The organism is Collinsella sp. OM07-12 (assembly GCF_003438275.1).
In the GTDB taxonomy this organism is placed as follows: domain Bacteria; phylum Actinomycetota; class Coriobacteriia; order Coriobacteriales; family Coriobacteriaceae; genus Collinsella.
In genome coordinates this window covers 57,672-108,793 of sequence record NZ_QSTQ01000002.1, presented here as the reverse complement: position 1 = coordinate 108,793, position 51,122 = coordinate 57,672, and the positions used below count along the sequence as shown (strand labels likewise).

At 60.3% G+C, this 51,122-nt stretch carries 43 protein-coding genes and 2 tRNA genes (1 of these 45 only partly in view); 7 read left to right on the top strand and 38 right to left on the bottom strand.

The window, feature by feature from the left end; all coding sequences use genetic code 11:
• Positions 1–26: 26 nt before the first annotated feature.
• The 3 genes from def to gltX form a co-directional block, all read right to left on the bottom strand.
• Positions 27–563 carry a peptide deformylase gene (gene def / locus DXB98_RS01255; RefSeq protein WP_117742857.1) on the bottom strand — a complete coding sequence of 179 codons (537 nt, stop codon included), beginning with the start codon at positions 561–563 and terminating at the stop codon, positions 27–29.
• 18 nt (positions 564–581) lie between these two features.
• On the bottom strand, positions 582–3,035 hold the full coding sequence (priA, locus tag DXB98_RS01250; protein ID WP_117742856.1) for a primosomal protein N': 2,454 nt from the start codon (positions 3,033–3,035) through the stop codon (positions 582–584).
• A 210-nt stretch (positions 3,036–3,245) separates the two neighbouring features.
• Entirely contained in the window at positions 3,246–4,721 is a 1,476-nt protein-coding gene (gene gltX, locus DXB98_RS01245; protein WP_117742855.1) for a glutamate--tRNA ligase, read from the bottom strand.
• A gap of 331 nt (positions 4,722–5,052) precedes the next feature.
• On the opposite strand from gltX, the gene metK reads away from it, so the two are divergent.
• The 6 genes from metK to DXB98_RS01215 all read left to right on the top strand — a co-directional run bounded on the left by metK (position 5,053) and on the right by DXB98_RS01215 (position 13,702).
• Positions 5,053–6,333 (top strand): methionine adenosyltransferase, encoded by a 1,281-nt coding sequence (gene metK / locus DXB98_RS01240; RefSeq protein ID WP_022094972.1) that lies wholly within the window; start codon positions 5,053–5,055, stop codon positions 6,331–6,333.
• A gap of 343 nt (positions 6,334–6,676) precedes the next feature.
• Entirely contained in the window at positions 6,677–8,284 is a 1,608-nt protein-coding gene (gene sdaAA / locus DXB98_RS01235) for an L-serine ammonia-lyase, iron-sulfur-dependent, subunit alpha (protein ID WP_117742854.1), read from the top strand.
• A gap of 149 nt (positions 8,285–8,433) precedes the next feature.
• Complete coding sequence (locus DXB98_RS01230) at positions 8,434–10,149, top strand: L,D-transpeptidase (protein WP_158553112.1); 1,716 nt, start codon at positions 8,434–8,436, stop codon at positions 10,147–10,149.
• 132 nt (positions 10,150–10,281) lie between these two features.
• Entirely contained in the window at positions 10,282–11,718 is a 1,437-nt protein-coding gene (locus DXB98_RS01225) for an efflux RND transporter periplasmic adaptor subunit (protein WP_158553111.1), read from the top strand.
• The gene (locus DXB98_RS01220) at positions 11,718–12,491 is read left to right on the top strand and encodes an ABC transporter ATP-binding protein (RefSeq protein WP_117742851.1); all 774 of its coding nucleotides are present in this window, start codon (positions 11,718–11,720) and stop codon (positions 12,489–12,491) included. The genes DXB98_RS01225 and DXB98_RS01220 overlap by 1 nt, the downstream gene beginning before the upstream one ends.
• Positions 12,488–13,702 carry an ABC transporter permease gene (locus DXB98_RS01215; protein WP_117742850.1) on the top strand — a complete coding sequence of 405 codons (1,215 nt, stop codon included), beginning with the start codon at positions 12,488–12,490 and terminating at the stop codon, positions 13,700–13,702. The genes DXB98_RS01220 and DXB98_RS01215 overlap by 4 nt, the downstream gene beginning before the upstream one ends.
• Before the next feature lie 100 nt (positions 13,703–13,802).
• Here DXB98_RS01215 and DXB98_RS01210 read toward each other — a convergent pair whose 3' ends face one another.
• From DXB98_RS01210 to DXB98_RS01165, 10 genes are all read right to left on the bottom strand, one after another.
• Entirely contained in the window at positions 13,803–14,414 is a 612-nt protein-coding gene (locus DXB98_RS01210) for a TetR/AcrR family transcriptional regulator (RefSeq protein WP_118405742.1), read from the bottom strand.
• 116 nt (positions 14,415–14,530) lie between these two features.
• Positions 14,531–15,838: a lysylphosphatidylglycerol synthase transmembrane domain-containing protein gene (locus tag DXB98_RS01205; protein ID WP_117742848.1), complete on the bottom strand. Its 1,308-nt coding sequence runs from the start codon at positions 15,836–15,838 to the stop codon at positions 14,531–14,533.
• A gap of 148 nt (positions 15,839–15,986) precedes the next feature.
• A tRNA-Glu gene (locus DXB98_RS01200) sits at positions 15,987–16,063 on the bottom strand.
• A 22-nt stretch (positions 16,064–16,085) separates the two neighbouring features.
• A tRNA-Glu gene (locus DXB98_RS01195) sits at positions 16,086–16,162 on the bottom strand.
• A gap of 227 nt (positions 16,163–16,389) precedes the next feature.
• Positions 16,390–17,784, bottom strand: coding sequence for a CCA tRNA nucleotidyltransferase (locus tag DXB98_RS01190; RefSeq protein WP_117742847.1), 1,395 nt, complete (start codon positions 17,782–17,784; stop codon positions 16,390–16,392).
• Between the two features lie 198 nt (positions 17,785–17,982).
• Complete coding sequence (locus tag DXB98_RS01185) at positions 17,983–18,915, bottom strand: 1-phosphofructokinase family hexose kinase (RefSeq protein ID WP_117742846.1); 933 nt, start codon at positions 18,913–18,915, stop codon at positions 17,983–17,985.
• 189 nt (positions 18,916–19,104) lie between these two features.
• The gene (locus tag DXB98_RS01180) at positions 19,105–20,037 is read right to left on the bottom strand and encodes a 1-phosphofructokinase family hexose kinase (protein ID WP_117735074.1); all 933 of its coding nucleotides are present in this window, start codon (positions 20,035–20,037) and stop codon (positions 19,105–19,107) included.
• Positions 20,038–20,111: 74 nt separating this feature from the next.
• Positions 20,112–21,815, bottom strand: a complete 1,704-nt coding sequence (ptsP, locus tag DXB98_RS01175) for a phosphoenolpyruvate--protein phosphotransferase (protein WP_117735073.1) — start codon at positions 21,813–21,815, stop codon at positions 20,112–20,114.
• Positions 21,816–21,948: 133 nt separating this feature from the next.
• The gene (locus DXB98_RS01170; RefSeq protein WP_022094575.1) at positions 21,949–22,212 is read right to left on the bottom strand and encodes an HPr family phosphocarrier protein; all 264 of its coding nucleotides are present in this window, start codon (positions 22,210–22,212) and stop codon (positions 21,949–21,951) included.
• 421 nt (positions 22,213–22,633) lie between these two features.
• Positions 22,634–24,643: a fructose-specific PTS transporter subunit EIIC gene (locus DXB98_RS01165; protein WP_117742845.1), complete on the bottom strand. Its 2,010-nt coding sequence runs from the start codon at positions 24,641–24,643 to the stop codon at positions 22,634–22,636.
• A 272-nt stretch (positions 24,644–24,915) separates the two neighbouring features.
• Between DXB98_RS01165 and DXB98_RS01160 the strand changes: the two genes are divergently transcribed.
• A complete protein-coding gene (locus DXB98_RS01160) occupies positions 24,916–25,773 on the top strand; it encodes a MurR/RpiR family transcriptional regulator (protein ID WP_233505048.1) in 858 nt (285 codons plus the stop codon).
• A gap of 59 nt (positions 25,774–25,832) precedes the next feature.
• Here the strand turns inward: DXB98_RS01160 and DXB98_RS01155 are convergent, their stop codons facing one another.
• From DXB98_RS01155 to ileS, 25 genes are all read right to left on the bottom strand, one after another.
• Complete coding sequence (locus DXB98_RS01155) at positions 25,833–27,461, bottom strand: DNA repair protein RecN (RefSeq protein ID WP_117742843.1); 1,629 nt, start codon at positions 27,459–27,461, stop codon at positions 25,833–25,835.
• Positions 27,451–28,311, bottom strand: coding sequence for an NAD(+)/NADH kinase (locus DXB98_RS01150; protein WP_117735069.1), 861 nt, complete (start codon positions 28,309–28,311; stop codon positions 27,451–27,453). The genes DXB98_RS01155 and DXB98_RS01150 overlap by 11 nt, the downstream gene beginning before the upstream one ends.
• Positions 28,308–29,111 carry a TlyA family RNA methyltransferase gene (locus tag DXB98_RS01145; RefSeq protein ID WP_233505053.1) on the bottom strand — a complete coding sequence of 268 codons (804 nt, stop codon included), beginning with the start codon at positions 29,109–29,111 and terminating at the stop codon, positions 28,308–28,310. Before DXB98_RS01145 ends, DXB98_RS01150 begins: the two co-directional genes overlap by 4 nt.
• Positions 29,112–29,145: 34 nt before the next feature.
• Positions 29,146–29,385, bottom strand: a complete 240-nt coding sequence (locus DXB98_RS01140; RefSeq protein ID WP_006233978.1) for an exodeoxyribonuclease VII small subunit — start codon at positions 29,383–29,385, stop codon at positions 29,146–29,148.
• 2 nt (positions 29,386–29,387) lie between these two features.
• Positions 29,388–29,975, bottom strand: a complete 588-nt coding sequence (gene nusB / locus DXB98_RS01135) for a transcription antitermination factor NusB (protein ID WP_147330282.1) — start codon at positions 29,973–29,975, stop codon at positions 29,388–29,390.
• Positions 29,976–29,978: 3 nt separating this feature from the next.
• Complete coding sequence (locus tag DXB98_RS01130) at positions 29,979–30,341, bottom strand: Asp23/Gls24 family envelope stress response protein (protein WP_006233982.1); 363 nt, start codon at positions 30,339–30,341, stop codon at positions 29,979–29,981.
• Positions 30,342–30,365: 24 nt separating this feature from the next.
• Positions 30,366–30,929, bottom strand: coding sequence for an elongation factor P (efp, locus tag DXB98_RS01125; protein WP_055286447.1), 564 nt, complete (start codon positions 30,927–30,929; stop codon positions 30,366–30,368).
• A gap of 186 nt (positions 30,930–31,115) precedes the next feature.
• Positions 31,116–32,246 (bottom strand): Xaa-Pro peptidase family protein, encoded by a 1,131-nt coding sequence (locus DXB98_RS01120; RefSeq protein WP_117742841.1) that lies wholly within the window; start codon positions 32,244–32,246, stop codon positions 31,116–31,118.
• Positions 32,247–32,379: 133 nt separating this feature from the next.
• Entirely contained in the window at positions 32,380–33,489 is a 1,110-nt protein-coding gene (locus DXB98_RS01115; protein ID WP_117742840.1) for a hypothetical protein, read from the bottom strand.
• Complete coding sequence (locus DXB98_RS01110; RefSeq protein WP_117735064.1) at positions 33,486–34,019, bottom strand: shikimate kinase; 534 nt, start codon at positions 34,017–34,019, stop codon at positions 33,486–33,488. Before DXB98_RS01110 ends, DXB98_RS01115 begins: the two co-directional genes overlap by 4 nt.
• An 8-nt stretch (positions 34,020–34,027) precedes the next feature.
• Entirely contained in the window at positions 34,028–34,525 is a 498-nt protein-coding gene (locus DXB98_RS01105; protein WP_117646451.1) for a YqeG family HAD IIIA-type phosphatase, read from the bottom strand.
• 1 nt (position 34,526) lies between these two features.
• Positions 34,527–35,912, bottom strand: a complete 1,386-nt coding sequence (mltG, locus tag DXB98_RS01100) for an endolytic transglycosylase MltG (protein ID WP_233505047.1) — start codon at positions 35,910–35,912, stop codon at positions 34,527–34,529.
• On the bottom strand, positions 35,905–36,333 hold the full coding sequence (gene ruvX, locus DXB98_RS01095) for a Holliday junction resolvase RuvX (RefSeq protein WP_117742838.1): 429 nt from the start codon (positions 36,331–36,333) through the stop codon (positions 35,905–35,907). The genes mltG and ruvX overlap by 8 nt, the downstream gene beginning before the upstream one ends.
• A 17-nt stretch (positions 36,334–36,350) precedes the next feature.
• Positions 36,351–39,008 carry an alanine--tRNA ligase gene (alaS, locus tag DXB98_RS01090; protein ID WP_117742837.1) on the bottom strand — a complete coding sequence of 886 codons (2,658 nt, stop codon included), beginning with the start codon at positions 39,006–39,008 and terminating at the stop codon, positions 36,351–36,353.
• A 151-nt stretch (positions 39,009–39,159) separates the two neighbouring features.
• Entirely contained in the window at positions 39,160–40,569 is a 1,410-nt protein-coding gene (locus tag DXB98_RS01085) for an AI-2E family transporter (RefSeq protein ID WP_117742836.1), read from the bottom strand.
• The gene (locus DXB98_RS01080) at positions 40,566–41,357 is read right to left on the bottom strand and encodes an RNA polymerase sigma factor SigF (RefSeq protein WP_117742835.1); all 792 of its coding nucleotides are present in this window, start codon (positions 41,355–41,357) and stop codon (positions 40,566–40,568) included. Before DXB98_RS01080 ends, DXB98_RS01085 begins: the two co-directional genes overlap by 4 nt.
• Before the next feature lies 1 nt (position 41,358).
• A complete protein-coding gene (locus tag DXB98_RS01075) occupies positions 41,359–41,736 on the bottom strand; it encodes a hypothetical protein (RefSeq protein ID WP_022094590.1) in 378 nt (125 codons plus the stop codon).
• A gap of 1 nt (position 41,737) precedes the next feature.
• Positions 41,738–42,316 carry a hypothetical protein gene (locus tag DXB98_RS01070; protein ID WP_117735058.1) on the bottom strand — a complete coding sequence of 193 codons (579 nt, stop codon included), beginning with the start codon at positions 42,314–42,316 and terminating at the stop codon, positions 41,738–41,740.
• Between the two features lie 95 nt (positions 42,317–42,411).
• The gene (locus tag DXB98_RS01065; protein WP_199406626.1) at positions 42,412–43,761 is read right to left on the bottom strand and encodes a replication-associated recombination protein A; all 1,350 of its coding nucleotides are present in this window, start codon (positions 43,759–43,761) and stop codon (positions 42,412–42,414) included.
• 60 nt (positions 43,762–43,821) lie between these two features.
• Positions 43,822–45,069: a deoxyguanosinetriphosphate triphosphohydrolase family protein gene (locus tag DXB98_RS01060; protein WP_117742834.1), complete on the bottom strand. Its 1,248-nt coding sequence runs from the start codon at positions 45,067–45,069 to the stop codon at positions 43,822–43,824.
• Positions 45,070–45,100: 31 nt separating this feature from the next.
• Positions 45,101–45,526 carry a prepilin peptidase gene (locus DXB98_RS01055; RefSeq protein ID WP_117735055.1) on the bottom strand — a complete coding sequence of 142 codons (426 nt, stop codon included), beginning with the start codon at positions 45,524–45,526 and terminating at the stop codon, positions 45,101–45,103.
• A 78-nt stretch (positions 45,527–45,604) separates the two neighbouring features.
• On the bottom strand, positions 45,605–46,900 hold the full coding sequence (locus DXB98_RS01050) for a glycosyltransferase family 2 protein (protein WP_022094595.1): 1,296 nt from the start codon (positions 46,898–46,900) through the stop codon (positions 45,605–45,607).
• An 82-nt stretch (positions 46,901–46,982) separates the two neighbouring features.
• Positions 46,983–47,996, bottom strand: a complete 1,014-nt coding sequence (locus tag DXB98_RS01045) for an RluA family pseudouridine synthase (RefSeq protein WP_199407088.1) — start codon at positions 47,994–47,996, stop codon at positions 46,983–46,985.
• Positions 47,996–48,595: a signal peptidase II gene (gene lspA, locus DXB98_RS01040; protein ID WP_233502182.1), complete on the bottom strand. Its 600-nt coding sequence runs from the start codon at positions 48,593–48,595 to the stop codon at positions 47,996–47,998. Before lspA ends, DXB98_RS01045 begins: the two co-directional genes overlap by 1 nt.
• A 240-nt stretch (positions 48,596–48,835) precedes the next feature.
• Positions 48,836–51,122 carry the 3' portion of an isoleucine--tRNA ligase gene (ileS, locus tag DXB98_RS01035; protein ID WP_369831380.1) on the bottom strand. It continues 491 nt past the right edge of the window, so 2,287 of the gene's 2,778 nt are visible here — the last part of the coding sequence; the start codon falls outside the window, past its right edge; the stop codon is at positions 48,836–48,838.

Genomic DNA, 51,122 nt, shown 5'->3' with positions numbered 1-51,122 from the left:
GGCGGGCGCCCCGGGGGCGGACAAACCTACTCAGTCTCGCCCGGTCGAGCGCCGCGGGCCAGGGCGTCCTGGTACTCCTTGACTGCCTTGAGCCTTTGCATGGGCTTAAGACGCTCGAACATGGTGTTGCCGTGCAGGTGATCGATCTCGTGCTGTAGGCACACGCAGAACAAATCGCCCGAAGCCTCGTAGCGAATCAGGTTGGCGTCCAGATCGTACGCCTCGACGACGACATGGTCGGGACGCTCGATCTCGCAGTTAATGCCCGGAATGGACAGGCAACCCTCACTAAAGGGCACCAGATGGTCACTCTGCTCAACAATGACGGGATTGATAAGCACGTACGGGTCGTAGTCGTTCTTGTCGGTGTAGTCGCAGTCGATGGTGACGAGCTGAATAAGCTCGCCGATCTGCGGGGCAGCCAGGCCGCAGCCGGCGTTCTCGAACATCATCTTCTTCATCTTCTCGGCAAGTGCCTCGATCGCCGGGGTAATCTCCTCGATGACGGCGCACTCCTGGCGCAGACGAGGGTCGGGCGACAGTACGATTCCGTTGGCTTCCATGGCCATCCTTTCGGGTTGTTACATCAAATCATAGGCATCGACGTCAACGCTCACGCTCACGCCGCGCACGGAGCCCACCTCTTTGAGGCAGGCGTCGATATCGTCAGAGACATGGTACCCCACGGGCGACTTCACAAGCAGGTGGAAGCGATAACGGTCCTTGGCTCTTTCGATTACACACGAAGCCGGGCCCAGCACCTGCGGCACGGCACTCCCCGCCCGCAAAAAATCGGGCGCGGCGGCATGCCAGCGACGCTTGAGGAGCTTCGCGATGCGCCCAATATAATCCCGTGCATCATCTGCATTCGCCGACCACACCAAAATGTTGACTAGTCGAACAAACGGCGGATACAGCGCGTCGCGGCGCTGGTCCAGGTCGTGGTCGGTAAAGATCGAACGGTCATGCTCGGCAACGGCGCGAATGACCGGATCATCGGGCAGGTAGGTCTGGATGATGACCTCGCCGGGGCGATCGCCGCGGCCGGCGCGCCCCGCCACCTGCTCCAGCAAATCGTAGGCACGCTCCCCCGCGCGAAAATCGGGCAGTTTGAGCGCAAAGTCGGCATTGACCACGCCCACGAGCGTGACCTCGGGAAAGTCGAGCCCCTTGGCGATCATCTGGGTGCCCAGCAGCACCGCGCAATCGGCGGCATCAAACTGCTCGAGCAGCTTTTTGTGCGCGTCCTTGCCACGCGTGGAGTCGGCGTCCATGCGAATGATGGCGACGCCCTCAGGAAGCATCTGGTGCAGTGCGTCCTCGATCTGCTGCGTGCCCAGGCCCATTTTTGCCAGGTAGCGGCTACCGCATTTGGGGCAACGGCTCGTGGGCGCCGGATACGGCTGCACGCGCCAGGACGATCCGCAGGTGTGGCACTGCAGGGTGTGCGTGCGCTCGTGATACGTGAGTGCGGTGGAGCAGTGGTTGCAGGTGGGCACGCAGCCGCATTCGCGGCACATCAAAAACGGCGCAAAACCGCGGCGGTTGTGCAGCAACACGGCCTTTTCGCGACGCTCGACCACACGCTCCAAGCCCTCCATCAGCGGCTTTGAGAACATGGAGCGGCTGCCGTGCGAAAACTCGCGGCGCAGGTCGGCAATACGGACCGTAGGCAGCACGGCGTGTCCCGGGCGCTCGAGCATCTCGACGCGCGTCCAGGTAACACCGTTGTACGTGCCGCGGCGGCAGCGGTCGAGAGCCTCGGCAGAAGGCGTGGCCGACCCCAGCACGAGCGGGCAGCGATAGCGGCGCGCCATCTCGGCCGCCACCTCGCGCGCGTGGTAACGCGGGCTGGAGCCTTGCTTGTAACTGGTCTCGTGCTCCTCGTCAATGATGATGAGGCCCAGGTCGTTAAGCGGGCAAAAGAGCGCCGAGCGTGCACCGACGACCACGCGGGCGGCACCGCTGACGACCATATCCCACTGGTCCAGGCGCTCGCCGGCCGAAAGCCGCGAATGGAAAACGGCGACCGTCTCGCCAAAGCGCGAGCGGAAGCGGCCGACGGTCTGGGCCGTCAGCGAGATCTCGGGCACCAGCACGCAGGCCGAACAGCCGGCTGCGAGCACGCGCTCGATGGCGGAGAGGTAAACCTCAGTTTTGCCGGAGCCAGTGACGCCGTCGACCAGCACCACGTCGCCATGAGCGTCCAGACGGGCGCGCTCAATCTGGGCGAGCGCCTGTTGCTGTCCGTTGGTAAGGGAGACTGGCGCCTTGCCGCTTGCCGAGGACAGCGTGGTCTGCTCGCTGCAGCCACGCCACGCACGGCGCTCCTCCACCACCACGACGCCGCGCTTTTCGAGCGCCTTGATGGTCGCCGACATGCTGTTATAGAGAAGGTTGAGGTCTCGGGTCGTGACCGGCCCGCACTGGAGTGCCTCGATAAGCTGACGCTGGCGGACCGCGGTCTTGGGCGGCGTATAGTCAAATCCCTCGGGCGTAAGCATGACCCAACGGTTTTGAATGGGCTTGACGGCGGGACGCTCAACCGCCCATACGCCGTCGTCGCCCTTGACCACACGCGGGCTGCCGCCCGGAGGCAAAAACAGACGCAGACACTCGGAAAGCGTTGCGACGTACTCGCGGCTCATCCAGCGTGCGATACGGGCAGCCTCGGCGGTAAAGAGCGGTTTGCTGAGGATGGCCTCGATGGCTTTAATGCGCGCGGGGTCGAAGGCGTTGTTGCCCTGCAGGTCGCCCAGCTCAGGCGCAATGTCGACGATATAGCCCGCGGCGGCACGGTTACCAAAGTGGACCAGGACCGTGGACCCGATCTGTGCCTCGTTAGCAAGGGTTTGCGGGATGCCGTAGGCAAATGGCTCGGACAGCGCACGCGTCGGGATGTCGAGGACCACGCTCGCGTAGGCGGCGATGGGGTCAGGTGTATGCTCAGGCTTGGCCGGTGCAGCGGCAGGCACGGGCGCCGCTGGAGCCTCCTCCGGTTCCGGCGAACCAAACAGCGACAGTTGTTGAGCCATACACCACCTCTAACGAACGGACCTGAAAGGGCTGGGACAAAATAATCAGTAGTGTTTGTCCCATGGCCGATACGAGTGTCGAGCGTGTTGCGTCGCTCGAACATGGGACAAACACTACTGATTATTTTGTCCCAGCAACCCGCTCATCGGTACAGAAACAAGAGCCCCGCTCGGGTGAACGGGGCTCGGATACATACGTGTGCGCAGCGATTACAGTGCCATCGTGCGGGCGCGGTCGATGCGCGCCAGGCAGTCATCGCGGCCGACGAGCGCCATGGTCTCGCCCAGAGGAGGGCTCACCATGTTGCCGCAAACGGCGACGCGCACGGCCTGGAACACCACGCGCTTCTTGAGGTCCATCTGCTCGGGCAGCGGCTCAAGCGCGGCGTCGATAGCCTCGGCGGTCCAGTCGGTCAGGCCCTCGAGCGCGGCCTTGGCGGCATCCAGAATGGCACCCATGCCCTCCTTGGCCAGGCCCTTGTTGACGGACTTCTCGTCATACTCGAGCGTCTCGGCCGTAGCGAAGATGGGAGCGGCGACGGTCACGGCGTCGGCCGGCATCTTGGTGCGCGGCTTGACGATGGCAGCGAGCGCGTCGATCCAATCCTCGCCGTACTCGACATTACCCTCGATGAGACCCGCCTCGTGCAGCTCGGGGACCATGATCTCGTCGGCAAACTGAGCATCGGACATGCCATTGATGTACTCGGCGTTGACCCAATCGAGCTTCTTGGGGTCGAAGGTCGCCGGGTTCTTGGAGATGCGATCGAGCGAGAACTTGCTGGCCAGGACATCGCGCGGGATGATCGTGGTCTCTCCGTCGAGCGACCAGCCGAGCAGCGCCAGGTAGTTGACGAAGGCGTCGGACAGGTAGCCGGCGTCGCGGTACTCCTCCACCGAGGTGGCGCCGTGGCGCTTGGAGAGCTTCTTGCCGTCGGCGCCCAGGATCATGGAGATGTGGGCGAACGTAGGCACGGGCGCGCCGAGGGCCTCGTAGACCATGACCTGGCGCGGGGTATTGGACAGATGGTCGTCGCCGCGAATGACGTGGGTGATCTTCATCATGACGTCGTCAACGACGGTCGCGAAGTTATACGTAGGCGTGCCATCGGAGCGGAAGATGACAAAGTCGTCGAGCTCCTTGGCGTCGAAGGTCACCTCGCCGTGGACGGCGTCGTGGATACGGACGTCGCCGCGGTCCTCGGGCACCTTGATGCGCAGGACGTAGGACTCGCCGGCCTCGATGCGGCGGCGTGCCTCCTCGGGATCAAGATCGCGGCAGCGGCGCTGATAGCCCTGGAAGGGATCCTTGCGCTCCTGGGCGGCCTTGCGATCGGCGTCGAGCTGCTCCTTGGTGCAGAAGCATGGATAGGCCTTGCCCTCGTCCCAGAGCTTCTGGGCGGCCTGCTTGTACAGGTCCAGGCGCTCGGTCTGGGCGTAGGGGCCAAAGTCGCCGCCCACCTCGGGACCCTCGTCCCAGTCCAGGCCCAGCCAACGCATGGCGCGCAGGATGATCTGCGTATTCTCGTCGGTGGAGCGGGTGGGGTCGGTGTCGTCGATGCGCAGGATGAACGTGCCTCCGTTTGCGCGGGCGAAAGCCCAGTTATAGATAGCGGTGCGGGCGCCGCCGATGTGCAGCTTGCCCGTCGGTGAGGGTGCAAAGCGGACGCGAACGTCTGATGCCATGGAAATCTCCTCGATTGCAGGATGGATGTCTAACCGCATCAGTATAAAGCATCAAAGCAACCTCCGCACAAAGGGCACCGACCCAGTCATTGGGTAGCTAATTTGGGACGGGGCTTTTTTAGCTACCCTATGTCGAGGTAGGCCTCTGGCTCCGAAGGCTCCGGATTGGGTAGCTAAAAAAGCCCCGTCCCAAATTAGCTGCCCCCAAAGCGATGTATGACTAGGTGCGGAAAGGGTGTGAATGTTTGATTTACGCGCTATGATGTGCCCTTGCATAGAGAGCCCGGCGGAATGGTAACGGTCGCCGGGACACGTTTTTGAAAGGACAATCATGTCAGAAGAACTTCGTTCCATCCCACCCCAACACGGGTCCTTTGTTTTTACGTCGGAGTCGGTGACCGAAGGTCATCCCGATAAGATCGCTGACCAGATCAGCGACGCCGTCCTCGACGCAATCCTCGCCAAAGAAATAGAGCTCCAGGAACAGGGCTACATCGCCCCCAACGGCGTGCCTGCCAACGTGGAGAACGTCCGCTGCGCCTGCGAGACCCTCGTGACCACCGGCACCGTCATCGTCGCCGGCGAGATTCGCACCCAGGCCTACGTCGACGTACAGGAAATCGCCCGCGGCGTTATCCGCCGCATTGGCTACAACCGTGCCAAGTTCGGTTTTGACTGCGACACCTGCGGCGTTATGAGCCTCATCCACGAGCAGTCGCCCGATATCGCCCAGGGCGTCGACGAGTCCTTCGAGACCCAGACCGGCGCTACCACCGACCCGATCGACCTGATCGGCGCCGGCGACCAGGGCATGATGTTCGGTTATGCCTCCAACGAGACCAAGACCCTCATGCCCATGCCACACTACCTGGCAAGCCGCCTGGCCGAGCGCCTGGCCGCCGTGCGTCACGACGGCACCCTCGCCTATCTGCGTCCCGACGGCAAGACCCAGGTCACCGTGCGCTACGAGGAAGGCAAGCCCGTCGAGGTCACGACCATCGTCATCTCCACGCAGCACGCCGCCGAGATCGAGGACATGGGAAAGATCAAGGCCGACCTCATCGAGCACGTCATCACCCCGGTCATGGCCGCCGAGAACATGCCGTGGGACAACGCGGACATCTACGTGAACCCCACCGGTCGCTTTGTCGTGGGCGGCCCCATGGGCGACACGGGCCTCACCGGCCGCAAGATCATCGTCGACACCTACGGCGGCTACGGCCGTCACGGCGGCGGCGCCTTTAGCGGCAAGGACTGCACCAAGGTCGACCGCTCCGCCGCGTATGCCGCGCGCTGGGTCGCCAAGAACGTGGTCGCCGCCGGTCTGGCCGACCGCTGCGAAGTCGAGCTTGCCTACGCAATCGGCGTTTCCAAGCCCCTCTCAATCATGGTCGACACCTTCGGTACCGCGCATGTTGCCGAGGACAAGATCGTTGAAGCCGTAGAGAAAACCTTCGACCTGCGCCCGGGCGCAATCATCCGCGACCTAGACCTGCGTCGCCCCATCTACGAAAAGACGGCAGCCTACGGTCACTTTGGCCGAGAAGACGCCGACTTCACCTGGGAGAAGACCGACCGAGTCGAAGAACTCAAAGCAGCCTGCGGCCTGTAAGCTAACCCGAAAAGCTACAGCAAATAACAACGCACCAAAAGAAGTACCGACTCCAACCGGTACTTCTTTTTATTTAAACGGTGGTGAAGATAAGCAGACCTGGGACATGGAATAGGTCACATGCCGATAAATATTGCAGCAGAGCGACTCCAACCATGTATCCTAAGTTCCGAGGGCTTTAGTATTTGGTCGATCGCGAGTTCCGCACGAGCCGGAGGCCACTTAATGTGGCCTCCGTGCGAGCAGGACTGTCCGAGCAGGCGACCAAATACTAAAGCCCTCGGAACGGCGGGACAGTGTATGCCCCGCCCTCGGGACGATGGGACAAAACAAAGGAGCACCCATGGCAGGCAAGCCGCAAACACTAGCTACGACCTCGGCATTCGAGATCTTGGGCCCCGTCATGGTCGGCCCCAGCTCATCGCACACCGCCGGCGCCCTGCGCTGCGCCCAAGTTGCCGCCAGCTTGCTGGAAGGCCGCATCACCAAAGTCACCTTTGGCCTGTGGAACTCCTTTGCCCACACCTACCGCGGCCACGGCACCGATCGTGCGCTCGTCGCGGGCATCCTGGGCCTCGACACCGATGACGAGAACATCAAGCAGGCCTTCGACCTCGCACGCGAGCAGGGCCTCGAATATCACTTTGAAATTAAGGGCGACGACGCCTCCATCCACCCCAACACCGTCGACATCGACATGGTCGACGACACGGGCGCTACGGCACAGGTTCGCGGCGAGAGCCTGGGCGGTGGCAAGATGCGCATCAGCCGCATTAACGGCGTCGGCGTCGACATCTCGGGTATGTACTCCACGCTCTTCGTGGCGCACCAGGATGTTCCCGGCGTGCTCGCCGCGCTCACGAACCTGCTCGCCTACGCCCACGTGAACATCGCCTTCTGCCGCACCTACCGCACCGAGGTGGGCGGCCAGGCCTACTCCGTCTTTGAGACCGACGGCGCGCCCGACGACACCGTCGTCCCTATGTTGCGCAAGCTCGACAATGTCGATTACGCGACCTTTATCGAGCTCCCCGGTTCTGCCTCGTCGCTCTCCCCCGGCGTCTCAGCAAAGGAAATCTTCGACGACGGCGAGCAGCTGCTCGATGCGTGCGAGGAACTGGGACTCAGCATCGGCGCCGTCATGGCCGTGCGCGAGGCGCGTCTGACCGGCGAGGTCCACGCCGTCGCCGCCATGCGCCGCGTGCTCGACGTCATGCGCGAGGAGACCACAGCCCCCATCGTCAATCCGCAGCGCTCGCTCGGCGGGCTTATCGGCGGCGAGGCCAAGCTTGTCGATGCCACCGGCCGCAACGACCTTGGCTCCAACTTAATGGGCGCCGTCCAGACTGACGCCGTGGCCCGCGCCATGGCCGTGCTCGAGCGCTCAGCCACCATGGGTGTGATTGTCGCTGCCCCCACGGCAGGCTCCGCAGGCGTCGTGCCCGGCTGCGTGCTGGCGCTCGCCGATCACCTTCAGCTCGACGACGAGCAGGTGATGGACGCGCTCTACTGCGCAGCCGCCATCGGCCTCAACCTCACCACGAGCGCCTGCGTTGCCGGCGCCGAGGGCGGATGCCAGGCCGAGGTGGGAAGCGCCGCCGCCATGGCTGCCGCCGCGCTGGTGCAGATGCTCGGCGGCACGCCCGAGCAAGCGCTCGACGCCAGCTCCATCGCGCTGAGTAACCTGCTGGGCCTCGTTTGTGACCCCGTCGGAGGCCTGGTCGAGGTGCCCTGCCAAAACCGCAATGCCATCGGCGTGGCAGCGGCCTTTAGCTCGGCACAACTCGCCCTCGCCGGCATTAAGAGCCTGGTGCCGTTTGACCAGATGGCACATGTCATGCTCTCGGTGGGCCACGCGTTGCCGGCCACGCTGCGCGAGACGGCAAAGGGCGGCATCGCGCAGGCTCCGGCCGCGCTTTCGGCCTGTGCAAAATGCGGTGTGTGCGGGTAGTGACCAAGAACGACTCGATAGTGGGACAACTGTCCCACCTCTTTTGAATGCCACCGTTTCCGTACCACAAACAACTAGGTAATCGCTATAATGCAAGCCCAGTAAAAACACGATGAGCCGCAAGGCGAAATTCGAAGGATATGCATACGATGTCGCAAAACGATCGAACTCAACTGATTCCCGATCCGCAGCAGCCGAGCAGGCACACCGGTGGCGTTCAGTCGCCGCGTCCTATCGCGCCGAGTCACGGTCAGCAGCGTGGTGCGGCAAACGCTCCCCAACGCCCGAACCATCAACGTCAGCAGCGCCAGGCAAACGGCAATGCGCCCAAGCAGCCCCCCGCGCACGGTCGAGGCGATCGCGGCCCCGCGCGCAAACCCGCCGAGAACAATAAGTCGGGCAAAAAGACGACGCTCTTTGTCGTCCTTGGTCTTATCGTCATTGTCTATATCGTAGGCGTCGTAGCGTTTTCCCAGCTAGCCTACCCCAATACCACCATCGCCGGCGTCGACGTCTCGTTCTCCAACGCTTCGTCTGCCGCCACCAAGGTCAACTCGGCATGGAAGCACTATAAGCTCACCGTGACAGGCGATGACTTTAGCTGGACATATCAGCCCGAGTCCGATGAGCCCATCGTCGACGGCGAAGCAGCCGCAAAAGAGATTATCAGCCACAACGAAGCCTTTGTATGGCCGGTCCGCCTTGTGGAATCCTTAAGCGGAAGGATCAAAACAACCGCTACCTCCAACGAAGTCGATCTTGATCAAGACGTCGACCTGTCCATGCTCTCCGACACTTTTGACCAAAAGAAGTTTGAGGAGGATCTGGGCGCCGCCATCGACGAGTTTAACGAGGGGCGTTCGGGCACGTTCGAGGCCAATAGCTCCTATGACGAGCAGGCCGGCAAGTTTACCGTCGAGAAGGCGCGCTCCAACGAAAAACTCGACCGCGAGCATGTCATTAAGTATGCCGAGCTCGAGCTTGCCTCGCTGTCCGAGACCGTAGACCTTTCCAAGCTCGGCAGCGATGCCTACGAGCCGCTCAATGGAACGCTTACCGATGATCAGATTCAGGCCGCATGCGATGCCGCCAACAACTTCCTGGGCGTCAACGTGACCCTCAAGCTCAACGGCGAGGATGCCGGCAAGGTTGATGGCAGCTCCGTGTTGCAGTGGATCAGCTTTGCCGATCCGGCCAACCCCACACTTGATACGTCACAGATCAGCAGCTGGGCAACCGAGCTCGCCAACGGCTTTAACACCGTGGGCTCCACTCGCTGGTGGACGCGCGCCGATGGCAAGCAATGCGCCGTTGAAGGCGGCGACTTTGGTTGGTCCATCGACAGCGGCTCGCTCGCCAAGCAGGTCGAGGACGCCATTAACAACAAGCAGACCGGCGAAATCGAGATCAAGTACTCCCAGAAGGCCGACGCCTTTACCGCAAAGGGAGAGCCCGACTGGAAGGCATACGTCGATGTCGATCTGTCCGAGCAGCACGCGCGCTACTACGACGAGAGCGGCAATATCGTGTGGGAGGCCAACTTTATCTCAGGAAAGCCGGGTGAGGACGCCACTCCCGAAGGCGTCTGGCAGATCAACAGCAACGACGGCGCGAGCACGCTGATTGGCGCCAAGGACCCCGAGACGGGCAAGCCCAAATACGAGAGCCCGGTGAGCTACTGGATGCCGTTTGAGGGCAACATGATCGGCTTCCACGATGCCACCTGGCAAAACGACAAGAGCTTCGATAACGCCGAGTCGTACAAGTGGTGCGGCAGCCACGGTTGCATCAACCTGCGCCTGGCCGACGCCAAGGCACTTCACGACTGCATCAAAGTCGGCCTGTGCGTGGTTGTCCACTCGTAGTGCAACGCGCGCATTCATACAGCGTGGAACCGCTGCGACCAATCTAACAGTTCCGAAAGAAACCGTCCTATGCGCCCGCCCCAACCGGTGGGCGCATATACTTATCGAGGTTCTTTCTATAAAGGAGACGCTATGCCGAATGTCCCCACGATCACCCCGGGTCCGGATAATACCGAGCACACGCCCGAAGGTATCACCGAAACGCTTCCTCTGATCACAGACGTACATGCCGACAAGGAGAGCGGACGCACGAACGACACGGCCGAGATTTCCGATGAAGAGGTATATGCCAAGCTCAAGGCAAAACGTGCCGAACGTCGACGCAAAAAGCTGATTCGACGCGGCATTGCCGCCGGCATCGTGGGTGTCATCGCGCTCATTGCCATTGTCGCAACCCTGGTTATCAATGCGCAGCCACAGGGCGATATCGGGCCTGCGACCGACATGGTGACCGAGGGCACGTTTAGCACAACGGTCGAAGCGAAAGGCCAGCTCAAACCCATTTCGTCCTCAGTGGTCTCCCCTTCTGTCGACGGCATGGTCGATTCGATAAACGTGCAGGCAGGCCAATCCGTCAACGAGGGCGACGTGCTTATGACCATTAAAAACGACGAGCTCGATCGCAACGTTGCCGAGGCGCAGCGCGCAGTTGCAGCAGCTCAGGAAGACCTCGCCAACGCGCAGAAAGCCGCAACTGCCGCGCAGGCCACCCCAACGACGGACGTCGACGAAGCTTCCGCAGCGGCTGGCATCTCCGCCGCATCAGCGGACACGAACGCCGTATCGGCCGCGCAGCGCAGCCTCGCATCGGCCCAGGCAAACCTCGATCAGGCGAACGCCAAGGCCGCCAGCCGCACGATCACGGCCCCGAGCTCGGGCAGCATCGTGGAGCTCAACGCCAAGGTGGGCGCCACGGTAACAGGCGGCATGATCATGGGCGAAAGCGATACGAGCGGCGGCAAGCAGTGCATGCAGATCGCCGACCTGTCCAAGATGAAGGTGACGGTTCAGGTGGGCGAAAAGGATATCGCCAAAATTGCCGTGGGCCAAAGCGCCAACGTGACCTATCCCGCGTTTCCCGATATCGTGAGCCAGGGCACCGTCACGGCTATCGCCTCGGTGGCAACCTCCGACTTCTACTCCGGGAGCGGCGGCAGCGTGACCTTTAACGTCGACATCCTCATCGAAGCACCCGACAGTCGCCTTAAGCCGGGTATGACTGCCGAGGTCTCGGTAGTGACCGAGAAGCTCGACGACGTGGTGATGGTGCCGACCATGGCGCTGATGACCGAAGATGGCGAGCACTATTACGTCAATCTGGCCACCGATTCGGAGGGCAAAAAGACGCGCCGCGTGAAGGTGACCGTCGTGGCGCAAAACGACAACGAGGCTGTAGTCGGTAAGACGCAGGTCAAGCGCGACGACCAGGGCAACGAGATCAACCCAGACGCCCCGGTTACCAAGCTTCGCGACGGCGACACCCTCGTCATGGACACCGGAGCGGACGCAACGGCTGACGACGGCTACAGCGCGGATTCGGGCAGCATGTCTGCCGACGAGGGCATGTAATGCGTCCCGTCATCGACATTCGCAACGTGCATCGCATCTTTGAGAGCGAGGCGAGTTGCGCCCATATCTTGCACAACGTGAGCCTGGCAGTAGATCCCGGCGAGTTCGTCGCCATCACCGGCCCCTCGGGCTCGGGCAAGTCAACGCTCATGAACATCCTGGGCTGCCTGGACAAACCGACGGCAGGCGATTATTACCTGCAGGGCCTCAACGTGGCCGAGCTCGATGATGACGAGCTCACCGAAGTCCGCGCCCTGAGCATCGGCTTTGTCTTTCAGAGCTTCAACCTGCTGCCGCGCCTGTCGGTTATCGAAAACGTCATGCTGCCGCTGGCATACACTAACGTGCCCCGTAGCCAGCGTGAAATGCGCGCCGTGCACGCGCTGCAGGCCGTCACGCTGCCCGTCGACCACTGGGACCACCGCATATCCGAGCTCTCGGGCGGCCAGATGCAGCGTGTCGCCATCGCACGCGCCCTCGTCAACGATCCGCCCATCATTTTGGCTGACGAGCCGACGGGAAACCTGGACTCCGCCACGGGAGCGCTCGTCATGGAAACCTTCCACAAGCTCCAGGAGCGCGGCAAAACCATCGTGCTTATCACACACGACCCCGGCATCGCCGCCGAGGCCGACCGTACCGTGACCATCCGCGACGGTCGCATTCACGACGGCGCGTATATTCCGCATGCACCGCGGACCCTGCGCAGCGCCGTAGATAGTCTGCCCGTGATTTCCGCCTCCGCCAACCCGCCGAAAGGAGTGATGGCATGAGCGCCCGTGATCTCATCCAGGAAGCCCTTCACTCGCTCGAGGCCAACAAGGGGCGCAGCCTGCTCACCATCCTGGGCATTGTCATCGGCATCGCCTCGGTCATTGCCATGACTTCGCTCATCGGTGGCATCCAAAACAGCTTGGTAAACAGCCTGGGCCTCAACGCAGCTCGCATGGTTCAGATCTATTCGTCCCAAGAACTCTCGGATTCTGACGTCCAGAAGCTTCAAAAACTGGTGCCGCAGATAGAACAGATCGGCATTGTCAACAGCGCGTACACCGAGTACAAGACCGGCGATAAAAGCTATACCGTCATGGCACAGGGTGTCGATAGCGACATGCTCGACGCCGTGGGTGCCAGTAAGCTCGTTGCGGGGCGCACCTACACCGATGTCGAGTCAAAGGCAGGCTCGCGCGTGGCGCTCATCAGCCGCGGCGGCGCCGATCAGCTTTACGGCAACGAACGAGATGCGCTGGGAAAAACCATCAAGGTGTCCAACGGCGAGGTGCAGATTGTAGGCGTGATTGATGGCGGCAGCGACTCCATGGGCTCGCTCACTTTGTATATGCCACGCGAAACCATCTCCGGCCTATTTGGCGACGAGAATCCTTCATTCCCCAGCGTGACGGCACTTGCCGCCGAGGGCACGGACATGGATGAGCTCTGCAAGACCATCGAGTCCAAGGTGCGCGCGATGAAAGGCATCGCGGAGAATGATGAGTATGACAGTGTATCGGCGACCTCCATGAAAAGCGCCATCGATGCACTCAACTCCTTTATGGGCGCATTCTCGCTCATCATGGGTGCTGTCGCCAGTATCTCGCTGCTTGTCGGCGGTATCGGCATTATGAACATGATGCTCACCAGCGTGACTGAGCGCATCCGCGAGATCGGCATCCGTCGCGCTCTGGGCGCCAGTCGTCGCGATATCACCGCGCAGTTTTTGGCCGAGTCCTCGGCGCTGTGCGTCACAGGTGGCCTGCTGGGTGTCCTGATAGGCTATCTGCTGGCCTGGGGCCTCGCGATGTTTGCCTCCGGATCCGGGATTCTTGGCGAGCTAGGTGCCAGCGGGCAAATCACACCGAGTTTTTCAATCGCCACGGTGCTGCTGGCCTTCGCCGTCTCCGTCGGCATCGGCGTAATCTTTGGCTTCTACCCCGCTCGCCGCGCGGCAAAGCTCGACCCGGTGGAGTGCCTACGCTACCAGTAGGCCACCACCAACAAGTTGCGGTGAATTAGGGACTGAATATGCTATCTAGCAGCAAAAACAGACACTATTTCACCGCAACTCAGGGGGTAAGGCGCAAGTGCTATTCGAAACGAGATTCCAGGCTCGAAAGGCCGCTCAACGTCAGATTATTGGCAACCTCCGAGACGCGCTCGATGGGAACCGAGCCGTCAGACAGCGCCCACGTGCGATAGATACCGATGATACCCGATAGCAAAAACGCCAGATAGTAGTCGAACATCTCGTCCTTGAGACCTTGGGGCAGCAGATCGCGATCAGCAATCTCGTGTTCGAGCGGCACACGAAGACGAGCCATAAAATCATCGAGCGGAATATTCTCGATCAGCTGACGATTGAGCACCAGGTTGTTGCATAGCGCCTCATTAACGGTTTTAAAGAAGGTCGCCGCCGCGCCCAGGGCGCGCTCGTTGGTGTCGCCGTTCATGGAAGCAAGCGTTTTCTCGACCGAGTCGACAATCATCTCCACCACATCGACGGCAATGGCATCGAGCAGGCCGTCAACCGTACCAAAGTGAACGTAAAAGGTCTTGCGGTCGACATTGGCCTCGCGCGCGATGGCACTCACCGTAATGTCTGCCAGCGGCTTTTCCATGAGCAGGCGCTCGAAAGCGGAAAGGATGGCAGTGCGGCTGCGAACGATGCGGCGATCAATACGCGGTTTGCTGGTGGCCATGGGCGTGTCCCTTCGATATACGGGCATTCATCAACAGATGAGAGATAATCTACGTAAGAGGATTATCCCCCATACAGCACAAATATGCCCCGCATCATGAAGAACGCACGACTGCCCTACTGCGACTTAGGGTGCTTCTTCTTATTGAGTGCCGACGGAGATACGCGAATACCGTCGCCTGTCTGGCGCACATAGGCTTTATGAGCCGGCTTAGCGGTCCCAGACGCCTTCTGAGCGTGCTTCTTGGGATCAAAGGTAACAGTATTCGTGGGGTGCGGCTTAGTGGGCGCAGAGGGCGTCTGAGGCGTTCGGCCAAGCTTGCGCATCACGCGATCCCAGCGCGCATGGATGCTCTCGTTATGGGCGCTCTTAAGGCCCAGCAGGGGCGCAGCCAAAATGGTCGGCGCAATAAACGTAATGAGGCGCCACAGCAGATAGCCGGCGGTCGAAGCCGATCCAAAGAAATGACCCAGGAAAAGCGCGAAGCCACCCTCGGCACCGCCGGTGCCACCGGGCAGGGGAACAGCAGAGCTGAGGAGCTGAACAAAGGCGCTCGCGGCCATGACCGAGAAAAAGTCGACCTCGTGGTGGCCAAAGGCAAGCATCAGAAAATACGGCACCAGATAGAAAAACGCGAGCTGCAGCATGGTGATAAACACGGTAAGCAGCATGGACGAAAAATGGCCAGCCGAAAGCTTGAACTTCTCGGAGAACGAATAGACCTCGCCATCGACAAACGTGCGCCATCCCTCGATCTTAGTGGACGAGACACCTATGCGCTCGAGCCAATTAATGATGCAATGGGCGACGCGCGTGACGGTCTTAGGCATGAGCGCGACGGCAAAGATACCTAGCAAGATGCAGCAGTGTCCGCCAAAGCTAAAGACGCACAGCAGTGTCATGTCGCCATAGCGCTCGGCGAAAAACGGCATGCGAGCAAGTAGCAGGATAGCACCCCAGGCAACAAGGCCAAACTGATACACGATAAAACGCGTGAACTGCGTGGCGCCGGCCTCGCCGACATTTTGGCCCGCTTTGGTCAGGCGGTAAATCTGGGCAGGAGTCGAGCCCATCATCATGGGCGTCAGGTTGCCAAAAAAGATGCCGCTCGCCTCGACAGAGATCAGGTCGCGAATGCCGACGGGTGAATTGGGGTCGAGCCAGACGGCGATCGCATAGGCCACAATGCCAAAGAACAAATACATGAACATGCATAGACACGCGACAACGAGCCAGGGCGCCTGGACGCTCGACATAGCAGCCCAGAACTGCCCCATCTGCCCGGTTACCACCAGATAGACGATATAACCCACCAGCACAACGCCGATAAAGATGGCGCCGCGACGTGCGCTCTTATTGTCATCGCCGCCCGAGGCCTCAACCTCGACCTGGGGCTTGGACGTATACTGTGAGGACTCCGTCATGAGACTCCTTCTAACAGTCAAAATATCTTGGTCATTGTACCCGTAAGGGCCATAAGCAGAACGCAAAGCTCTTGTTTAAACGGGAATTGCAGACGGTTGTTTGATAAAAAAACCCGGCCTTCCGTGGGAAGTCCGGGTAACAGATGCGTGGTAGCCCGTACCAGATTCGAACTGGTGATCTCCGCCTTGAGAGGGCGGCGTCCTAAACCGCTAGACGAACGGGCCATAAGCCTCGGCAGAAAAGAAATGGTAGCCCGTACCAGATTCGAACTGGTGATCTCCGCCTTGAGAGGGCGGCGTCCTAAACCGCTAGACGAACGGGCCACATGACATCTGCACTGCCGTGCTGCGAGGAAACATATTACGGGACAAAAAACGTGAGCGCAAGAAAAAAATCCAAATTGCCAAAAATTTGTCGGCAGGTTATGGAACTCGCAGGTCAGCAAGGTAGTTAATTTGGGACGGGGCTTTTTTAGCTGCCCTAGCCGTCAATCGACCGAACCGCCGGTGCTGCCGGCAGGGGTAGCTAAAAAAGCCCCGTCCCAAATTAACTACCCTAGGTTGAGATGGACCAAAAGAGCTTCGCGGTCGTTGGGGATGTTGTCCTCGATCACGGCGTCGAGGGCGGCGTTGAGTAGCTGGCCTAGCTCGGGCCCCGGCTTCACGCCGGCGCGGATCAGATCGCCGCCGTTGATGGCGAGCATCTTGAGCGTATAGGGCTCCCCTGCCTCCAGTAGCTCGTGCGCCAGCGCGCGCATCTCCTCGATGGTCTCGACGTAATAGAAGCACGACGGGGCCTTGCCGAGCGTATCGGCACGCTTGAGATCCATGAGCTCGTCCATCAGGCGGGCGGTGTCGACGCCCTCGCCCGAAAGCAAGCGCATCATATTGAGCAGACAGGAACGCTCGGGGCGCAACGGTTTATCGTGATACTTGATGAGCAGACACACGTCACGGATCAGGTCGTGCGAAAGCGCCAGGCGATCCATAATGACACGCGCCTTCTTGGCCCCGAGCTCGGGATGACCGTAAAAGTGGCCGCTGCCCGCATGGTCGACCGTAAAACACTCGGGCTTGGAAACGTCGTGCAAAAACGCCGCCCACATCAGGCTCGACGAGGGCGCGACGCCGTCACACAGCGCCAGCTCACCTGCCACCGTCAGCACGCGGGCAATATGCTCGTAAACGTTAAAGGCATGGTAGACGCTGCGCTGATCAAACCCGCGACCCTCTGCCAACTCGGGCACGGCGGCGCAAACAAGCTCGGGGTAGCGCAGCATGGCGTCTCCCCCGTGGCCGGTCGAAAGGATGCCCTCGAGCTCAATGCCCACACGCTCGCGCGCCACGGCATCGAGCAGCGGCGCGCACTCGGCAAGGGCACGCTTAGTCTCGGGCTCAATCACAAAGTCCAGGCGGCAGGCAAAACGCACCGCACGCAGCATGCGCAGGGCATCCTCGTTAAAGCGACGCTTGGGATCGCCGACGGCACGGATCAGCTTTCGTTCCAAATCACCCTGGCCGTCGTAGCGGTCGACAAGCCCGCGCTCGGGATGCCAGGCCATGGCGTTGACGGTAAAGTCGCGGCGCGCCAGATCGTCCTCAAGCGACGCCGCACGCTCCACGCTTTGCGGATGGCGGCCATCGGTGTAAAAGCCGTCCAGGCGGTACGTAGTGACCTCGATACGCTCGCCATCACTAATGGCGGTGATGCCGCCAAATTTAATGCCCGATTCAACCACCGCAATGCCGGCAGCCTCGAGTGCTGCCTTGGACTCCTGCCACAGGCCGCTGCAGCACATATCAACATCGTGGCTGGGGCATCCCATAAGGGCATCACGTACCCAACCGCCTACGTACCAAGCCTCAAGACCAGCTGCCTCGAGCGCGCGTAGGACGCGCAGGGAGGCGGCTGACGGCTGCGTAGCGTTAAGCGAAACTGTGCACATTCCTGTGGCCTCCTGCAATTGCGAGTGTATTGATTGTTGGTTCTCAAGAAGTCTAGCAAGAAACAGAAGAAGGCGCACACACGAACCCACTTCGCGCACGATTGAGCCCCAAGGGCTCGACAGCAGGCTTAAAAAAGCACCCGTCTCGAAAATCCGAGACGGGTGCTCGACAAGCAAAGAATGTAACCGTGTGCCGCGCTAGCAAACCTGACGGATGGCAATACCCTTCTTGTACTCCTCCACCTTGGCAAAGTCACCCAGACCCGGGCACTCGACCACGTTGGCGCCAGTTGCCATCGACAGGCGCAGGGCGTCCTCGACGCACTCGGGGGCGTCGTGCCACACGGACAGGAAAGCGGCCAGGGAGGAGTCGCCCGCGCACACCGTCGACAGCAGCTTGACGTCGAAGGTGCGGTTGGCAAACCAGATGTGCTCGCCGTTGGAGAAGTACGCGCCATCGCCGCCAAGGGTCAGCAGTACGTTCTTAGCGCCCTTGGCATGCAGCTCGGCCATGGCACCCTTGACGGACTCATCGTCGCCGCCGCTTACCTTAATGCCAAAGATATCGAGCAGCTCGTCGTCATTAGGCTTAATCAGCAGAGGCTCCATGGCAATGAGGTCTGCCAGCTGATGGCTCGAGATATCGAGCACGAACTCGGCACCCTTGGCCTTGACGCGGCGAAGCACCTCGGACAGGAAACCCTCGGAAGTGTTGGGGGGCAGTGAGCCGCTAATGACCAGGCAGGTCATGTCGTCGAGTGAATCGATGAGCTCGAACATCTCCTGCTCGTTGACCTCGTTGATGGCGGCACCGGCGTTGACCATGTTGTACTCGGTATCGGGGCCCGCGTTGAGGAACACGTTGACGCGCGTGATGCCATCGGTCCACACGGGCTTGACGGGTACGCCCAGGGCCTCGGCGCCCTTGACGATAAACTCGCCAGAAAAGCCGGCGAAGAAGCCCAGGATCGTGGTGTCGACGCCGTAGTGATCGAGGGTGAACGAGACGTTGAGACCCTTGCCGTTGGGCGTGTAAACGGCGTTGCGGGTACGCGTGACGGTGTTGGCGTCAAGACCGTCGCAGGCGATGTTGTAGTCGATGGCGGGATTTGCAGTGAGCGTGTAAATCATGAATGTTCCTTTCACAAGGCAACGTGTTAATGAAAGTATATTCCACACATCGGTAAAAGGCTAGGACAACTCGGTAAACGGTGTGGAAGCGATGAAGTACGGCAGAACATGTCTCCCCCATGGGCGAACAAAAAAGGCGCCCCGGCCGAAACCGGGGCGCCGCATGCGCACGAATATATCGCGTTTCGATTACTGACGATCGAGCTTGCGGACAGCAATGCGCTTGCTGTACTCGTCGACGTGACCAAAGTCGCCAATGCCGACGGACTCGGCAACGTTGGCACCGGTGGCCATAGCGAGCTTCATGGCCTCCTCGACGTTGTCGCGGTTCTTGTACCACTTGTGCAGGAACGCAGCGAGGGTGCAGTCGCCGGCGCAGACGGAAGAGACCAGCTTGATGTTGAACTCACGCTTCGCGTACCAGATGTCCTCGCCGTTGGAGAAGTAGGCGTCGCCGCGGCTACCACGGGTGAGCAGCACGTTCTGAACGCCGGCCTCGTGAGCCAGCTTCATGGCAATGCGGACCTCGTCGTCGGTATCGACCGGCACACCGAAGATAGCCTTCATCTCGTGATGGTTCGGCTTGATGAGCAGAGGCTTCTTGTGAGCGAGCTCCTTGAGCTTGTCGGAGGACAGGTCCAGGACGACATCGGCGCCACGAGCCTGAGCGTGCTCCATGACCTGAGCCAGAAAGTCGGGCGTGGCTTTGGGAGGCACGGAGCCGGAGACGATCAGGCACTCAAGATCGCCCGCGGTGTCCAGGATGTTGTAGAGCTCCTCCTGGTGCTGCGGCGTAATCGGAGCGCCGGGGTTCAGGATGCCGTACTCGTGCTGGCCATCGTTGACGTAGGTGTTGATGCGCGTGATACCGTCGGTCCAGACCGGGCGGCACAGGCAACCGAGGTTCATGACCTCCTCGACGATAAACTTGCCGGTGAAGCCAGCGAAGAAGCCGAGCGCGACGGTATCGACCCCCATCTTCTTGAAGGCGAAGGACACGTCGAGGCCCTTGCCGTTGGCCGTGTAGCTGGCCGAACCGGTGCGGACGTTCTCATCGGGCTCAAGCGGAGAGCTCGAAACCGTCATGTCGACAGCCGGGTTAGCAGTTAGCGTGTAGAACATTTACAGTACCCCCTGTATACGTGAGGGCCGCGTGGCCGGCCCATTCCAGCCACGCGGTTACCTCTGATACCAAATTAGCGAGCTGCGGACTCGAGCAGCGCCTTGACCTCGGCGGCGGTGTTGCAGGCGAGCGCCTTCTCGGCGAGCTCGTCGCACTCGGCCCTGGTCCACTGGCTGATGGTCTTGCGGGCGCGCAGGATCGACGGAGCGCTCATCGAGAACTCCTCCAGGCCCCAGCTGATCAGCAGCGGCTCAAGCAGCGGATCGGCAGCGGCCTCGCCGCACATGCCGACCATGATGCCGGCCTTCACGCCGCTCTCGATGATGTTCTTGAGAGAGCGGAGCACGGCGGGATAGTACACCTGGTACAGGTTGGAGATGGTGTCGTTGCCACGGTCGGCGCACATGGTGTAGCCAATCAGGTCGTTGGTGCCGATGGAGAAGAAGTCGGCGACCTCGGCCAGGCGGTCAGCGAGCAGCGAGGCGGCAGGCGTCTCGACCATAATGCCGACCTCGATGTTCTCGTTGAACTTGCGGCCCTCTTCGGTCAGCTCAGCCTTGCACTGCTCGACGAGCTCCTTAACGGCCACGACTTCCTCGACGCAGGTGACGAGCGGGATCATGATCTTGACGTCGCCAAAGGCGCTGGCGCGCAGCAGGGCGCGGAGCTGCACCTTGTACTGGTCGGGGTTGGCCAGGCAGTAACGCACGGCGCGGAAGCCCATGAAGGGGTTCTCTTCCTTGACCATGTGCAGGTACGGAATCTCCTTGTCGCCACCCACATCGAGCGTGCGGATGATGACCGGAGCGCCCTTAAGCGCACTGGCGACCTTGCGGTAGGCGTTGAACTGCTCCTCCTCGGAAGGAAGCTCGGCGGAGTCCATGAACAAGAACTCGGAGCGGAACAGGCCGATAGCCTCGGCGTCGTGATCGAGCGCATTGGGCACGTCATCGGGGTTGCCGATGTTGCAGGCGATGATCTTCTTGATGCCATCGGCAGTCACAGAAGGCTTGCCGCGGAAGGACTCGAGGGCTGCCTTCTCGGCAGCGAAGGCCTCGGCCTTGGCGGTGTAGGCGGCAAGCGTCTCCTCGTCGGGATCGGCCTCGACAACACCCTTGCCACCGTCGACGACGACGGTCATGCCGTTGCGCAGTGCGGTGCAGCTGTTGGAAACCGAAAGGACGGCTGGAATCTCGAGGGCACGTGCGATGATCGCGGAGTGCGACGTACGGCCACCGGTCTCGGTGACGATACCGGCAACGTGAGCCTTGTCGATCGTGGCGGTCATGGACGGCGTGAGGTCGTGCACGACAACGACGGTGTTCTCGGGCAGGACGGAGAGGTCGACGACCTCCTTGCCCAGCAGCTCGGCCAGAATACCGGTGCGGATGTCGGCGATGTCGGCCGCGCGCAGACGAAACATCTCGTCGTCCATGGACAGGAACATGTTCTCGAACATGGTCGAGGTGTCCATAAGCGCCTGCTCGGCGCAGGTGCCGCCATCAATGGCGGCGTTGATGGCGTCGGTCATGCCCGGGTCCTGAGCCAGGACAATGTGTCCGCTCATGATCTCGGCCTCGGCCTCGCCCACCGTTTCCTTCATGTGGTCGGCCTGAGCCTGGGTCTTATCGCAGAAGACCGAAAGAGCGGTCTGATAGCGCTCCTTCTCTGCTGCCGAATCAGCAACCTCGTGCGGCTCAAACGTCAAGTCGGGATCGACGGCGACCATGACGGTGCCGATACCGATGCCCTCAGAAGCGTTGACTCCCTGATACATTCCCATTCCTCTCTCCGTGTCATGTGATAAAGCGTTTTGCCATATCCATGACAAAAGAGCGCAGCTACCTTAAAACAGGTCACTGCGCCCCCAAATATGAACTTAGTTGTTCAACATGCGACCCGTTTGAGTTCTACTCGCCAAGACCGCTCTTGATGAGCTCGATGGCAGCAGCCAGAGCCTCGGCCTCGTCAGCGCCGTCGCACTTGACCTCAACCTCGGTGCCGCAGGGGATACCAGCAGCCATGAGGGCCATCGGGGACTTGCCGTTGACCTCCTTCTCGGGGGTGACGACCGTCACGTCACAGGCGTACTTGCCCATGGTGGAGGCGAACAGGCCAGCCGGACGCATGTGCAGACCCTGAGGATTAACGAGGGTAGCCTTCTCAGAAACCATAATTGACTCCTTTTTTGTGTTTAACCCCTGTCATGCATGCGACAGGAGTCAGATTCACGACGTTGTTTATATTAACTCACATCAAACGGTTTTTCATTGTGTTTCAGACGAATTATTGGACAGATGTGTTTGTCGTCCGCTTGCTCGCCGGGCGGGGCGATTGAGTTTGCTGCTCTACAGTCCTGCGCAAGACGGAAAGCACATTAAGTGCTTTCCTTTGCGTGCGGAACTCGCGACAAACTTAATCGCCCCGCCCGGCGAGCAAGCTGCGGAAACTCGGTCGATCCAGAGCAATGTCGGCTGAAAGGAATTCTGGCTGATGGGATCAACCGGTGTGTTCTCTATTTTCGAAAAAGGCGGAGGCCCTGGAGAGGGTCTCCGCCTTTATTACAGGGGGCGATGTAATTCGCGAACTGTGGGATTAGACCAGGCGGGCGTTGATCGTCTTTGCGATCTCGGCGGCGTCGGTGGAACCCTTGACGGTGGCACGGAAGTCCTCGTCCATGAGCGCCTCGGCGACCTTGGACAGGATCTTGAGGTGCGTGGTGCCAGCCTGGGCACCCGGGATGAGCAGAGCGATGGCCACGTTGACGGGAGCGCCGTCCATGGTGTCCCAACCGGTCACGCCAGACTCGTCCTTGACGACGATGACGGCAGCCTCGGTAATGGCGTCGGACTTGGCATGCGGGATGGCGAAGCCCTCCATCATGCCCGTGGTGCCCTCGGCCTCGCGAGCCAGGAAGGCGTTCATCACGGCGTCGGCGTCACTGGCGATACCGGCCTTGACAGCTTGGTTGGAAACGAAGCTCAGAGCCTCGTCACGAGAAGTGAAGTCCTCGGCGACAAAAACGTTCTCGACCTTCACGAAGTCGGCAGCCTCGGCCTTGGGGGCCTCGACAGCAGCGGGCTTGGGAGCCTCGACCGACTTAGAGGGAGCAGCAGGAGCGGCCTTCTGATTCTTCTCGAAGTCGTGCTTCTTGAAGGCCACGAACAGGATGCCACCGACCACGGCGCCGATGAGGATCGCGAGGACCCACAGCGGACCGTTCTCGACAACGGGCAGGACCAGGAAGCCACCGTGAGGCGCCGGATCGTGAACGTTGAACATAATGGTCAGGATCGAAGCGATAGAGGAACCGAGCATCATGATGGGCATGACGGGCCAGATGTTCTTGGTCATGAACGGAATGGCGCCCTCGGTGATGTGGGTGCAACCAAGGATGAGGTTGACGATACCGGCGTCATGATCCTCCTGGCTGAAGTACTTCTTGCCGACAACGACGGCGAAGGTGGTGATCAGCGGCGGAACGATGCAAGCGGCGGAGACGGCAGCCATGAAGTTGGTACCGAAGTTGTAGGTGTCGGTGCCGACACCGGCGGCCAGGGCCTCGGTGAGCATAGCAGTACCGGTGACATAAGCAGCCTTGTTGACCGGGCCGCCCATATCAAAGGCGCACATGCAGCCGATAGCAAGACCCAGAACAACGGCGCCAGAGGCGGACAGACCCTTGAGGAAGTCCATCATGGCGGTGTTGATGGCAGCCATGGGGCCGGAAATGCCGAGCATGACCAGGCCGACGATAGCCGTCGAGAACAGCGGGTACAAAAAGATAGCCTTGAGGCCGTCCAGGTTCTTGGGCAGCTTGGCAAAAACCTTCTCGAGCAGCAGGATGACATAGCCAGCGAGGAAGCCGCCGACAATGCCGCCCAGGAAGCCGAAGCCCACACCGGTGCCGCCAGCATCGATCATGTGGGTATCGGCGTTAACGGGCAGGCCCTGGATGGCGATCATACCGGCAACAAAGCCGGGGACGAGTGCCGGGCGCTTGCCGATGGACTCGGCGATGTAGGCGGAAAGCACGGGAACCATGAGGTTCATGGCAATGCCGCCGATGATCTTGAGCATAGCGGCGAAGCTGTTGTAGTCGGCAGCCGTCGAATCGAAGGACGTGATGCCCCACAGGAACGAAACGGCGGTCAGGACACCACCGGCGACGACGAAGACCAGCATATGGCTGACGCCGTTCATAAGGTGCTTGTAGATGACGTGGCCGATGGACTCCTTCTCCTCGACCTCGTCCTCGACATCGGCAGCGGCTGCAACCGTGCTGTCGCCCTTGGCGGCAAGTGCGCGATCAATCAGCTTACCGGCGGCCTCAACGGACAGGGCCTTGGATACACCAACGGAAACCATGGGCTTGCCGGCAAAACGCTCGGCCTGGACATCCTTGTCAGCTGCGACGACGACGGCCTTGGCACCGGCGATCTCGCTCTTGCTGAGCTCGTTCTCGACACCGACCTGGCCATGAGTCTCGACCTTAATGGTCAGACCTCGCTCGGCAGCTGCCTTCTCCAGCGCCTCCTTCGCCATGAAGGTGTGCGCAATGCCGGTCGGGCAACCGGTCGCGGCAATGATGTCAAACTTAGCCATGTGTCCCTCCTTTTTAAGTTTTGCGCCCGCAGGCGCTCCCCTACACGCGCGTCCTTGCGCGCTTTTCCACAACTGAAAGATACCAACCTACCGTCCGCGTGAGAAGAGACAAGGCGCAATTCTCCGGTGAAAGGTTCTTTCATAACCGTAAACGGTAAGTGAAAGTTTACCATCAACACTTGAAACGGCAAGGTGTATCTTGTAATTGACAATCCCCCTATACTATGACATTACAAAACGAGTCCGATTTTCATGCCAACCAGGAGCCATCCATGACCGATAGTAGCAAGAGCGCGCTTTCCCTCATTAGTACCCATCAGGGATATAGCGAGTCCGAGCAGCGCATTGTCGACTATATATTGGAGCACCAGTCCGAGGCGCCACGCCTCACGGCGGCTCAGCTCTCGCGCGCCGCCGCCACGTCCGAGGCGACCGTTTCGCGCTTCTGCCGCAAGCTGGGCTTTGGCAGCTTCCGCAGCTTTCAGTTTTCGTTGGCAAGGGATTTGGAAAGCCAGCGCAACGAGGGCCTGACTGACGAGGTCTCGCTCGACAATATGGAGCAGAGCCTCAAGAACATTCTGGCTGCCAAGGTGAGCGAGCTTAATGCGACCATCGACGGGATCGACCACGATACGCTGGCGGCTGTTGTGCATGCCCTTAAGCATGCAGGGGTTATTGAGTTTGCGGCTGTGGGCAATACGAACGCGGTCGCGCTCGATGCGACGTTTAAGTTTTCGCAGCTGGGCCTGCGCTGCATGGCGAGCACCATTAGCGAGACATCAATCGGCTTTGCGCTCACGTTGCGCCCGGGTGACGTCATCGTGCTCATCTCAAACTCTGGCAAATCGCGCCGACTGAATCGCATGGCAAAAGCGGCTCGCGACTGCGGCGCAACCATAGTCGTCATCAGCAGCGACAGCAAATCCCCGCTCGCGCGCCTGGCAGACTACACCTTTAATACCGTCAACCACGAAGCGCTGCTGACGACGGGCGACTTTGCGTTCTCTAAAATCAGCGCAACGATGATCATCGAGGTTATCTACAACTTCCTGCTGCCCGAAATCGAGGACGCGCGCGAGCATATCAGCTACTACGAGGAGCTCATCCAGCCGGACAAGGTCATTGAGTAAAACGCGTTGTGGGACAAAAATTACAGTCTATTTTGTCCCACCAACACCGCTGATACGACCTAACCTCGAGCTTCTTCGAGCATCTGCTTTGCGTGAGCCAAGCTTGCCTCGGACTGATCGCCGCTGAGCATGCGAGCGATCTCGGCGGTACGCGCTTCGCCGGTTACCTCGTCCAAATGCGTCTGGGGAACATCGCCCGGTTCCTTGCTGACAACATAATGCTTGTCGGCCATGACGGCAACCTGTGCCAAGTGGGTTACGACAATCACCTGATGTGTGGCGGCGAGATCTGCCAGCACGCCTGCAAGCGCACGCGCCGTGGAGCCACCAACACCAGCATCAACCTCGTCAAACACCAGCGTATCGACACCGTCTGCGTTACCGAGGACAACCTTGCTTGCCAGCATGACGCGGCTTAGCTCGCCGCCCGACGCAATTCGGCGCAGGGGACGCGGCGTCAAACCGGCACCGCTGCGGTATAGCAGCTCGTAGCTCGAAGGACCAACGGGCGTCCACTCAGCACGGGGAAGATCACGTGACTCCCAGACGAGCTCGGCACTACCCATCTCCAAACGCGCCATCTGGCGGCCAACCTCGTGGCAGAAGCGCGGGGCCGCCGTATTGCGAGCGCGCTTAAGTGCCTTGGCAGCGGCAAACAACTCGCGCTCGGCGATCCCGAGCGCCTCACGCGCCTGTTTGATCTGTTCATCGCCATCATCGACCAGGGACAGCAGCTCTTGCGAGCGATCGCGCATGGCAAACACATCGTCCATGGTGGGACCCCACTGACGCAACAGGCCCTTGAGGTCGGAATACCGCTCACGCATGCGAGCGAGCTCGCGCGGGTCGAAGGCGATGCCATCGCGATAGGCACGAAGCTCGTTCGCGCAATCCTCAAGGGAGATACAGGCATCCGAAAGCGCATCGGCAATGTCGTCCAGTTTGCGATCGACGGCAGCCATACGGGAAAGCTCTGCCACGGCACTGTTCACGGCATCGAGCGCTCCCCCTTCGGCGGCAAGCGATGCATGGGCATCGTTAGCTGTGGCAACCAGTACCTCGGCATGTTCGGAGCGCGGTAGCAGTTCCTCGAGCTCCTCATACTCGCCCGGCTTGGGGTCGACCTCGCCGATGCGCTCGAGGGCAAAGCGCGCCTCCTCGACGCGGCTCCCCTGCGCACGCGAGGCCTCTTCGACACGTCGAACTTCCTTGGCGGCAGCGCGCGATGCCTTAAAGCAGGTGCGGTACGCATCCAGCGCCTCGAGCGCAGAGCGCCCCGCCCAGGCATCGACCATCGCAACGTGATGCGCCGGATCGAGCAAGCGCTGATGCTCATGCTGCCCGCACAAATCCATCATCACGCCAACGCGCTCCGAAAGCTCGCGCACGCTGGCGATGCGGCCGTCAATTTTTACGCGACTGCGGCCCTCGGCGGAAAGGCTGCGCTGCACGGTGAAGCCTTCCGTGTCGTGCGGCCCGTCGAACAAGCGCGCCTCGACGCTCGCCAGCGCCTCGCCCTCGCGCACCATCGACGAATCCGCGCGCTCGCCCAAAATGAGCTTGAGCGCCGAGAGCAGCGCGGTCTTGCCGGCGCCGGTCTCGCCGGTCAGGACAGTCAGGCCGGCACTCGGCACCAACGTCGCCTCGCGAATGAGTGCAATGTTAGAAACCTGCAGCTCATCGATCATGACGGACTCCGTAGAATACGCGGCTCACCGAGTTATAAAAGCTCTCGGGGCCGTAATCGAGCAGCAGCACATCTCCGGGCCCACGGCGCGCCGCCACGCTCTCGACGGTGCCATCGCAGGTAATAAACTGTCCATCGATAGCGATCGCCGGAACGCTCGGGCGGTCATCAGACATAAAGATTTCGACGACATCACTCGGCGAAGTCAAAAAGGCACGAGCCTGAATGGTGTGCGGGGCAATGGGTACGCAGACCATGCCCGTATAGTCGGGGCTCACGATGGGGCCACCGGCACTCAGCGCGTACCCCGTAGAACCAGTCGCCGTGGACACGACCACGCCATCACCACGCAAGCGATCGATATGGTGGCCGGAAACCGTGATGTCAAACTCGACCATATCGGAAAGGGGGCCGCGGGTAAGCGCCATGTCGTTGAGGGCGAACGTGCGCACGACATCCTTCGTGCCATCGTCGCGCACGGACACGATATCCGCGGCGATCGTGGCGCGACGGCTCACGTGCAGCTCGCCGGACAGGGCATCGCTCACGACCTGCAGGATGTCGCGCTCCTCCGGACTCGCAGCAGTTAAAAAGCCCAGGTGACCATAGGAAAGACCGAGGATAGGAATCTCGCGATAGTTGAGGATACGAGCCGCGCGCAGCAGCGTGCCGTCGCCGCCGAGCGTAATGACCAGGTCGGCATCGTCAACATCGGGCGCGCTCTGGATCTTGGAGCGCTGATCGGCAGCCCATGCCACCTCGTAGCCCTGGCGCGAAAGCCAAAGCTCGAGCATCAGGCCACTCTCGACCGCCTCTTGCTTGTAGTAATTGGGAACCAGAAAGACCTTCATAGCGTTGCAGCTTTCTCGCTCAAAACCGATACCTGGGATTGCAGCTCATCGTCGGTGCGTTCACCGGGGGCAAACCTCGTGCCGTACAGGAAAAACTCAACGTTGCCCTTGGCACCATGAATGGGTGACACGCACACATCGACCGGGAACAGGCCCTTGGCGGCAAAAAGCTCAATCGCCGCTACAAGCGTATCGCGGCGAACAGCGGGATCGGTCACAATGCCGCCCTCACCCACCAGCGCCGCCGGAGCCTCAAACTGCGGCTTTACGAGCGTGCAGAATGCGCCCATAGGTGCCAAGCACGCCAGCACCGCATCGATAATGTTCGCAATACTGGTAAACGAGACATCACACACAGCCAGGTCGATGGCGCCCGCATAGCCAAGCTCGGGCAGCTGCGTCACGTTTGTGCGCTCATGCAGTGTCACGCGATCGTCCTGACGCAACGACCAATCGAACTGGGCGCGACCCACGTCCACCGAGACAACGGTCGCAGCTCCGCGCTTGAGCAGGCAATCGGTAAAGCCGCCGGTAGAGCAGCCAACATCCAGACAGGCAAGGCCCGTCGGATTGATGCCAAACGCATCAAGCGCGCCTTCGAGCTTAAGACCGCCGCGGCCGACATAGGGAATGCGCCCCTTCACGTGCAGCGGCAGACCCGGGGTCACCTTAAGGCCCGGCGAAGTCAAGCGCTCGCCGCCACTCGAGACCAAGCCGGCCATAAGAGTGCGAAGGGCATCCGCGCGATCGGCGCAGATGCCCTGTGAAATCAGTTCGTCATCAAGACGCACGCGTTTCATGAATGCCATCAACCATTCGTATCCGGAGATGCGGCTAGCTATCTTGGGATTCGTTTGCCGCATCCTCATCGTATTCCTGTTCGAGCTTATCGGCCTCACGCGGCGTCAGCTCAAACTTGTCGACCATATCGACCGCGCGGGAGCCCAGCTCAATAGCCTCGTCAAACAGATCGAGTGAACGCTCCAAGGACGTATCCTTGGAGCGAACGGTAGCGATGATCTGGTCTAGACGGTCCGAGATCTCGTCAAAGTTGCGGACAGAACCCTCTGGCATGACTACTCCTCGACGGAGTCGGCCTCGACGGCCTCAGCAGCGTCCGCATCCTCGGCAAATACGCCGGCGGCAGCCTGAGCGGCAGCGACCTTGGCGGCCGCCTCGGCAGCCTGTGCCTCCTCGCGAGCGCGATCCTCGGCCAGCAGCTCTTGGTACAGGTCCTCGCCCGGCAGCTCCTCGCTGCGTGCGATCTTGCCCAGCACGCCGTTGACAAACGACGCGGACTGGTCTGTGCCATAGGCCTTGGCAAGCTCGACGGCCTCGTTGATCACAATGGCGTCCGAGACCTCCTCGTCGGTGAGGAAACGCATCTCATAGACAGCGATACGCAGCAGATTGCGGTCGGCGCCGGGCATGCGCATAAGATCCCAGTTCTTGGCAACGGAGCGCAGAGCGCAGTCTATGCGATCAATATGCTCGTAGGCACCGCGGCAAAGCTCCAGCGCATAGGGGTCGAGGGGACCCTTCGAGATCAGGAAATCGCCCTCGAGGACGCGCTCGAGCGGGCTGTCCGTGGCCTCGGCCTGGAACAGCAGCTGCAGCGCCTGACTGCGGGCAAGCGTGCGCCCGCGATAAACCTTAAGGCTCAAAGGTTACTCCTTGGGGAAAACGAGGCCGTCGATGCAAACGTCAACGCGCTCGACCTCAACGCCCACCTGGGCATCGATGGCGGCGACCACGGCGGCGCGAACGGCCTCGGCGAGTTTCTTGAACGGATAGCCAAAGAACACCACGACACGCACGGTGAGTGCGAGCTTGTCACCGACGACCTCGGCCTCGACCGCCGGTTCGGAAGCCGGGGCCTTGGACGAGAGCATCATGGAGACAAGGTTGGTGGCAAGGTCCTTGACGCCAACGGAGGCGATACCCTCGACATCGGACACGGCGCGCGAGACGATGGCGGTCAGAACATCGGGCGAAATGCCGATGCCGTCAATCTTGATTTCCTGGGGCATGAGTTCTCCTAGAAGAGTTGGTTGCTAGACGCGGGAGACGAACTTGCCGTCGCGGGTGTCAACCTTGATGACCTCGCCCTCGTTAAGGTACATGGGGACCTGGATGACAGCGCCGGTGTCGATCGTGGCCGGCTTGGTGGAACCCTGGACGGTGTCGCCCTTAAAGCCCGGGTCGGTCTGGACAATGGTGGTCTCGATGAACATCGGCGGGGTCACGCCCATGAGCTCATCGTCGGCGAAGAGCAGCTGGCAGACGTCGTTCTCGCGCAGCCACTTGGAGTTCTCGCCCACCATGTCCTCGGGAACGGGAACCTGCTCATAGGACTCGTTGTCCATGAAGATGTAGTCGGCGCCATCGTTGTAGAGGTACTGGAACTCACGGGTGGTGAGCATGACGCTCTCGAACTTGGTGCCGGCGTTGCAGGTGTTCTCGACGACGCGGCCGCTCTTGATGTCGCGGGTCTTGTAGCGCACAAACGCGCCACCCTTGCCCGGCTTGACATGCTGGAACTCGACGATGGTGTAGACCTTGTCCTTAATGCGGAGACCGAGGCCGTTCTTGAAGTCGGCGGTAGAAATGGTAGGCATAGCGACCTTTCTTGTTGTAGGCAGAACGCACAAGCGTCCAAATTACATACGACCGAAATTATACACTTGCAGACGGCGCCTGCAGCGAGCGCATAAAAAGAGAACGCGGGGCGCCCGAATCTATCCGAACGTCCCGCCCCACAAAAGTAGATTTTAAGGCATGTCCCAAAAATCTACCGAGGTGTTTTAGCAATCGATGACGCGGAGGTCATGCGGGGTCTTGGTGAAGGGCTCGTAGCCGTTCTCGGTGACCACGCCGTAGTCCTCCAGGCGCACGCCGCCCACGCCGGGCAGGTAGACGCCGGGCTCCATGGTGACAACCGAGCCAACCTCGATGATATTCTTGCTGCGGTTGAAATTGGGCAGCTCGTGGATGTCGATACCGACGCCGTGGCCCAGGCCATGGTTATAGTAATCGCCATAGCCGGCATCGCCGATGATCTTCTTGGAGAGCCTGAAGATGTCGTTGCCCTCGACGCCCGGATGGATGGCGGCGACGCACTCCTCGTGCGTACGGCGCACGAGCGCGTACAGGTCGAGCTGCTCCTGGGTAGGCTCGCCCATCACGACGGTACGCGTCATATCGGAGCGGTAGTCGCAATAGCCCGCGCCGTAATCCATGAGGACGAAGTCGCCCTTCTCGATCACGCGGTCACTCGGGACGGCGTGCGGGTTCGCAGTGTTGGGACCGCTCGCGACGATGGAGCCAAAGGCCAAGCTGTCGGCGCCGTTGGCGAACATAAAGTTCTCAAGCTCGTTGCGAACCTGCTTCTCGGTCATACCAGGCTTAATAAAGCCGAGCATATGCTGGAAGGCGGCGTCGGTGATCGACTGTGCGTGGCGCATGAGCTCGATCTCCTCGGCATCCTTGACGGCGCGCATCTTACGGATGTCGTCGTGCATCAGCGGCAGCATGCAAGCGACGGAGCGGTCCTCCAGGCCGCGCTGAATGCCCTGGTAGAAGTTAATCTGCATATCGTCCTCGACAGCGCAGACGCGGCACTTGTTGGCCGCGATCTTGCCGGCGACCCAACCGGGGATGGTGCCCTCGTCCATGTCGTAGACCCAGGGACTGCCGGCGGGCGTGTTCTCCTCAAAGCTGTTGAGATAGCGCGAATCGGTATGGAACAGGCACTGGTCAGCCGTAATAAACGCCGCGTGCGGAAACTCGAAGGTGTAATCGAAGACGCCCTTCACGCCCGTAAGCCAACGAAGATTTGCCTCGTCGCGCACCACGATGGCGTCGTAGCCACGCTCGACCATCAGGGCACGGACACGCTCGATACGACCGGCAGGACCGGCAGCAAACTCAGACATGCAGATTCCTTTCTTGTTGTCGTCACATAAAGACGGGACGGGCTCAATCAGCGTACGAAAACGCAAGCGATTCGTAACCGATTGAAAACCCGTCCCTCAACATGATACGAAAGACGATGGATGTCAATAAATCTTAGAGAAGTTCCTTACGAGAAGCCAGATACGCCTGGGCATGGCGCTCGAGAACCTCGTCCTCCACGCTGGTCAAACGAATAGCGCCAAGCGCCGCGGGCAACGGCAGCATGCTACGGTTCGAGCGCGCGAACTGCTGCCTGCGGAACTCCTCGATATATGCGGCGGGCTCCAGATCGAAGGCAAGCTCCTCGATACCAAAGTCCTCCAGGCAGTCATCGACCTCAAAGACGTAATCGATATCGAAGTCGCAGGCATCATGTGCTAGGCGTGCCTCAAAGCGCATGCCCTCGGACAACAGCTGGTAGGCAGGGACCTGCGAAGCGGCATCGCCCAAGCAGGCGCGCAGGATGCGTTCCCCCATCTTGCCAAAATCGAGCGCATGGCGAGCGCTCGGGTTCGTGGCCGTCAGCACGTCCTTGCGGGCAGTCTGAGACCATTGGACGGCATTGACGAGCGCGACCTCCTCACCAGCAAGAATCTCGGGAACAGTCTCAATAAACTGATTCCAGCGCGACTTGCTGCTCGAAAGCATGGTGCCAACAAGTACCGCATAGCCGAGCTTGAGGTCCTCGGGGTCCGCTTCGCGAACAAGGTCGAGGTCACACACGACCAAGCCCGGTTCGGGACGGAACGCGATAGCGGGAAGCGCATTGGCCGACGAGGCGACGAGCGGCTTCATGGTCGTCGCGACCGTGAGCATGGCGTCGAAGGTCGTCGGCAGCAGCGCGCACTCAGTTCGGCCGCACCACTGGTTGGCGCACCAGCTAACAACCGAGCAGGTTGCGGCATCGCCAACGGCGACAACCAGATCGTCGCAGGTAACGCCGTTGGCAGACAGGGCGCCAAAGATAGCATCGGCATCGGCCAGCGTAGCACCGACAGGCGAAACCTCGAGGACGAGCAGCGACACGGCAAAGCCAGCATCGACCAGCGCATGCTCAACGACCTCGCCAAAACGCTCTGACGTGGCGGTGTTCCAAACGACCATCGCACGCTTAGGCTTGCCCACGGCCGAAGCAAACATACGCGACAGCTCATCGAACGCGCCCAATCCGACACGGACATCGACGCTGCGGTTTTGGAAATTGATCAGTTGACGGCGAATCATAGCAGTCCACGCTCCAAAAGCATCTCGGCACAAAGGTAGGAAACGTCCTCGAAGGACTTGTTGCGAATATCAAGGGTAAGGTCGGCGGCCTGGCGATACAGCGGACGGCGATGCTCAAACAGGCGCGCGGCATGCTCGGGCGAGCGGAAATCGGGGCGCGTGTCGCACCGACGAATCTGGCGCAACGAGTCCTCGAAGTCGCCCTCGAGGTACACGCACGTACCCATTTCGTGCATCAGTTTAATGTTCACTGGCGTCTCGACGATGCCACCCCCGCACGATACCAGCAGGCTGCGCTCGCTTTGAAGCGAACGGAGTGCCGAGGTCTCGAGCTCGCGAAAACGATCCTCGCCCTCGGTCTCAAAAATCTCGGTAACCGACTTGCCGCATCGACGCACGACCAGACGGTCGGTATCGATAAAACGCCGCTTGAACATGGTGCCGACGTTGCGCGCGAGCGTCGATTTGCCCGCGCCCAAAAAGCCGATAAAGAAAATATGGTCGCAGCCGTGTTTGATGTGCTGGGACATAGCGAGACCTATTCCTCGCAGGGAAGGTCGCGCAGGGCCCGGCGCTCAAAGATACGGAAGATCTGCGTGTACCACAGGTCCTGGGTTGCTTGCGGCTTGACCAGGATGGTATCGACGCCGGCAAAGTTGCCGCTCCACACGTCCGTGTAGAGCTGATCACCGATCAGCACCGCCTCATCGGCCGTGGCGCCGAGGCGCTTAAGACCCGCCTTGAGGGCAAACGGAGCCGGCTTCATAGCGTGGCTGATGGCCTCGAGCCCCAACTCGCGTGCAGAGCTCATGACCTGGTCGCGATGCCAGTTGTTGGACACCATGCACAGCTTAAAGCCTTTGGCACGGGCGGCATCGAGCCAAGCGGAAACCGCGGCGGGAACCTGCTCGGTATCGCGCGGCACCAGGGTGTTATCGCGATCGAGCAGAATGGCGCGTTTGCCGTCGGCCCACAGGGTATCAAGGTCGATGCGATCGACCGAGGCAACGTATCGTTTGGGGCTAAAAATCCTCATGCTAATTCCAAGACTGTTGATGTTCTTCGTAGGTTTGCGAGAAATACTCCTCGTCCTGTGTAATGTAGAAATACAGGTCATCGGAGTCGGTCGGCTCAAGGGTGGCCTTGAGCGCCTCGAGCGACGGAGAACAGATGGGCGTGGGCGGCAGGCCCTCGTGCTTATAGGTGTTATACGGGCTATCGCTCTGCAGGTCGTCGGCGGTAACCTCGCCGCCGGTAACATACATCATGGTCGCATCGCTGTTGAGATAACGCAGACCGTCAAGCTTACCGGCAAGGCGGTTGTAGAAGACCGAGGCCACGTGCGACCGTTGATCGGCGTTGAGACCCTCGCGCTCAACGATAGAGGCAAGGTTAACGATGTCGTAATCGGACATCTCCACACCGTAGCGCTCCTTGATCTTGGCCTCGCAGCTGGCAAAGTCAAGCGACTTGTACTCGGTCTTAAACTGATCGAGCATGGCGCGAATCACTTCATCGGCCGTCGGCGAATCGCCCAGCGAATAGGTCTTGGGGAACAAGAAGCCCTCGAGCGAATCGTTTGCAGCACCCCTAAGGAAGCTATAATCGTCCACGTAGTTGGAGGCCTTGGCCTGGTTGAGGAAGTCTTCCTTAGAGATGCTGTCGTAGGCCTGGGCCACACGGTCGGCGACTTGATCGACCGTCAAGCCCTCGGGAATCGTCAGCGCATTGGAGCCCGCGTTGGGGCCTTCCATGAGTTGCTGCACCACCTTAGTCGTATCCATGAGCGTGGTGAACGAATAAGTACCGGGCTTAAGCGACATATCGGCGTTGAGCTTTTTTACCGCCGCATAGTAATCCTTGGGATTTTCGACGATATGGTTCTCGGAGAGAATCGAGGCGATCGTATCGCCCGAAGCACCGTCGGGAATGGTCACCGTAACCTGCTGACCAGCCGTGACCTTCGAATCCTCGCCGGAAAAGAAGCCCTTGACGACTGGCACGACAAAGAAAACGATCGCGACAAGCGCAAGCACGGCGACGACGCCACCGATAATCATAGGCACCGGGGAGCTTTTCTTTTGGGCACCACGGCGGGCGTGCGTGTTATAGCTCGATCGCGTGGCCGGAGCAACGCCGTGCGAGCCATGAGCGTGATACGAATGCGATTGGGGGGCCTGCGTTCGCTGGATAGGTGCCTGCTGCTTAAAGCGGGTACCGCCTGTAGGCTGGGCTGTACGAGCAGTGGGCTGCTGACCCGTCCGCTGAGCAGGTTGGGCCGAACGAGAGGAGGACTGCACCGGGCGCGCGGCAGGCTGAGCTGCGCGCTGTGTCGGCTGTGCCGGACGCTGGCCAGGTTGGGTAGGGCGCGGCACAGGCTGTCGTGTACGAATCGGCTGGCGCGGATCGGAAGCGCTAGGCATGCGAGACCTCCTCGTTTTTACGATCAAGCCACGTCTGCAAAAACAGGCTAGCGGCAATCATGTCAATCTTGCCCCTCATCTGCTTTTCGTTGAGTCCCTGCTCGCGCAAGATGCGCTTGGCCTCTTGCGAGGACAGGCGCTCGTCCTCAAACTCCAGCGGAAGTTCGAGCTCGTCGGCAATCTTTTGCGCTACGGCGGCGACGCGCTCGGCCTGGGGGCCGGGCTCACCGGCCATGGTCAAGGGACGTCCGCTTACCAGGATATCGGGCTCATAGTCCTCGACCATGTAGCGAAACGTCTTGGACATACCGGTGACCTCAGCAGCCGGAAGCACCTTGACAGGCATTGCCATCTTGCCATCACGGCTTGAGACGGCAATACCGATCCTAGTCTCCCCTATGTCCAGCGCGAGCGCGACCACAGCGACTACTTAGGTTCTTAGGCGCCGAGCGCGGTCTTGGCGGCCGCGATGGCATCGGCGATACCGGCAGCGTTCTTGCCACCGGCCTGGGCCATGTTGGGACGACCGCCACCGCGACCATCGACCAGGCCCGCGATCTGCTTGATCACGTTGCCGGCGTGGAAACCGGCCTTCACAGCGTCATCGGAGCCGGCGGCGAGCAGGGCCGGGGTGCCCTTCTCGGTAACGCTGGCAACTACGCAGGCGACGGGGCCGGCAACCTTCTGGTGCACGGTATCCCAGACGTTGCGCAGGTCTGCGGCCTCGAGACCCTGGAGCTCAGCGACGACGAGCTTGTAGCCATTCAGCTCGACAGCGCCGTCGATGGCGCTGGAAATGGCGTCGGAGGAGCCACCGGTCAGAGCCTTCTTGAGCTTGTTAGAAGTCTCGCGCAGCTCGGCCTGCAGGTTCTCCACGCGGGCGGGAACCTCGTCGACGTGGCACTTGAGCGCAGCGGCGGCAGCGTCGACGAGCGCCAGGCGGTCGGCCATGTAATCGAGAGCGCCCTTGGAGGTCACGGCCTCGATACGGCGGACGTTCGAGCCCGTGGAGGACTCGGAAATGATCTTAAACAGACCGATCTCGGCGGTATTGGCGGCATGCGTACCTCCGCAGAGCTCGCGGGAGAACGGCTGATCCTCGGCGCCCACGGAGACGACGCGGACGACGTCTCCGTACTTCTCGCCAAACAGGGCGACAGCGCCGGCGGCCTTGGCCTCATCGATGCCCATGACGCGGGTCACGACCGGCTTGGAAGCGAAAATCTGCTGGTTGACCAGGTCCTCGACAGCCTTGAGCTGCTCGGAAGACAGAGCCTCGAAGTGCGTGAAGTCAAAGCGCAGGTGCTCGGGCGTCACGAGCGAGCCGGCCTGGGAGACATGCTCGCCCAGGACCAGCTTAAGCGCGGCGTCGAGCAGGTGGGTGGCGGTGTGGTTGCGGCGCAGGAAACCACGGCGCTCGGCGTCGAGCGCGGCGGTCACGGTAGCACCGACGGTCAGCGTACCCTCGGCAACGTGCGCGACGTGGGCATACAGGCCGTTGTGGTTCTTGGTATCGGAAATGGTCAGCGCAACGCCCTCGGCGGAAAGCTCGCCGGCGTCGCCCTGCTGGCCGCCCATCTCGGCGTAGAACGGGGTACGGTCGAGCACAACCTCGACGTCCTCGCCGGCGGCAGCGGACTCGACGGACTCGCCGTTGCGCACGATGGCGACAACCTTGGCGCCCTCAATCACATCGTTGTCGTAACCGTCGAACTCGGTCGCGGCAACCTTGTCGGAAAGCTCGACCCACACGTCGTTGAAGCTGCCCCAGGCGTCGCCCTTGGCATTGGCGCGAGCGCGGGCCTTCTGGTCCTCCATGCAGGCGGCGAAACCGTCCATGTCGACGTCATGGCCAGCAGCGCCGGCGATCTCGACGGTCAGGTCGATGGGGAAACCAAAGGTGTCGTGCAGCTTAAAGGCAACGTCGCCCGGAAGGACGGCGCCGTCGGCGAGCGCTGCCAGGGCCTCGTCAAGATAAACGCGGCCGTTGTCGAGCGTCGTGGAGAAGCGCTCCTCCTCGGAGGCAACGATACCCTTGACGAGCGCGACGTTCTTGAGCAGCTCAGGATAGGCCTCGCCCATCTGAGCGTTGACCTCGTCGATGAACTTGGTCAGGAAGGCGCCCTCGATGCCCAGCAGGCGGCCGTGGAACACGGCACGGCGGAGCAGTCGGCGCAGGACGTACTCGCGGCCCTCGTTACCGGGCAGGATGCCGTCCGAGATCATAAAGTCGACGGCACGGGAGTGGTCGGCAATGATGCGCAGGGAGCGGCTGGCGCCGGAGTAATCGTCGGCGTCATAGGTCTTGCCGCTGATCTCCTCACCGAGCTTGATGAGGTGCTGCATCAGATCGCCATCGTAGTTAGCGGTCTTGTGCTGCATGATGGCGGCCATGCGCTCCAGGCCCATGCCCGTATCGAGGTTGCGGTGCGGCAGCTCCGGCATGGAGCCGTCCTCCTGCCGGTCGTACTGGGTAAACACGAGGTTCCAGAACTCAAGGAAGCGGTCGCAGTCGCAGCCGGGCTTGCAGTCGGGGCTGCCGCAACCGACCTCCTCGCCCATGTCAAAGTAGATCTCGGAGCACGGACCGCAGGGGCCGGTGGGGCCAGCGGCCCAGAAGTTGTCGTCCTCGCCCAGGCGGGAGATGTGATCCTCGGCAACGCCCAGAGAGCGCCACACATCGTGGGTCTCGTCGTCTTCGGTAAAGACGGTGAAGTACAGGCGGTCGAGCGGCAGCTTGAACTCCTTGGTGATGAGCTCAAAAGCCCAAGCGCAGGCCTGCTGCTTGGAGATGCCGCCAAAGGAGAAGTCGCCGAGCATCTCAAAGAAGGACAGGTGACGGCCGTCCTCACCGATGCAGTCGATGTCGTTGGTGCGGACACACTTCTGGCAGGAGATCGCGCCGATCTCCTTCATGGTCTTCTTGCCCTGGTAGTACTCCTTAAACTGGTTCATGCCGGCGTTGGCAAGCAGCAGCGAAGGATCGTCGGGGACGAGGGACGAAGAAGGATAGAGCTTAAGACCGCGCTCCTCAAAGAAGTTGAGGAACTTGGAGCGAATCTCGGCCGTAGTCATTGACGGGTAGTCAGCACTCATAGAGGGAATCTCCTCGGTTTCACATCGAAACAGTTCAAACGTAACGATATTACCATCCCACCACGCAAGTGCAAAAAGAGGGCCGGCACAATGCCGGCCCTTCAGCGAAATTGCATGTTAGCGCGTATGAATGTTGAATCGAATTACCCCGCTAGTTGTCGTCATCGTCCATGGAGCCGTCGATGCCGGTTTTGGTGTCGTCATCCGTGTTGGAATCGTCATCCTTGGCGAAGGGGTTCTTGAAGAAACCGGTCGCGTCGGGCTGCAGGCCTGAGAGCTTAATCCAGGGATTATCGAGCTCGGGCTTGGGCATTGCCTGGGCCTCGGGCGCGGTCTCGTTGCCGATGAGTTCGGACTCGTAGATGAACGTATCGTCGCCAAGCGCGTCGTAGGCGGCGACCGGGTTGCCATCGGCATCGCGGTACGGCGTGCCCTTAAACACGGCGCCGTCATAGGCCACGAGCTGGCGGCCGGTCTCATTCTCGAAGTAGTACACGAAGATACCCTTGAGGGCCGCGCACAGCGGAATAGCGATAACCATGCCGATGGGACCCATGAGTGCCGAACCGATAACGAGGGCCGTAAGGCTCATGACGGGATGAACCTGCACCGAGCTCTGCATGACCTTAGGCGAAATCACGTTATCGGTGACGTTTTGTGCGACCATCGTCACGATGAGCGTCCATAACGCCAACATGGGGCTGAACATAAAGCCGAGTACCGTAGCGATTGCTGCGCTCACCCAGGGACCGACGACCGGAACCAAATGCATGATGCCGGTAAAGATAGCCATGAGCGCCGCATACGGATGGCCGATGATCATAAAACCGATAAAGGCAAGGAAGCCACCGCAGATGGACGTCACGACCATGCCGCGCATATAGCCGCCGACCGAGCGTGAAAGGATGGCAACCATAAAGCGGTACGAGGTCTCTTTTTCCTGTCCGATGATGGTGCAGACCTCGTGGTGCATGCGGGGATAATCGCAGGCAAGCCAGTAGGCAAGCACCAGACCCAGGAAGATGACGAACAGCTGCGAGGCCGTGTTGGTAATGAGCGGAAACACACCGCGGCCGAGCTCGGCAGCGATTTGCGAGACGTACTTGGACGCTACGGTAACCAGCGAAGAAAGATTGTCGTCCAGATACTCCTTGAGCGGAGTGTTGTTGAGCGTCTTGGCGTGCGAGAGCATCTCGTTGAGATCGCCACCCGCAACACGAAGCTGCTCGGGCAGGCGGCTCAGGACTTCCATGATTTGACCGAGCAAAATAGGCGAGAGGATGCAGACGACGCCGACGAGCACGGCAACAACCACAATGAGCGCGATGAGCGAACCGAGGCCACGTCCGACGCCGTGATGCTCGAGCCAGTTGGTGATCGGGGACATCACAAAAGCAATAATGGAGCCGACGGCGAGAAACTCGATAACCGGTGCCAGGATGCCCATAAGGTTAAAGATGACAGCAGCAATAACAATGCAGCCGACAACAGCCCAAATGCGCAGCGTCAGAATGCGGGTGCCGCGCAGCGCGCGATCGGTTTGCTGGGGGCGCTCACTCATGAACGAATCATCACTCCGTCGGGGTCGATCTTGTCCTGAATCTTCTTAAGCGTGCGGCGCAGCAGGCGCGAAACCTGCACCTGAGAAATACCCAGCTTCTTGGCAATCTCGATCTGGGTCATGCCCTTCACGAAGCGCAGCTCGATCACCTCGCGCTCGCGCGGCGAGAAATCGCGAATGGCCTCCTCAATCACCAAGCGGTCATCGGTAAAGTCGAGTTCATTGTCCTCGTCGGCATAACGGTCGAGAATCGAAGGCGAATCGTCGGAATCAGATATACCGGGAGCCTCGATAGGCACCGAGGTATAGGCCGAAGACGATTCCATAGCCTCGAGGACCTCGTCGACAGTCACATCTAGATACTCAGCGATCTCCTCAACCTTGGGCGAACGCTGCAGCTCGTTGGTAAGTTTGTCAGTAGCCTGGTTGACCTTGGCCGAGAGCTCCTGCAGACGACGCGGCACGCGTACGCTCCAGCCCTTGTCGCGGAAATGGCGTTTGATCTCACCCAGGATAGTGGGTGTCGCAAACGTCGTGAACTCAAGTCCGCGTTCAGGGTCAAAGCGGTCGATAGCCTTGAGCAAGCCCAGATAGCCGACCTGCAAAAGGTCATCGAGTGGCTCGCCGCGATTCTTAAATTTGTTGGCAAGAAACCTTACCAGGTTCATATGGGACATGACAAGCTGCTCGCGGGCGTCCGGATCACCGGTCTCCTTGTAGCGGCGAAACAGCTCGCGGGTTTTCTCCTTATCCCAAGCGGTCTTGCCGCTCCGGGAACGTTCGGTCATATTAGATATCCGCCTTGAGGTCGAGGGAAAGCGTCAGGGGCGCCGCGGTCTTTTCGTAGGAGTCGCACACGCTTGCAAGGATGAGCTCGGCATACACCGCAGCCTGGTCGTCTTCATCGACAGTCGCCTGATCGCCAAAGGTAAAGGTCATGCCCACGTGCGATTCGTCGACATCGAATTTGATCGAGATATCGTCGGAATCAACAGCCGTGCAGCCAAAGATGAAGGCTTCCTCGGCAGCCATGCGGATGTCCTCGATGCGATCGACAGACATGGAGCACAGGGCACCAACGTTGGCCGCCGTCATGCGCACAAGGCGAGCGAGACGCGGGTCACCAGCAACGGTAAGCGTGATGGGGCAGGTTGCTTCGCTACTCATCTCAGGACTCCTCAGAGGTCTCGGCGGGCGTATAGGTGTAATACTGAGCCGGCCTGGCTACAGACTTGTGAGCCACATCTGCGCCATCGGCGGCCTCGTCCTCGCCAATTAGGACGCGCTCGGTGGGCTGCTCGGCCTCCGCAGCGGCAGCGGCGAGCTTGCGCTCGGCGTCAGCTGCAGGTGCCTTCACCTTATTGAACAGCTTCTGCACGGCACCGGCGGCAGAATCGGTCACGCTCGACACGGCGTTGCTGGCCTCGGCCATACTGCCCGTGACCTCGGAAATGTCGCGAACGACGGCCTCAACCTCAACGAGGTTGGACGTCAGGGCGTCAACGGCGGTCTTGCTCGACTTAAGCAGCGGCTCAATCTGGGCAAGTGCCGGTGTAAGCTCGTCGACAGCGCCATCGAGTTTTGCCACCACCGGCTGCGCCTCGGCGATAGTGTTGTTGAGGTCGGTTACGGTCTTATCGAGCGAGTCGACAACGGTGCGGGTCTTGCGCAGCGTGAGCGCGAGCTCAGCGATAGCCCACACGCCGGCAATGGCAAGCACCAGCAGGGCAATTTGAATGGGACTCATACAAGCCTCCCGGAAAAATCGAAATACAGACGCTGTTCATGGTACCCCAAAGAAGGGGAAAGATACCCAAAGGGAATGTGCGAGGTGCCAATGACCTACTTGGGCGCGTTACCGCTACGGTCACGTTCGCTTTGCTCCACACGCCACTCTTCCCAACCGCGGCCGGCAGGCTGCCAAAAGGCACCATGTTCCAGGCCGTCGGGCAAGTAGCGCTGATCGACCCAGCCTTCGGGATAATCGTGCGGATACTTGTAAACGCCGTACTCATCGCTACCAGGGCGATGGCGATCGCGTAGGTAACTGGGCACCTCGCGAAGACCACTGCTGTGGATATCGGCTAGCGCCGCATCGATCGAGGCCTCGCACGCATTGGACTTAGGCGCCAAGCACACATAGAGCGCAGCTTGTGCCAGGTTAATGCGACATTCAGGATAGCCAATAACTTCAGCAGATTTAAAGGCAGCATGCGCCACCAAAAGTGCCTGCGGATCGGCATTACCAACGTCCTCAGAAGCCTGAATCATAATGCGGCGGGCGATAAACTTAGGATCCTCACCCGCATCGATCATGCGCGCGAGCCAATAAATGGTGGCATCGGGGTCGCTGCCGCGCATGGACTTGATGAACGCACTGATAATGTCATAGTGCATGTCGCCGTTTTTGTCATACGAAAAACCGCGACGCGGATTGGCAATCTTCACGTCATCCACGGTAATGGGATAGCGCTCCCCCGCCGCAGGCGCTGGCGTTCCCTCGGTATCGGGACGCGTGACGGCAATCTCGCTCGCAAGCTCGAGCGTCGTGAGCGCCGAGCGAGCGTCGCCGGCGGCCAGCGTGCAGATGGTCTTAACCGTATCCTCATCGGCCGAGAACTTGCCGTTCAGACCCTGCGGCGCCTCGAGCGCACGCTCGATAAGCGTGGCGATATCCTCGTCTTTGAGGTGCTCAAGCTCCACCACGCGACCACGCGAGAGCAATGCCGAGTTGACCTCAAAGTACGGATTCTCCGTCGTGGCGCCGATCATAATGACGGTACGATTCTCGACTGCATGCAACAGGGCATCCTGCTGCGACTTGGAAAAGCGATGAATCTCGTCGATAAACAGGATGGTGCGACGGTCGTAGGTATTCAGGCGCGTCTTTGCCTCGTCAATCACGCGGCGCAGATCCTTCACAGTACCCGTGACGGCGCTGACCTCGACAAACTCGCTCTTGGTATGGTTGGCGATAATGTGGGCCAGCGTCGTCTTGCCCGTACCGGCCGGCCCGTACAGAATCACACTCGATAGCACGTCGTGCTCAATCGCGGCACGCAGCCATGAGCCCTTACCGACGGCCTTTTGCTGGCCCACGTAATCATCGAGCGAATTGGGGCGCATGCGCACCGCGAGCGGCGCATTTCTAAAGGAACGCTCGCGCGTCGAGGCAGAAAAAAGGTCGTCCATAGCCATCCCGTGCATCAATCAAAATCGTTGTTGACCAACAGTATACCGAAAGGATACGAACTACCGTTCGTTAATATAGGTGCGGTGCGGAAACTTTAAACCCGGGAACAGCTTGCTCGTGAGCTCGCAGAAATAACCGTCCGTCATGCTCGCGATGTAATCCACCACGGCTTGATCCTTGTCGTCCTGCCAGGCATACACGCGATCGTAGTAAGAAAGCTGCTGCTCAATGCGAGAAATGTGATGCTTAAAGATGTACGAAGACTCGTCGCCTTCGTTTATGTCCCGCAGGCAACGGCCGTAGAGCTTTTCGAAGGCCTCTCGCAGCTCCGCTTCGGAGTCGCCTTCGATACCGCCCTTGCTATAGATTTTCTCGTAGTTCTCGCGCTTGGCTCGGCGTATTTCCTCAAACAGGTCCTCGCTCATCTCGATGCGCGGCTTGCCATAGCTGTGCTCGACGATATCGATGGAAGCGTGCGTGAGGATCCAACTGTTGTAGGCACCGCCCCGGCCATCATCAAAAGCATCTGGCGAAAGCAGGCCCGCCGCGATCGCATCCTGACGGTCACGACCGACGTAGGCGAGGATGTCCGAAATGCGAACGACGCAGCCCTCGAGCGTCATGGGACGCAGGTGCTCAATAGCGCCATAGCCCGTGGCGATACAGTCCTCAACTGTCCGATCGAACTGGTCAAAGGAGCCCATATCCGACAATTCAAACACGCGCTGCTCGTACTCGCCGTTATGGCATAGCACGCCGTCGAGCGTCTGGAGCGATACGTTGCGGCCATACAGGGCATCGAGCACGCGCACCGACTGCACGTTATGGAAAAAGAAGCGGCCGGTGCGCTCGTGGTAAATATCGTTGAGGAATCGCTCACCGGCATGGCCAAAGGGCGTGTGCCCCAAGTCGTGGCCCAGGCCAATCGCCTCAATCAGATCACAGTTGAGCCCCAAGGCGCGGCCGATATCGCGTGCGATGCGCGAAACAAGCTGCACGTGCAAACCGCGACGTGACAGATCGTCATTGCTACGGAAACTAAAGACCTGCGTTTTGCCTGCATAACGGGTGTACGCCGGAAGATGAAGTATCTTTTCGGTATCGCGCATAAACGCTGGACGCATAAGCGTACCTTTGTCGGCGACACGATCAACACGACGAATGACCTGGTCGTCGTTGCAACGACACGGGTTGACATAGCCCGAAGCACGATCGGCGGCAATGCGCTCGACAAGTTCGGACGACAACGCCGAGGGAATACGGTCCATGCGCGCCTTTATGACGGCCGTTTCTTGATTAGTTGCCATGGCATGCTCCTTAAGAAGGATGCGCAATCGGTTACAATGTGCAGCCCACGACCTCGATTATGGCAAAAATCGGCACCAAAAACGGGAGCAATGGCAGGGAGCGCGATTTTGTGATGAGGCAGGAGAGGGCAAGGGCCAGGAGCGCGGCGGCAAATGCCACGATGCCACCCATAGGGTCGAGCGTGCAAAGCGCGAAGAGCGCCTTGGCATCTCCCATGCCGATGCCCGGGGTTTGGCGAAGACGACGCCAGAGGGACTCAGTCAGCACGAGAGCAAGATACATGATGACGGCTAGACCCGCGTGGTCAAGCGCTGTGCTCAAACCGAGATCGAGCCAAACGCCCGCAAACGCCGCCACCGCGCACACGCCGGCAAGCTCATTCGGGTACCGCCGCTCGCGGGCATCAACCACCGCACCGGCAAAGGCGCAGATCCAAAATGGGATATAGAACATCATGCACCTCCATGAACAGCTGCTCAAAAGCAAAAACCACCACAAAGGTGCCTGTCCCCTTTGTGGTGGTTTTGGTGGTGGTTATTTAGCGCCTTGCATGACCTCGTCGAGGGTAACGTTGACGGCGTGCTGCGTCGGGACCCAGTCGACCTTTAGGAACAGTGCGGCCACCGTGATGGGAATATAGCTGAACATAAAGATCGGGAAGGTAAACAGGTTGGTCACCAGGCGCCACTTTTGAGCGCAGTGAATGTGCTTGTACTCAAAGATGGTCGTGAGCAGCGCCAGGATAAAGAAGGTCTGGTACATCATCGCGAAGGTCATAATGAGCGAGGCGGCACAAGCCTGCATCTCGACTTCGGTAGCCAAGAAGCCGTGTGAGAGTCCACCCACGATAAGGAACGTCGCGTTGGCTAACATGGAAATCAGGGACAGAAGCATGCCCGGAGCGATGGTCATAAACATGTCATATGCGGCAAAGCGATGATAGCGGAAGGTCGACTTGACCAGGTGCTTCCCATACGTAAAGAACACCTGGTAAAAGCCCTTGGTCCAACGCATACGCTGCTTCCAGGATGCCTTGAACGTCACGGGCTGCTCGTCAAAGAACTCCGCCGGCGCATAGCCAATGCGGATGCCGTGAATGGCGCAGAACGTGGTGAACTGGATGTCCTCGGTCAGCGTATGGAACTGCCAACCGTGCATGCCCTCGATCACGCTCGCCGAGATAAGGTAGCCCGAACCCGAAACGGCACAGGAAGTCTTGCAGATATTACGTGCGTTATTGAGGAAACGCGCCTCGCGCAGGTACCAAGTGGCGTTGGCAGCCGAGATCCACGAGCTACCAAAGTTTTTGGAGTTGCGGTAGCTTGTGACCACATGGAAGCCCTGGTCAAAGGCGTCATTCATCTTGGAGACGTAATCGCGGGAGATAACGTTGTCGGCGTCGAAAATAAAGTAGCCCTCAAAGGTATCGGGATACTCGTTAAGAATGCGGTCAAAACCAAAGTCCATGACCCAGCTCTTACCCTTACGGGCCAGGTCGTTACGCTCATAGACGATGGCGCCAGCCTCGCGAGCGAGCTGCGCCGTGTTATCGGTGCAGGCATCGGCGACCACAAAGACCTCGATAAGCTCGGACGGATAGTCCTGGTCTTTGATGGAGCGCACGAGATTGGCAATTACCGCCTCCTCGTTATGCGCCGCAATGAAGAAGGCATAGCGATGGAGCTTTTTGGCCTTGGGAGGTGCAACCTCACCGCGCAGGGCGCCAATGACAAAGAAGACGACCTGGTACAGAAAGCAGACCGTGAGCAGCGTAACCACAATCTGGTTAAAGATCACGATGGGCGTGTTGGTTTGTAAAAAGGCGAGCATGCAGGCTCCCAGGAACGCGTTACGTAAACAACCGTATATCATACCGCAGGCTAGGGGCGTTCAAGAAACCACCTAATACTGACTAGGCTTCGAGAAGACCGAGCTGAGGAACGATCTCGTCGCCGGCAGCGGTGCGACCAAGCGAGCGCGGTGCCAGGTCGTCAAGAACCGCAGCGAGATCCCACGGCAGCTTATCGCGGCACTCAATGCGCTCCCCCGTCACGGGATGGTCGAATGCGACGCGCCAGGAATGCAGGAACTGCCTGGTCAGACCCTGATCGGCGCGTGCATCGCACTTGCCGTAGAGTGGATCGCCCACGCAGGCGTGGTTGATATGGCGCATATGCACGCGAATCTGATGCGTGCGGCCCGTAAACAGGTGGCACTCGACGAGCGTATAGCCGTCGTCAATACGCGTGGAATCGAAGCGCTCGAGGACCTTAAAGGTCGTAATGGCCTGACGCGCGAAAGGATCATCCGAAACCGCCATCTTGACACGGTCACGCGTAGAACGGGCAATGCCGGTGTTAATGGTGCCCTCATCCATAGCGATATGTCCGTGAACGAGCGTAATATAGCGGCGGTCGAGCGTGCGCGTACGGATAAGATTTTGGAGCGCGCGCTGGGTGTCGTCGTCCTTCGCCGCAAGCATAAGGCCCGAAGTGTCGCGATCCAGGCGATGCACGATGCCGGGGCGATCCTCGCCCTGCACGGTGCCCAGATGGTCGATGCCGCAGTGATAGACCAGGGCATTCGCGAGCGTATCGCTCTCATGACCATGCGCAGGATGGCACACCAGGCCGCGCTGCTTGGAGAGCACAATGAGATAGTCGTCCTCGTAGCGAATATCGATGGGAATGGCCTCGGGAATCACGTCGGCCGGGTCGTGCGGCTCGAGCAAATCGACCGAAATGCGGTCGCCGGCTCGCACGGCGTACTTTTTGGAGAGACAGGTCTCGCCGTTGACGGCAACGGCACCGCCCTCGATCAGATGCGCGCAGGCAGAGCGCGTAGGGCAGCCGTCATTGGCACCCAGATAGGCATCAAGACGCTGACCAGCGGAATCGTCAGCAACAAGAATATGAATGTCGGCCATTATCGCTCATTCCTATCGCGAATCTTGCGGGCACGCTCCCCACGCTGCTTGGCTTTGCGCTTGGCGCGGGCCTCATCACGGGCGTTGAGCTCGGCGGTCGCATCGACCTCGCGAGCGGCGGGGCTCAAGAACATGTAGCCGATGAGCGCCAGCACGACACCGACCGTAATGCCGATATCGGCAACGTTAAAGACGGGGAAATCGATGAAGGTGGTGGCAATAAAATCGGTCACGAACCCAAAGGCGAGACGGTCGATCACGTTGCCGACGGCACCGCCCGCGACCATAGCCATACCAACGACCTCCAGGCGAGCAAGCTGAGGCGCACGAACCAAGTACACGGCAATGGCGGCAATGACCGCAAGCGCCAGCATAGCGAACGCAACGCCATGGCCCTCGCCCATGCTAAACGCAGCTCCGATATTGCGAACAAACACAAAATCGATCACGCCAGGGATAACGGTCATATGCAGGGCATCGCCCACGGCACGAACCGCAAGCTTGGTCAGCTGGTCAACAAGTAGCACAACCAGCGCCACCCCACCAGCAATACCCAGCCGCCAACGCAAAGACGGCGCCATATCCGCAGTACGACCCAAATCAATCCCCTACCCTCAAGAACATCGAATTACGTTTAACGCAAATCAATATCTTATATTGACCAGCAACGAAATAGCCGATGATTCGTTACCGACAGCGAAAACCCGCCAGAGCGAGCAAGGTGCCTTGAAACAAGGCGGCATTGACCTTCTGGTCATGCCGCCGAAGTTGAAAGGCAGATTGCCGCTCTGGCGGGTTTGCAGCGTCAACTGGTTACGCGGTTTGGTAAAACCGCGTAACTAAAGAGCTTCGGCACAACGCTTGCAGATGTGCGCGTGGCCGTTGTACTCGCCGACCGTGGTGCGGTAGTTCCAGCAACGGTCGCAGCACTCGCCTTCGGCAGCCTCGATGGCAACGGAAAGCTCCTCGCCCTGGGTCAGCTCAACATCGGAGACGATGTAGAACTCGGCCAAGTCGACAGCCTTATCACCGGTCAGCAGCGCATACATCTCGGCGGGAACGACCGCCTTGACGCGGACCTGCTGGCTCTTGGTGAAGGTGCCGGCGGAGCGGGCATCCTCAAGGGCCTTGGTCACGGCGCCACGGAGCTCGAGCGAAGCCTCAAGCACGCCCTCAAACTCGTTGGCCTCGTCGACCGTGATGGGCGACTTGTACCAATCGAGCAGCGCAGCGTACTTCTGGTGATCGACGCAGCCAGCAGGCGCATAGGCCATGGCCTCGTCGACGGTGTAGGACAGGATCGGCTGCAGGTCGCGCATGAGCATCGAGAAGAGCTCGGCCAGCACGGTCTGGGCGCTGCGACGCTCGAGCGAGCCGGGCTTGTCGCAGTACAGACGGTCCTTCAGGGCGTCAAGGTACACGTTGGAAAGCTCGGTAACCACAAAGTCGTAGAGCGCACGGTAGGCGCGCGGGAACTCGTAGCTGGCGTAGGCATCGTCGACCTCGGCCTGGACCTGGGTCAGGCGGGCAACCATGAGCTTGTCGAGCGGCAGCAGATCGGCAAAGGCGACACCGTCGGTCTCGGGCTCAAACTGACCCTCGAGCTCGGAGAGCAGGAAGCGCAGCGTGTTGCGGAAACGACGGTAGGCATCGGACGTACGAGCAAGGATCTCGTGGTCGATGGAAACGTCGGAGCTGGTGTCGACGGAGGCAACCCACAGGCGGATGATGTCGGCGCCCATCTCGTCACAGACCTTATTGGGGTCGATGACATTACCGAGCGACTTGGACATCTTGCGGCCCTGGCCGTCGAGCGTGAAGCCCTGCGAGACGACCGCCTTGTAGGGAGCGTGGCCGTTGGCACCCACCGAGGTGAGCAGCGAGCTCTGGAACCAACCGCGGTGCTGGTCGGAACCCTCAAGATACACGTCCGCCGGGTACTCCAGCTCGGGACGGTACTCGCAGACGGCCTTCCAGGAGACGCCGGAATCCCACCACACGTCGAGGATGTCCTTATCGGCCTTGAGGTGATGGCCGCCGCACTTGGGGCAGACGCAGGCCTCGCCAAGGTAACTCTCGGGAGCGTCGGTGAACCAGGCGTCGGAGCCCTTCTCGTGGAAGAGCTTGATGACGGCGTCGAGCGTGGCGTCGTTCATGACCTTCTCGCCGCAGTCGGCGCAGGTGTAGCTGGGGATAGGCACGCCCCAGTTGCGCTGACGGCTGATGCACCAGTCGGGACGCTGCTCGACCATGGCGCCGATGCGGTTGGCGGCGTGCGCCGGATACCACTTGACGTTCTCGCGAACCTCCTTGCCAGCCTGCTCACGCAAACCGGTCTTGTCCATAGAGACAAACCACTGGTCAGTAGCACGGAAGAGCACCGGGTGCTTGCAGCGCCAGCAGTGCGGATAGCTGTGCGTGATCTTCTTCTCGAGGACCAGGGTGCCGCGCTCGCGCAGGAACTCGATGATATGCGGGTTGGCCTCATCGGTATCCATACCGCTGAAGGGGCCACCGGTGCCAAACTCCTCGCCGGTGTAGAACTTGCCGTCGTCATCGACCGGCATGCAGATGTCGGTGATGCCCTCCTTGAGGCAGGCAAAGTAGTCGTCGACGCCGTGGCCGGGCGAGTTGTGGACGATACCGGTACCGTCATCGACACCGACGTAATCGGCCAGCAGCGCCACACCCTCGACACCGTCAAAGATCGGCTGCTTGTAGTGGATGTGGTGGAAGGTCTCGGCGGGAACCACATAGGGCTTGCCGTCGACCATAACCGGGGTGTACTCCCAGCCAAACTCCTCGCAGCACTTGGGAGCCAGGTCCTCGAGCATGACCTCGGCGCGGCCGTCGTGCTCAACGGCGACGTAAGCGGCGCCGGGCTTGAGGGAAACTGCCTGGTCGGAGGGAATGGTCCACGGCGTGGTCGTCCAGATGATGAAGTCAACCGGGCCGTCGAAGTTCTCGAGGCCGGCGGGCTTGGAGGTCATCTCGAAGCGCACGAAGATGGACGGGCTCGTCTCGTCGGAGTACTCGATCTCGGCCTCGGCCAGCGCGGTATGGCAATGCTTGCACCAGTGAACCGGCTTGTGGCCGCGATAGATCATGCCTTTGTCGAACATGGCC

Excerpts from the sequence above, each read along its gene's own strand:
- DXB98_RS01130 (WP_006233982.1), bottom strand. The coding sequence starts at position 30,341 with ATGCCCCAGGAAATCAAGATTGACGGCATCGGCATTTCGCCCGATGTT.
- DXB98_RS01060 (WP_117742834.1), bottom strand. The coding sequence starts at position 45,069 with ATGGCAACTAATCAAGAAACGGCCGTCATAAAGGCGCGCATGGACCGT.
- DXB98_RS01150 (WP_117735069.1), bottom strand. The coding sequence starts at position 28,311 with ATGAAGGTCTTTCTGGTTCCCAATTACTACAAGCAAGAGGCGGTCGAG.
- DXB98_RS01075 (WP_022094590.1), bottom strand. The coding sequence starts at position 41,736 with ATGAGTAGCGAAGCAACCTGCCCCATCACGCTTACCGTTGCTGGTGAC.
- DXB98_RS01230 (WP_158553112.1), top strand. The coding sequence starts at position 8,434 with ATGTCGCAAAACGATCGAACTCAACTGATTCCCGATCCGCAGCAGCCG.
- metK (WP_022094972.1), top strand. The coding sequence starts at position 5,053 with ATGTCAGAAGAACTTCGTTCCATCCCACCCCAACACGGGTCCTTTGTT.
- alaS (WP_117742837.1), bottom strand. The coding sequence starts at position 39,008 with ATGAGTGCTGACTACCCGTCAATGACTACGGCCGAGATTCGCTCCAAG.
- DXB98_RS01220 (WP_117742851.1), top strand. The coding sequence starts at position 11,718 with ATGCGTCCCGTCATCGACATTCGCAACGTGCATCGCATCTTTGAGAGC.
- DXB98_RS01225 (WP_158553111.1), top strand. The coding sequence starts at position 10,282 with ATGCCGAATGTCCCCACGATCACCCCGGGTCCGGATAATACCGAGCAC.
- DXB98_RS01190 (WP_117742847.1), bottom strand. The coding sequence starts at position 17,784 with ATGTGCACAGTTTCGCTTAACGCTACGCAGCCGTCAGCCGCCTCCCTG.
- DXB98_RS01080 (WP_117742835.1), bottom strand. The coding sequence starts at position 41,357 with ATGACCGAACGTTCCCGGAGCGGCAAGACCGCTTGGGATAAGGAGAAA.
- DXB98_RS01115 (WP_117742840.1), bottom strand. The coding sequence starts at position 33,489 with ATGATTCGCCGTCAACTGATCAATTTCCAAAACCGCAGCGTCGATGTC.
- DXB98_RS01205 (WP_117742848.1), bottom strand. The coding sequence starts at position 15,838 with ATGACGGAGTCCTCACAGTATACGTCCAAGCCCCAGGTCGAGGTTGAG.
- DXB98_RS01110 (WP_117735064.1), bottom strand. The coding sequence starts at position 34,019 with ATGTCCCAGCACATCAAACACGGCTGCGACCATATTTTCTTTATCGGC.
- priA (WP_117742856.1), bottom strand. The coding sequence starts at position 3,035 with ATGGCTCAACAACTGTCGCTGTTTGGTTCGCCGGAACCGGAGGAGGCT.
- DXB98_RS01180 (WP_117735074.1), bottom strand. The coding sequence starts at position 20,037 with ATGTTCTACACGCTAACTGCTAACCCGGCTGTCGACATGACGGTTTCG.
- DXB98_RS01070 (WP_117735058.1), bottom strand. The coding sequence starts at position 42,316 with ATGAGTCCCATTCAAATTGCCCTGCTGGTGCTTGCCATTGCCGGCGTG.
- def (WP_117742857.1), bottom strand. The coding sequence starts at position 563 with ATGGAAGCCAACGGAATCGTACTGTCGCCCGACCCTCGTCTGCGCCAG.
- efp (WP_055286447.1), bottom strand. The coding sequence starts at position 30,929 with ATGCCTACCATTTCTACCGCCGACTTCAAGAACGGCCTCGGTCTCCGC.
- gltX (WP_117742855.1), bottom strand. The coding sequence starts at position 4,721 with ATGGCATCAGACGTTCGCGTCCGCTTTGCACCCTCACCGACGGGCAAG.
- DXB98_RS01045 (WP_199407088.1), bottom strand. The coding sequence starts at position 47,996 with ATGGCCGACATTCATATTCTTGTTGCTGACGATTCCGCTGGTCAGCGT.
- DXB98_RS01185 (WP_117742846.1), bottom strand. The coding sequence starts at position 18,915 with ATGATTTACACGCTCACTGCAAATCCCGCCATCGACTACAACATCGCC.
- DXB98_RS01120 (WP_117742841.1), bottom strand. The coding sequence starts at position 32,246 with ATGTCTGAGTTTGCTGCCGGTCCTGCCGGTCGTATCGAGCGTGTCCGT.
- mltG (WP_233505047.1), bottom strand. The coding sequence starts at position 35,912 with ATGCCTAGCGCTTCCGATCCGCGCCAGCCGATTCGTACACGACAGCCT.
- DXB98_RS01055 (WP_117735055.1), bottom strand. The coding sequence starts at position 45,526 with ATGATGTTCTATATCCCATTTTGGATCTGCGCCTTTGCCGGTGCGGTG.
- DXB98_RS01140 (WP_006233978.1), bottom strand. The coding sequence starts at position 29,385 with ATGCCAGAGGGTTCTGTCCGCAACTTTGACGAGATCTCGGACCGTCTA.
- sdaAA (WP_117742854.1), top strand. The coding sequence starts at position 6,677 with ATGGCAGGCAAGCCGCAAACACTAGCTACGACCTCGGCATTCGAGATC.
- DXB98_RS01215 (WP_117742850.1), top strand. The coding sequence starts at position 12,488 with ATGAGCGCCCGTGATCTCATCCAGGAAGCCCTTCACTCGCTCGAGGCC.
- DXB98_RS01160 (WP_233505048.1), top strand. The coding sequence starts at position 24,916 with ATGACCGATAGTAGCAAGAGCGCGCTTTCCCTCATTAGTACCCATCAG.
- DXB98_RS01155 (WP_117742843.1), bottom strand. The coding sequence starts at position 27,461 with ATGATCGATGAGCTGCAGGTTTCTAACATTGCACTCATTCGCGAGGCG.
- DXB98_RS01050 (WP_022094595.1), bottom strand. The coding sequence starts at position 46,900 with ATGCTCGCCTTTTTACAAACCAACACGCCCATCGTGATCTTTAACCAG.
- DXB98_RS01065 (WP_199406626.1), bottom strand. The coding sequence starts at position 43,761 with ATGGACGACCTTTTTTCTGCCTCGACGCGCGAGCGTTCCTTTAGAAAT.
- DXB98_RS01170 (WP_022094575.1), bottom strand. The coding sequence starts at position 22,212 with ATGGTTTCTGAGAAGGCTACCCTCGTTAATCCTCAGGGTCTGCACATG.
- ptsP (WP_117735073.1), bottom strand. The coding sequence starts at position 21,815 with ATGTATCAGGGAGTCAACGCTTCTGAGGGCATCGGTATCGGCACCGTC.
- DXB98_RS01145 (WP_233505053.1), bottom strand. The coding sequence starts at position 29,111 with ATGAAACGCGTGCGTCTTGATGACGAACTGATTTCACAGGGCATCTGC.
- DXB98_RS01165 (WP_117742845.1), bottom strand. The coding sequence starts at position 24,643 with ATGGCTAAGTTTGACATCATTGCCGCGACCGGTTGCCCGACCGGCATT.
- DXB98_RS01105 (WP_117646451.1), bottom strand. The coding sequence starts at position 34,525 with ATGAGGATTTTTAGCCCCAAACGATACGTTGCCTCGGTCGATCGCATC.
- DXB98_RS01210 (WP_118405742.1), bottom strand. The coding sequence starts at position 14,414 with ATGGCCACCAGCAAACCGCGTATTGATCGCCGCATCGTTCGCAGCCGC.
- DXB98_RS01085 (WP_117742836.1), bottom strand. The coding sequence starts at position 40,569 with ATGAGTGAGCGCCCCCAGCAAACCGATCGCGCGCTGCGCGGCACCCGC.